The organism is Streptomyces sp. NPDC090994 (assembly GCF_044768905.1).
Classification (GTDB): domain Bacteria; phylum Actinomycetota; class Actinomycetes; order Streptomycetales; family Streptomycetaceae; genus Streptomyces.
Window position 1 is genome coordinate 1 of sequence record NZ_JBIVWS010000030.1, and the last position, 57,671, is coordinate 57,671.

The 57,671-nt window shown below is 72.1% G+C and carries 46 protein-coding genes (1 of these 46 running past the window's edge); 28 read left to right on the forward strand and 18 right to left on the reverse strand.

Annotated elements, in window-relative coordinates:
• Positions 1 to 180: 180 nt before the first annotated feature.
• From ACIQR3_RS34585 to ACIQR3_RS34615, 7 genes are all read left to right on the forward strand, one after another.
• Entirely contained in the window at positions 181 to 1,548 is a 1,368-nt protein-coding gene (locus ACIQR3_RS34585) for an L-serine ammonia-lyase (RefSeq protein WP_403545031.1), read from the forward strand.
• Between the two features lie 71 nt (positions 1,549 to 1,619).
• Entirely contained in the window at positions 1,620 to 2,060 is a 441-nt protein-coding gene (locus tag ACIQR3_RS34590) for a MarR family winged helix-turn-helix transcriptional regulator (RefSeq protein ID WP_403545033.1), read from the forward strand.
• Positions 2,061 to 2,141: 81 nt separating this feature from the next.
• Positions 2,142 to 3,227 carry an FAD-dependent oxidoreductase gene (locus ACIQR3_RS34595; protein WP_403545035.1) on the forward strand — a complete coding sequence of 362 codons (1,086 nt, stop codon included), beginning with the start codon at positions 2,142 to 2,144 and terminating at the stop codon, positions 3,225 to 3,227.
• A 291-nt stretch (positions 3,228 to 3,518) separates the two neighbouring features.
• On the forward strand, positions 3,519 to 3,683 hold the full coding sequence (locus ACIQR3_RS34600; protein WP_403545037.1) for a hypothetical protein: 165 nt from the start codon (positions 3,519 to 3,521) through the stop codon (positions 3,681 to 3,683).
• 160 nt (positions 3,684 to 3,843) lie between these two features.
• Positions 3,844 to 5,487, forward strand: a complete 1,644-nt coding sequence (locus ACIQR3_RS34605) for a substrate-binding domain-containing protein (RefSeq protein ID WP_403545038.1) — start codon at positions 3,844 to 3,846, stop codon at positions 5,485 to 5,487.
• A gap of 130 nt (positions 5,488 to 5,617) precedes the next feature.
• Positions 5,618 to 7,039: an MFS transporter gene (locus ACIQR3_RS34610; RefSeq protein WP_403545040.1), complete on the forward strand. Its 1,422-nt coding sequence runs from the start codon at positions 5,618 to 5,620 to the stop codon at positions 7,037 to 7,039.
• Between the two features lie 127 nt (positions 7,040 to 7,166).
• Complete coding sequence (locus ACIQR3_RS34615) at positions 7,167 to 7,724, forward strand: glycoside hydrolase family 25 protein (RefSeq protein ID WP_403545042.1); 558 nt, start codon at positions 7,167 to 7,169, stop codon at positions 7,722 to 7,724.
• Between the two features lie 16 nt (positions 7,725 to 7,740).
• Here ACIQR3_RS34615 and ACIQR3_RS34620 read toward each other — a convergent pair whose 3' ends face one another.
• The 8 genes from ACIQR3_RS34620 to ACIQR3_RS34655 all read right to left on the reverse strand — a co-directional run bounded on the left by ACIQR3_RS34620 (position 7,741) and on the right by ACIQR3_RS34655 (position 14,921).
• Complete coding sequence (locus ACIQR3_RS34620; RefSeq protein ID WP_403545121.1) at positions 7,741 to 8,436, reverse strand: NADPH-dependent F420 reductase; 696 nt, start codon at positions 8,434 to 8,436, stop codon at positions 7,741 to 7,743.
• Positions 8,437 to 8,479: 43 nt separating this feature from the next.
• Positions 8,480 to 9,202, reverse strand: a complete 723-nt coding sequence (locus ACIQR3_RS34625) for a FadR/GntR family transcriptional regulator (RefSeq protein ID WP_403545044.1) — start codon at positions 9,200 to 9,202, stop codon at positions 8,480 to 8,482.
• Between the two features lie 317 nt (positions 9,203 to 9,519).
• Positions 9,520 to 9,732, reverse strand: a complete 213-nt coding sequence (locus ACIQR3_RS34630; protein WP_403545046.1) for an EF-hand domain-containing protein — start codon at positions 9,730 to 9,732, stop codon at positions 9,520 to 9,522.
• 114 nt (positions 9,733 to 9,846) lie between these two features.
• A complete protein-coding gene (locus ACIQR3_RS34635; protein WP_403545048.1) occupies positions 9,847 to 10,470 on the reverse strand; it encodes an ADP-ribosyltransferase in 624 nt (207 codons plus the stop codon).
• A 96-nt stretch (positions 10,471 to 10,566) separates the two neighbouring features.
• Positions 10,567 to 11,070, reverse strand: coding sequence for an ATP-binding protein (locus ACIQR3_RS34640; RefSeq protein ID WP_403545049.1), 504 nt, complete (start codon positions 11,068 to 11,070; stop codon positions 10,567 to 10,569).
• 261 nt (positions 11,071 to 11,331) lie between these two features.
• Positions 11,332 to 12,099, reverse strand: a complete 768-nt coding sequence (locus ACIQR3_RS34645; RefSeq protein WP_403545051.1) for an enoyl-CoA hydratase/isomerase family protein — start codon at positions 12,097 to 12,099, stop codon at positions 11,332 to 11,334.
• Between the two features lie 40 nt (positions 12,100 to 12,139).
• Complete coding sequence (locus ACIQR3_RS34650; protein ID WP_403545053.1) at positions 12,140 to 13,372, reverse strand: Ig-like domain-containing protein; 1,233 nt, start codon at positions 13,370 to 13,372, stop codon at positions 12,140 to 12,142.
• A gap of 322 nt (positions 13,373 to 13,694) precedes the next feature.
• Complete coding sequence (locus tag ACIQR3_RS34655) at positions 13,695 to 14,921, reverse strand: Ig-like domain-containing protein (protein ID WP_403545055.1); 1,227 nt, start codon at positions 14,919 to 14,921, stop codon at positions 13,695 to 13,697.
• 164 nt (positions 14,922 to 15,085) lie between these two features.
• Between ACIQR3_RS34655 and glgX the strand changes: the two genes are divergently transcribed.
• The 5 genes from glgX (at position 15,086) to ACIQR3_RS34680 (ending at position 23,455) form a co-directional block, all read left to right on the forward strand.
• A complete protein-coding gene (gene glgX, locus ACIQR3_RS34660) occupies positions 15,086 to 17,338 on the forward strand; it encodes a glycogen debranching protein GlgX (RefSeq protein WP_403545057.1) in 2,253 nt (750 codons plus the stop codon).
• Between the two features lie 119 nt (positions 17,339 to 17,457).
• On the forward strand, positions 17,458 to 18,870 hold the full coding sequence (locus ACIQR3_RS34665; RefSeq protein ID WP_403545058.1) for a sulfatase: 1,413 nt from the start codon (positions 17,458 to 17,460) through the stop codon (positions 18,868 to 18,870).
• 106 nt (positions 18,871 to 18,976) lie between these two features.
• On the forward strand, positions 18,977 to 21,025 hold the full coding sequence (locus ACIQR3_RS34670) for an ABC transporter transmembrane domain-containing protein (RefSeq protein ID WP_403545060.1): 2,049 nt from the start codon (positions 18,977 to 18,979) through the stop codon (positions 21,023 to 21,025).
• A complete protein-coding gene (locus tag ACIQR3_RS34675) occupies positions 21,022 to 22,875 on the forward strand; it encodes an ABC transporter ATP-binding protein (RefSeq protein WP_403545062.1) in 1,854 nt (617 codons plus the stop codon). The genes ACIQR3_RS34670 and ACIQR3_RS34675 overlap by 4 nt, the downstream gene beginning before the upstream one ends.
• Positions 22,876 to 22,945: 70 nt before the next feature.
• On the forward strand, positions 22,946 to 23,455 hold the full coding sequence (locus ACIQR3_RS34680; protein WP_403545064.1) for a DUF1990 domain-containing protein: 510 nt from the start codon (positions 22,946 to 22,948) through the stop codon (positions 23,453 to 23,455).
• On the opposite strand, the gene ACIQR3_RS34685 is transcribed toward ACIQR3_RS34680, so the two are convergent.
• Complete coding sequence (locus tag ACIQR3_RS34685; protein WP_403545066.1) at positions 23,452 to 23,823, reverse strand: winged helix-turn-helix transcriptional regulator; 372 nt, start codon at positions 23,821 to 23,823, stop codon at positions 23,452 to 23,454. The two genes, ACIQR3_RS34680 and ACIQR3_RS34685, sit on opposite strands and share 4 nt — an antisense overlap.
• Before the next feature lie 86 nt (positions 23,824 to 23,909).
• Between ACIQR3_RS34685 and ACIQR3_RS34690 the strand changes: the two genes are divergently transcribed.
• Complete coding sequence (locus tag ACIQR3_RS34690; protein ID WP_215170940.1) at positions 23,910 to 24,320, forward strand: RidA family protein; 411 nt, start codon at positions 23,910 to 23,912, stop codon at positions 24,318 to 24,320.
• A 22-nt stretch (positions 24,321 to 24,342) separates the two neighbouring features.
• Here the strand turns inward: ACIQR3_RS34690 and ACIQR3_RS34695 are convergent, their stop codons facing one another.
• Entirely contained in the window at positions 24,343 to 26,985 is a 2,643-nt protein-coding gene (locus ACIQR3_RS34695) for a glycosyltransferase family 1 protein (RefSeq protein WP_403545068.1), read from the reverse strand.
• 308 nt (positions 26,986 to 27,293) lie between these two features.
• On the opposite strand from ACIQR3_RS34695, the gene ACIQR3_RS34700 reads away from it, so the two are divergent.
• From ACIQR3_RS34700 to ACIQR3_RS34725, 6 genes are all read left to right on the forward strand, one after another.
• A complete protein-coding gene (locus ACIQR3_RS34700; RefSeq protein WP_403545069.1) occupies positions 27,294 to 28,493 on the forward strand; it encodes a S8 family peptidase in 1,200 nt (399 codons plus the stop codon).
• Positions 28,494 to 28,699: 206 nt separating this feature from the next.
• Positions 28,700 to 30,760 (forward strand): alpha-1,4-glucan--maltose-1-phosphate maltosyltransferase, encoded by a 2,061-nt coding sequence (locus ACIQR3_RS34705; protein ID WP_403545071.1) that lies wholly within the window; start codon positions 28,700 to 28,702, stop codon positions 30,758 to 30,760.
• On the forward strand, positions 30,757 to 32,457 hold the full coding sequence (treS, locus tag ACIQR3_RS34710) for a maltose alpha-D-glucosyltransferase (RefSeq protein ID WP_403545073.1): 1,701 nt from the start codon (positions 30,757 to 30,759) through the stop codon (positions 32,455 to 32,457). Before ACIQR3_RS34705 ends, treS begins: the two co-directional genes overlap by 4 nt.
• A gap of 102 nt (positions 32,458 to 32,559) precedes the next feature.
• The gene (locus tag ACIQR3_RS34715; protein ID WP_403545075.1) at positions 32,560 to 33,954 is read left to right on the forward strand and encodes a maltokinase; all 1,395 of its coding nucleotides are present in this window, start codon (positions 32,560 to 32,562) and stop codon (positions 33,952 to 33,954) included.
• A 54-nt stretch (positions 33,955 to 34,008) separates the two neighbouring features.
• On the forward strand, positions 34,009 to 36,438 hold the full coding sequence (gene glgB / locus ACIQR3_RS34720; protein ID WP_403545076.1) for a 1,4-alpha-glucan branching enzyme: 2,430 nt from the start codon (positions 34,009 to 34,011) through the stop codon (positions 36,436 to 36,438).
• Positions 36,439 to 36,554: 116 nt separating this feature from the next.
• Entirely contained in the window at positions 36,555 to 37,586 is a 1,032-nt protein-coding gene (locus ACIQR3_RS34725) for an amidinotransferase (RefSeq protein ID WP_403545078.1), read from the forward strand.
• Here the strand turns inward: ACIQR3_RS34725 and ACIQR3_RS34730 are convergent.
• From ACIQR3_RS34730 to ACIQR3_RS34745, 4 genes are all read right to left on the reverse strand, one after another.
• Positions 37,583 to 39,853: a HelD family protein gene (locus tag ACIQR3_RS34730; protein WP_403545123.1), complete on the reverse strand. Its 2,271-nt coding sequence runs from the start codon at positions 39,851 to 39,853 to the stop codon at positions 37,583 to 37,585. The genes ACIQR3_RS34725 and ACIQR3_RS34730 overlap by 4 nt on opposite strands.
• 150 nt (positions 39,854 to 40,003) lie before the next feature.
• Positions 40,004 to 40,333: a thioredoxin gene (gene trxA, locus ACIQR3_RS34735; protein WP_403545079.1), complete on the reverse strand. Its 330-nt coding sequence runs from the start codon at positions 40,331 to 40,333 to the stop codon at positions 40,004 to 40,006.
• A complete protein-coding gene (locus tag ACIQR3_RS34740; protein ID WP_403545081.1) occupies positions 40,327 to 40,728 on the reverse strand; it encodes a MerR family transcriptional regulator in 402 nt (133 codons plus the stop codon). The genes trxA and ACIQR3_RS34740 overlap by 7 nt, the downstream gene beginning before the upstream one ends.
• A gap of 119 nt (positions 40,729 to 40,847) precedes the next feature.
• Positions 40,848 to 42,248 carry a cation:dicarboxylate symporter family transporter gene (locus tag ACIQR3_RS34745; protein ID WP_403545082.1) on the reverse strand — a complete coding sequence of 467 codons (1,401 nt, stop codon included), beginning with the start codon at positions 42,246 to 42,248 and terminating at the stop codon, positions 40,848 to 40,850.
• A 144-nt stretch (positions 42,249 to 42,392) separates the two neighbouring features.
• On the opposite strand from ACIQR3_RS34745, the gene ACIQR3_RS34750 reads away from it, so the two are divergent.
• Positions 42,393 to 43,994 carry an ATP-binding protein gene (locus tag ACIQR3_RS34750; protein WP_403545083.1) on the forward strand — a complete coding sequence of 534 codons (1,602 nt, stop codon included), beginning with the start codon at positions 42,393 to 42,395 and terminating at the stop codon, positions 43,992 to 43,994.
• Entirely contained in the window at positions 43,991 to 44,683 is a 693-nt protein-coding gene (locus tag ACIQR3_RS34755) for a response regulator (protein WP_403545085.1), read from the forward strand. Before ACIQR3_RS34750 ends, ACIQR3_RS34755 begins: the two co-directional genes overlap by 4 nt.
• A gap of 383 nt (positions 44,684 to 45,066) precedes the next feature.
• Here ACIQR3_RS34755 and ACIQR3_RS34760 read toward each other — a convergent pair whose 3' ends face one another.
• Both ACIQR3_RS34760 and ACIQR3_RS34765 read right to left on the reverse strand, forming a co-directional pair.
• Positions 45,067 to 46,503 carry a CoA transferase gene (locus ACIQR3_RS34760; RefSeq protein ID WP_403545087.1) on the reverse strand — a complete coding sequence of 479 codons (1,437 nt, stop codon included), beginning with the start codon at positions 46,501 to 46,503 and terminating at the stop codon, positions 45,067 to 45,069.
• A 22-nt stretch (positions 46,504 to 46,525) separates the two neighbouring features.
• Positions 46,526 to 47,185, reverse strand: coding sequence for a maleylpyruvate isomerase family mycothiol-dependent enzyme (locus ACIQR3_RS34765; RefSeq protein WP_403545088.1), 660 nt, complete (start codon positions 47,183 to 47,185; stop codon positions 46,526 to 46,528).
• A gap of 247 nt (positions 47,186 to 47,432) precedes the next feature.
• Here ACIQR3_RS34765 and ACIQR3_RS34770 point away from each other — a divergent pair, with 247 nt between their 5' ends.
• From ACIQR3_RS34770 to ACIQR3_RS34785, 4 genes are all read left to right on the forward strand, one after another.
• Complete coding sequence (locus ACIQR3_RS34770; RefSeq protein WP_403545090.1) at positions 47,433 to 48,794, forward strand: extracellular solute-binding protein; 1,362 nt, start codon at positions 47,433 to 47,435, stop codon at positions 48,792 to 48,794.
• Entirely contained in the window at positions 48,791 to 49,657 is an 867-nt protein-coding gene (locus ACIQR3_RS34775; RefSeq protein WP_403545091.1) for a carbohydrate ABC transporter permease, read from the forward strand. The genes ACIQR3_RS34770 and ACIQR3_RS34775 overlap by 4 nt, the downstream gene beginning before the upstream one ends.
• Before the next feature lie 5 nt (positions 49,658 to 49,662).
• The gene (locus ACIQR3_RS34780) at positions 49,663 to 50,502 is read left to right on the forward strand and encodes a carbohydrate ABC transporter permease (RefSeq protein WP_403545092.1); all 840 of its coding nucleotides are present in this window, start codon (positions 49,663 to 49,665) and stop codon (positions 50,500 to 50,502) included.
• 129 nt (positions 50,503 to 50,631) lie between these two features.
• Positions 50,632 to 51,333 (forward strand): helix-turn-helix domain-containing protein, encoded by a 702-nt coding sequence (locus ACIQR3_RS34785; RefSeq protein ID WP_403545094.1) that lies wholly within the window; start codon positions 50,632 to 50,634, stop codon positions 51,331 to 51,333.
• Positions 51,334 to 51,413: 80 nt separating this feature from the next.
• Here the strand turns inward: ACIQR3_RS34785 and ACIQR3_RS34790 are convergent, their stop codons facing one another.
• Entirely contained in the window at positions 51,414 to 52,439 is a 1,026-nt protein-coding gene (locus ACIQR3_RS34790; protein ID WP_215173351.1) for an ATP-dependent 6-phosphofructokinase, read from the reverse strand.
• Between the two features lie 246 nt (positions 52,440 to 52,685).
• Between ACIQR3_RS34790 and pta the strand changes: the two genes are divergently transcribed.
• The 3 genes from pta (at position 52,686) to pyk (ending at position 57,506) form a co-directional block, all read left to right on the forward strand.
• Entirely contained in the window at positions 52,686 to 54,776 is a 2,091-nt protein-coding gene (gene pta, locus ACIQR3_RS34795) for a phosphate acetyltransferase (protein ID WP_403545096.1), read from the forward strand.
• Positions 54,773 to 55,990, forward strand: a complete 1,218-nt coding sequence (locus ACIQR3_RS34800) for an acetate kinase (protein ID WP_403545098.1) — start codon at positions 54,773 to 54,775, stop codon at positions 55,988 to 55,990. The genes pta and ACIQR3_RS34800 overlap by 4 nt, the downstream gene beginning before the upstream one ends.
• An 85-nt stretch (positions 55,991 to 56,075) precedes the next feature.
• A complete protein-coding gene (gene pyk / locus ACIQR3_RS34805; protein ID WP_403545100.1) occupies positions 56,076 to 57,506 on the forward strand; it encodes a pyruvate kinase in 1,431 nt (476 codons plus the stop codon).
• A 65-nt stretch (positions 57,507 to 57,571) separates the two neighbouring features.
• Here pyk and ACIQR3_RS34810 read toward each other — a convergent pair whose 3' ends face one another.
• Positions 57,572 to 57,671: the 3' end of a hypothetical protein gene (locus ACIQR3_RS34810; RefSeq protein WP_403545102.1), read on the reverse strand. 1,286 nt of this gene lie beyond the right edge of the window; only the last 100 of its 1,386 coding nucleotides appear in the window; its start codon lies beyond the right edge, outside the window; it ends in the stop codon at positions 57,572 to 57,574.

The following is a 57,671-nucleotide window of genomic DNA, read 5'->3' on the forward strand; positions in this document are numbered from 1 at the left end:
CCACCACCGATATATACAGTGTTTTAAACCTTCTTTCCAAACTTCCCGCTATCCCTAACTACCCGGGGCGGCAATTGTCCCCCGCCCCGGGGGCCCGGGGGGGGCGGGCCCCCCCCCCCCGGGCCCCGCCACCCCACCCCGCCCCACCCCTCTGCACCACCCCCGTCGTGAGGAGTCCCCGTGGCCATCTCGGTCTTCGACCTGTTCTCGGTCGGCATCGGGCCGTCGAGTTCGCACACGGTCGGCCCGATGCGCGCGGCCCGCATCTTCGCCCGCCGCCTGGGCAACGAGCAGCTCCTCGGCTCCGTCGCCTCCGTCCGGGCCGAGCTGTACGGCTCCCTCGGCGCGACCGGCCACGGCCACGGCACCCCCAAGGCCGTGCTGCTCGGCCTGGAGGGCGCGTCGCCGCGCACGGTGGACGTGGAGACGGCGGACGAGCGGGTCGCCGCGATCAAGGCGGACGGCCGGCTCCGTCTCCTGGGCGAGCACGAGATCCCGTTCGACTTCGACGCGGACCTGGTCCTGCACCGCCGCAAGGCGCTCCCGTACCACGCCAACGGCATGACGCTGTGGGCGTACGACGCCACGGGCACGGAGCTGCTGAGCAAGACGTACTACTCGGTCGGCGGCGGGTTCGTCGTCGACGAGGACGCCGTCGGCGCGGACCGCATCAAGCTCGACGACACGGTACTGAAGTACCCCTTCCGCACCGGCGACGAGCTGCTGCGCCTGACCCGGGAGACCGGACTGTCCATCTCCGCGCTGATGCTGGAGAACGAGCGTGCCTGGCGCACCGAGGAGGAGATCCGCGCGGGTCTGCTGGAGATCTGGCGGGTGATGCGGGAGTGCGTGGCCCGCGGCATGTCCCGCGAGGGCATCCTGCCCGGCGGCCTCAAGGTCCGCCGCCGCGCCGCGAACACCGCGCGCAAGCTGCGCTCCGAGGGCGACCCGAAGGCCCTGGCCATGGAGTGGATCACCCTCTACGCGATGGCGGTGAACGAGGAGAACGCGGCCGGCGGCCGGGTCGTCACCGCCCCCACCAACGGCGCCGCCGGCATCATCCCGGCGGTCCTGCACTACTACCTCGACTTCGTCCCCGGCGCCGACGAGGAGGGCGTGGTCCGCTTCCTGCTCGCGGCCGGCGCGATCGGCATGCTGTTCAAGGAGAACGCCTCCATCTCCGGCGCCGAGGTCGGCTGCCAGGGCGAGGTCGGCTCGGCCTGCTCGATGGCGGCGGGCGCGCTGGCGGAGGTGCTGGGCGGCAGCCCGGAGCAGGTGGAGAACGCCGCCGAGATCGGCATGGAGCACAACCTCGGCCTCACCTGCGACCCGGTGGGCGGCCTGGTCCAGATCCCGTGCATCGAGCGCAACGGCATGGCCGCGGTGAAGGCGGTCACCGCCGCCCGGATGGCGATGCGCGGCGACGGCAGCCACAAGGTGTCCCTGGACAAGGTCATCAAGACCATGAAGGAGACCGGCGCCGACATGTCGGTCAAGTACAAGGAGACGGCGCGGGGCGGGCTCGCGGTGAACATCATCGAGTGCTAGGGAATAGGCCCTGACCAGCTGGTTCCAGCTGGTTCTTGATTGTTAACGCTACAACAGTTAGCGTGTTAACCATGGACGGCATGCGGCGGGAAAGCACCTTGGAGCTGATGCGGTGGGTTGTGTGGGCGCAGCGGCGCACCGCTGATGACTGGATCCGGGAACGCGGCCTCACGCACGAGCAGAGTGCCGTGCTGGCGTACCTGTCGAAGAACCCGGAGGCCATTCAGCGTGACGTCGCGCGGGCCATGCGCACCAGCGCGCCGAGCGTCTCGCGGCTCCTGGCCGGACTGGAGCGGCGCGGACTCGTGCGGCGCCAGACGCAGGAGGACGACACGCGCAGCCGTCGGGTGCTTGTCACTCCGGCGGGCTCCGAACTGATCCAGGGTTTCGAAGAGGCCATGGACCGTGTCGAGGAGTCGATCCTCGCGCCGCTGGGCGCCGCAGGGCGGGCGCGGCTCCATGAATTGCTGGAACAGCTCGCCTCCCGGATCGAGCCACCCAGCTCTCCCTGACCCCGCTCCACCGCTCCGCACGGCGGCCGGAGCCTCGCGGCCGGGCCGCCGGTTCATTCACCAGCAGCAAGGAACGCACGTATGACTCAGATCGCGATCATCGGCGCCGGTCTTGCGGGACTGACACTGGCACGGACCCTGGCGGTTCATGGAATCCCGTCCACGGTGTACGAGGCGGAGGCGTCCGCCCGGGCCCGGGGCCAAGGCGGCGAGCTCGACATCCACGACTACAACGGACAGCACGGGATCCGTGCCGCCGGTCTGATGGACGGCTTCCGATCCCTCGTCCTCGAAGGCCGCCAGGCGTCCCGCGACGTGGCACCTGACGGCACCATACTGGCGGACCGGCCCGACGACCCCGCCGGAGGCCGCCCCGAGGTGCAGCGTGGGGAGCTGCGGCAGTTGCTGCTGGATTCCCTGCCCGCCGGCACAGTCGTCTGGGACCACAGGGCACGCAGCGTTCGGACCCTCGCTGACGGCCGTCACGAAGTGACCTTCGCCAACGGATCGACGATGGTCACCGACATCCTCGTCGGTGCCGACGGTGCCTGGTCGAAGGTCCGGCCGCTGCTCTCCGACGCCACGCCCGCTTATGCCGGACGCTCGATGGTCGAGACGTACCTGTACGAGAGCGACACCCGGCACCCTGCCACCCTGGCGCTGGTCGGCGGCGGGTCGATGACCGCCTACGACGAAACCACCGGCGTCGGTCTTGGCGTGCAGCGCGAGCGCGCGGACACCTTGCACTCCTACGCCATGTTCGACCAGCCGCTCGACTGGTTCGACGGCATCGACTTCACAGACGGCCCTGCTGCCGCCCGCACCGTCGCGGCGATGTTCGAGGGGTGGGCGCCGGAACTCGTCGCCCTGGTCGCGGACAGCGACATCCCGCCGGTCTTCCGCCCCTTGTACGGGCTGCCCATCGGACACCGCTGGGAACACGTACCCGGGGTCACACTCATCGGAGACGCCGCCCACCTGGCACCGCCGGACGGCGAAGGAGCGAACTGGGCGCTCTTCGACGCAGGCCAGCTCGGTAACGCCATCGCCGAACAGCCCAAGGACATCGACGCGGCCATCCGCGCCTACGAAGCCGCGCTCTTCCCGCGGAACATCGACACCGCAACCGCCGCCGCAGCCTACTACCCCGGCTTCGAACCCCACTGACCACAGCAACCAGACAGGGCTGGACGCAACGGAGGCGTTGGACGTGGCGGCGGGTGATCAGACAGGCGGCGAGGCCGAGGGCGGCTGCGTGATCGCGGTGGGGTGGGGTGGCGGGCTAGGGCAGGCGGTACGAGTCCGCCGTGAGCGGGCTGCCACCCCGTCGGGGACTGCCGCCCTGCGGCATCGGTCCGGTTCGTCCGTCCGCTCGCGCCGCCGATCCCGCCGCGGCACCGTGCCGAACGCATCGGCAACGAGCCCCCCATGAGGTATCTCCGGAAGGCAAGGCGCACCATGAAGTTCAGGTCCACCATCGCCGGCGCGTTCGCCGCTCCGTCCGTCGCCGGTGGTGCCGCCGGGACCGCGCAGGCGGCCGACGAGAACCACGACCGCTCCGAGACCGGCACCGAGAAGGAGACCGTTCTGGTGCGCGTGGTCGGCGACGCGCTCTCCCGCTGACCACCGTCCCGGCACGGCCGGCGAACGGAACGTTTCGTAGATGACCCGCGGATGAACAACAATCGGAGGATCGCGGCACCGCTCGCGACGCGCCACCCCCACTCGTCACCCTGGGCACCCTGTCACTGCGTGCATGGCCGGGAGTCCGGGGGGTCCTGCGATGAACGAACAAGTGGAACAGTGGATCGCGATTCTGAGTGTCGCCTTCCCCGTCGGGGCGTTCCTGTGGGAATTCGCCGTCGTCGGCCGCAAACGGCTCGGCTACCGGGTGCAGATGGACACCCTGGCCGCCGACGTGACCGGCAAACCGTACGCCGACGTGCTGGGGGACATGCAGCACAACGGCACGGAGCTGAAGGATCCCTCGTTCGTCCTGCTGCGCGTCGAGAACGCCGGGTCGGCCAAGATCGTCCCTGAGGACTACCTGGCCGACCCCAACGACGCCTACGGCATCAAGGTCACCTTCCGCAACCGCCGGGTCGCGGCCGTGGTCCTCACCGATCCGAGCCAGGCGGAGATCCCCGACTTCTTCTTCCGGCAGGAGACGGCCGACAACAACGTCGTCACCACCGTCGCCAAGGACGGCTTCCGCCGTGACAACAACGAAGCCGAGCGCACGGGCGTGGTCCGGCTGCCGAAGGTGACGCTGCCCCGGGGGTCCGAGTACAAGGTGCTCGTCGTGCTGGAGCGCTGGGCCGGCGACGACAGCACCGACAAGTTCCCCAAGCCCGAGGTCACCGGCACCGACGGGGAGGGCCGCTGGTACGACACCCTGCAGAGGTTCTTCCGGCTGCAGGCGACCAGGACCGAGAGCCATGTCTTCGCCTCCCGGCCCGCCTGGTGGCTCATCTGGATACTGATCGCGGGCGTCGGCCTCCAGGCCTGCTTCACGCTCCTGTGGCGCGACGACCGGCGGCCCCCGCTGGACTGTGTCAAGGGCACCCTCGACCTGCACGGTTCCACCGCCTTCGAGCCGGCCGTGCGGGCCGCCGCCGAGGACTTCCTCAGGCGCTGCGACGGGGCCGGCCTGACCATCCCGCTCGGGGACGACATCTTCGAGGGCAGCACCGAGGGGGTCTCCGCCCTGGACCGGGCCGGCGAGAACGCCAAGGTCGAGGTCGGCAAGGGGCTCGGCACCCACATCACCTTCACCGACGGTCTGGCATCCACGGGCCACCCCCGGCTGGTCCCCCGGCCCATCGCCATCTCCGTGTTCACCATCGTCGTCAACAAGGCGGCGGGCGTGGAGAACCTGTCGCAGACCCAGATCCGCGACATCTTCGCCGGCCGGGTGACCAACTGGAACCAGGTCGGCGGCAAGGACGTGCCCGTCCACCTGATCAACCGCGGCTCCGGCTCGGGCACCCGCAGCACCCTCGTCGCCAAGGTCCTCAGGGGCAAGGAGCCGCCCCAGTTCACCGTGACCGACTGCGCGTCCCTCGATCCGGACCGGTACGGCCGCTGCGAGAGCAACGACCCGGACGTCCTGCTGGACGAGGCCGCCTCGATGCGGGGGGCCATCAGCTACAGCGAGGCCGCGAAGGTCGACGGACACGAGGACGCCGACCGGTTCGTCAAGCTGAAGATCGACGGCAAGGAGCCGACGGCGGAAGGCGTCGAGGACACCGACTACCCCTTCTGGCAGACCGAGTACGCCTACACCTACGGCGATGCTCCGGCCGGCTCGCCGGCGGCGGCCTTCCTGAACTTCCTCACCCAGCAGAGCGGCCGCGACATACTGCACGAACACGGCCACGGCCTGTGCTCCGAAGCGGAGAACACCGGCGAGTGCCGTCCGGTCTGACCCGGCCGCCCTTCCCCAGGCGCCTGGCGTCCGACGCTCAGGCGTCTTACATGCTGATATGCGCTTTCCAGAACATAAGACGCCTGAGATCGTTGAGGCACCAGTACTTTCGCACGTGAAAGACCGAGACATGCCCGCACCAGCAACCGGCCCGGCCCAGACACCCGTCAACCCGCGCTCCCGCGTCCTGATCGCCAGCCTCATGGGCACGACGATCGAGTTCTACGACTTCTACATCTACGCGACCGCGGCGGTCCTGGTCTTCCCCAAGCTCTTCTTCCCGAGCAGCGACCCGACCACGGCCCTGCTCTCCTCCTTCGCGGTCTTCGGCGCCGCGATGGTGGCCCGTCCGGTCGGCGCCGTCTTCTTCGGGCACCTCGGGGACCGGCTCGGCCGCAAGAAGACGCTGGTGGTCTCGCTGCTCACCATGGGCATCGCCACGTTCCTGATCGGCGTACTGCCCACGTACGCGCAGGCCGGCTGGGTCGCCACCGCGCTGCTCGTGCTGATGCGGCTCGCGCAGGGCTTCGCGCTCGGCGGCGAGTGGAGCGGCGCCGCGCTGGTCGCCACCGAGAACGCGCCGCGCGGCAAGCGCGCCCTGTACGGCACCTTCCCGCAGCTGGGCGCCCCGCTCGGCTTCATCATCGGCAACGGCCTGTTCCTGATCATCGGGGCGCTGCTGCCGTCCTCGGCGGGCGCCGACCCCACCCAGCCCTCCGAAGCCTTCGCGAGCTGGGGCTGGCGCATCCCGTTCCTGTTCTCCGCCGTGATGGTCGCGATCGGCCTGTGGGTGCGCTCCCGGCTGGTGGAGTCGGCGGTGTTCGCCAGGACGCGGGAGTCCGGCAAGGTCCGCAAGCTGCCGCTGGCCACGGTCGTCCAGGGCCACTGGAAGCAGCTGATCCTGGGCACCTTCATCATGCTGGCGACGTACGTGCTCTTCTACCTGATGACCACGTTCTCGCTCAGCTACGGCCGCACCGCGAAGGACGCCGCCGTCCCCGGCCTCGGTTACAGCTACACGACCTTCGTGCTGATGATGATCTTCGGGGTGCTGTTCTTCGCCGCGTTCACGCTGATCTCCGGCCCGCTCGCCGACAAGTACGGCCGCCGCTCCACCCTGATCTGGATCACCGCCGCGATCGTCGTCTTCGGCCTGGTCTGGGTCCCGCTGATCGGCCTGGGCACGCTCGGCGTCGTCCTGTGGCTGGTCCTCGGCTTCACGCTGATGGGCATGACCTTCGGCCCGATGGGCGCGCTGCTGCCGGAACTCTTCCCGACCAGCGTGCGCTACACCGGCTCCGGCATCTCGTACAACGTCAGCTCGATCCTCGGCGCGGCCGTCGCCCCGTTCATCGCGGTGGCGCTGTGGGAGGCCGGGGACGGCTCGCCGTGGCTGGTCGGCGTCTACCTCTCCTCGATGGCCGTCCTGACCCTGATCGCGCTGCTGCTCGGCAAGGAGACGAAGAACGTCTCCCTGGACGAGGGGAACGGCGCCGAGACCCCCGCGCCCGCCGGCGACGCGCACGCCCCGGCGACCTCCCCCGCCGCCTGACTCGGACCGGCGTTCACCATCGCGGAAGCCGCGCCTCCACGCGCCCGGCGTACCGCGGTGGATCGCGGGCATAAACAACTCCCGACCCCACGCACTTGGACCACACAAGGCACCTGAGGGAGTCCTCATGCTGCGCGGCATCGACGTGAGCGCCTACCAGTCCGACACCTACGACACGGACGGCCTCTCCTTCGTCTTCGTCAAGGCGACGGAGGGCCGTTCGTACACCAATCCCAAGCTGTCGGCCCAGACCAAACGGGCCCGCGACGCCGGTCTCGTCGTCGGCTTCTACCACTTCCTGTGGCCGGGCAACCTCACCGCCCAGGCCGAGTACTTCGTCTCCAAGGCCCCCGACAGAGCCGGTGACATCCTCGCCGTCGACTGGGAGACCACGGGCGACGGCACCCACGCGAGCAACTCCGAGAAGGACCGCTTCATCAAGAAGCTGAAGGAGTTGCGGCCGGACAATCGGATCATCCTGTATTGCAACCGGAACTTCTGGCTGACCGTCGACACCACGTCCTACGCGGGCGACGGCCTGTGGATCGCCGACTACGTCTCCGCGGGCAAGCCGCGCATCCAGGCCACGTGGCGCTTCCACCAGTACACGTCCGACCCGCTGGACAAGAACGTGGCCGACTTCGAGAGCAAGGCGGCGCTGAAGAAGTGGGCGGACGGGGCCTGACCCGGCCGGGCCGGTGTCAGCCCCGGTACTCCGCCGGACGTTCCGCGGACGCCTCCGCCAGCGCCTTCCTGACCGCCTCGGCGTCCCCGCGCAGCCCGTACACCGGCGTTCCCGGCTGCTGGCGCCAGGAGTCGTCGATGCCGCCCGCGTCGACCGTGTCGAACCCCAGTTCCTCGACCAGGGCACGGACCTTCGCCTTGGCCGCCGCGTCGTCGCCTGCCACCGGGAGGGCCATGCGGTCGGGGGCACCGGCCGGGCGGGCGCGGTCCAGGATGTCCTGGGCGTAGGTGCCGTTGAAGACCTTGACGACCGGGTGGCCGAGCTGCTGTTCCGTCCAGCGGCTCTCGGTGCGGCCCTCGTCCTCGATACCGGCGATACGGCCGTCGCGCTGCCGCGGGTAGTAGTTGCCGGTGTCGATGACCGCCAGGCCGTCCGCCGCCTCGTCGAACAGTCCGTCGGGGAGGTCGGGGACCGCCTTCAGCGGGACCGCGACCACCGCGATCTCGGCGCCGCGGGCCGCCTCCTCGACCGGGACGGGCGTCGCGCCGGTCTCCTCGGCGAGGGCGGTGAGGGTGTGCGGGCCGCGGGAGTTGGCGACGGACACCTCGTGACCGAGGGCGGTGAGCCGCCGGGTGAGGTTGCCGCCGATGTTGCCCGCGCCGATGATGCCGATCTTCATCGTTCGACTCGCCTGACCTTCCGGGTCGTGGATACGAGAACGCCGTCGGGCATCCGTAACCGGTCCGGTGGGCGGGCTATTCCTCCGTACGGCCGTCCGGGTGCCCCGGGCCGGACGGCTGCCCCGGCCCGAACGGATCCTCCAGCTCCGCCCGCAGGATGTCCGCCGCCGCCTCCGCCCGGCCCTCCTCGACCGCGCGGACCAGGGCCGCGTGGGCGGCGTCGCCGTGGGCGGGTTCGGTGGTGCGCAGGCCGGTGAGGGCGAGCAGGTCGACCAGGCCGTCCCGCAGTACGGGGGTGAACTCGGTGAACAGGTCGGCCAGCACGGGGTTGTGCGCCGCGGCGACCACCGCCGCGTGGAAGGCGATGTCGGCGTCGACGAAGGCCGCGTCGTCCGCGGTGGACGCGGCCCGGCGGCCGGCCAGCGCGGTGTGCAGGGCGGTGACGTCGTCGTCGGTGCGGCGGTGGGCCGCGAGCCGGGCGGCGTGCACCTCGACGGCCATGCGGACCTCGTAGACGTCCGTCACCGCGGCCCGCCGCAGCCGGGCCGGCCAGTCCTCGGCGGGCTCGGTGGCGATGACGAACACACCGGCGCCCTGCCGGGGCTGGACCAGCCCCGCGCCGGCCAGGGCGCGCAGTGCCTCCCGGACGGTGGAGCGGCCCACGCCGAGTTCCTTGGCGAGGGTGGTCTCGCCGGGCAGCCGGGTGCCCACCGGCCAGTGACCGCCGGTGATCTGCTCGCGCAGCCGGGCGGTGGCCTGTTCGACCAGGGGGCTGGGGCGGACGGCGCCTAGCGGCATGGGCTCACCAATCGACGGGCGGGAACGGGGGCGGGCAGGGTGTTCCCTGCCCGTCCCCCATTCTCACTCGCCTGCGAACCTGAGGTGTGGACAGCGCGTGCCGGTGTGACGTCGATGACCGCCGTCCCCACGGGGCACACGACCGGCCCGTCGGCGGCCCCGCCGTGGAAACCGCAGCCTCCCAGCCCTGCGCCCGGAGTTCGCGTCCGGCATGCAGGAGGTCACGGACGGCGGCGGGCACGAGGCCGACCCGAAGGCCAGGCCCACTGACGCACGGGGGCGTCCGCCCGGTCGCCGGACGGACGCCCCCCCGCACGTCACTTGTCGAGGAACGCCCAGAACTCGTCGAACGACAGCAGCTTGTCGCCGTCCAGGTCGCGGCTGTTGATGATCGCCTCCGCGACGGACTCGGTGACGTTCCAGTCGCCGCCCTGCGCCAGGGCGGTCTTGAACTCGGCCGGGGTGATGCGACCGTCGCCGTCCGCGTCGATCCGGTCGAACTGCTTGCGTGCTTCCTCGATGTCCGCCACCGATCCGCCCCTCATCTCGTGCTCTGGTCATACCGTGGTCGTCGTACTGACGCTGGTCAGATTAACGTTCCGGTCGTACGGCCGGTGCGGCGACCACCCATGCCGGGGCGGGCGTCAGTGCCAGGGCTCGTAGTGCGGGTTGCTCCGGCACTCGTCCATGATCTCGGTCTTGGTCTTCTTGTCGACGGGACAGACGCCGATGACGTACTGCCGGTCGACGCCGCCGGGGAAGGCGACCTCGACCTGCTCGGCCCACCGGTGGGTGTCACCGATGGTCTGGTTGACGTCGATGCCGCCGGGGGCGTCGATGTAGTAGTTCCAGCCGGACTTGTACCAGGTCTTGTAGAGGTCGTGGTCGTAGGTGGTCGACACGTACGGGGACGGCTGGTTGACCAGGACGTACTGCTCGATGTCGTACTGGCCGTCCACCACGTCCTTGGGGTGGAAGCCCTGCTCGAAGACGACGTCGGGGCCGCGGCCGTCGCTGCGGTAGAGGGTGCCGCAGGTGGTGCGCCAGGCGGGGGCGGGGGTGATGCGGTCGAGGTCGACGCGGCGGTCGGCGGCGGCCTTGAGCTTGTCGTCGAAGACGGGGCAGGAGGGAGCGGCAGCCTTGACGGCGGCCGGGGCCACGGCGGCGGTCCCCGCGGCGGTCTCGGGGACGGCGGCCGACGTGGCGAGGACGGCGGCGAGGGAGAGGGCGGCGGCGGTGGCGCGGCGGCGCAGTCGAGTGAGCATCATGGGCAGCAGGATCACGGCCCGGGGCGACCGGGCCGCGCACCATCACCCGTGGGTGGTGTGTCTCCCCAACTCGCCGCGCGCAGCGCGGAGATGGTGCTAGCGGTCCGCCACCCGCATCTCGAACCACGTCGTCTTGCCGCGCGGCAGCAGGTCGACGCCCCAGCGGTCGGCCAGCCTGTCGACGAGGAAGAGGCCCCGTCCGTTGATGTCCAGCGGCTGGACCGGTATCAGACAGGGAAGCCCCCGGGAGGGGTCGCGGACCTCGACGCGGAGCCAGCCGGGACGGCGGCGCATGCGCAGGCCGAAGACGCGGGCACCGGTGTGCCGTACGGCGTTGCCGACCAGTTCGGAGACGAGCAGGACGGCGTCCTCGGCGTGCTTGGGGCCCAGTTGCCACTGGCGCAGGACGACGACCTGGACGAGCCGGCGGGCGGTGGCCGCGGACTCCGGGCGGGAGGGCAGCGGAACCTCACCCTCCGTGGGATCCCCGAACAGCTCGATCGCCCTGAGCGCGTGTTCGTCCTCGACCGCCGGCGACCAGCGCGCAACGGTCGCACGTCCGGCTCCCCGTGGCTGCCCCGTGTCCTCCAGCCCCGCCATGCCCCCATCATGGCCGCCGACGGCACCCTCCGGGGCCGTTCCGGGGATTACGGGCCGGTGCGGGGCCGTGGACGCGGAGGGCTTTTGGCATATGCCAGCGGCACATCGAAAATCGAAAGTCACCCGGTGAGCTGGGCAGATGAATCGAGCGGCGCGGGCCGGCGGCCGCCGGTCCCCCGGCAGGCTCAAGGGTGCGTCGGGCCCGCCGTAAACCGCCCCAACGAGGGACTCCGGCCCTACGCCGCGTCAACAGCGCGCCGTTCAGGTGAACTTCGCCCTGCCCGGCCCTTCCTCGACGAAGCTGCGCATCCCGCGCTCCCGGTCCTCGGTGGCGAACAGGCCCGCGAACCAGTTCCGTTCGACGGCGAGGCCGGTGTCGAGGTCCGTCTCCAGTCCGGTGTCGACCGCCTCCTTCGCCGCGCGCAGGGCGATGGCGGGGCCCCGGGCCAGCCGGGCCGCCCAGGCGTGCGCCTGCTCGTGGACCTCGGCGGCCGGGACCACCCGGTCCACCAGGCCCAGCGCCAGCGCCTCGTCGGCCTTCACCTGGCGGCCGGTGAAGATCAGGTCCTTGGCCTTGGACGGGCCGATCAGCCGGGACAGCCGCTGGGTGCCGCCGGCGCCCGGGATCAGGCCGAGCAGGATCTCGGGCTGGCCCAGCCTGGCGTCGTCGGCGGCGATGCGGTAGTCGGCGCAGAGGGCGAGTTCGCAGCCGCCGCCGAGCGCGTAGCCGGTGACGGCCGCGACCACCGGCTTGGGGATGCGGGCGACGGCCGTGAAGGAGTCCTGGAGGGCCCGGGCCCGCAGCACCATCGCCGCGTGGTCCATCGCCCGCATCTCCTTGATGTCCGCGCCCGCCGCGAACACCTTCTCGCCGCCGTAGAGCACGACGGCCCGCACGTCGGTGCGGGCCGTGGCCTGTTCGGCGAGTTCCTTCAGCCGGTCCTGGGTGGCGGTGTCCAGCGCGTTCATCGGCGGACGGTCCAGACGCAGCGTGCCGACGCCGTCGGCGACTTCGAGATGTACGGTCATGCCCCGCAGGTTAACGGGGACTAACGGCGTCGGATAAGGCTCACGCCGTCCACTTCTCCCAGTCCATGTTCCAGCCGTTGTAGCCGTTGTCCGCGGCGACGGTGGCGTCATCGGAGTTCTTGACGACGACCACGTCACCGATCATCGAGTTGGCGAAGAACCAGGCGCCCGGCGCGTTCTCGTCCCAGCCGCCCTGGGTGTCGCGCAGGCCGACGCAGCCGTGGCTGGCGTTGCGGTTGCCGAAGGCGTCGCCGCCCCAGTAGTTGCCGTGGATGAAGGTGCCGGAGGTGGTCAGCCGCATGGCGTGCGGGACGTCCTTGATGTCGTACTCGCCGCCGTAGCCGACCGTCTCGCCGTTCATCCGGGTCACCGAGAGCTTCTCGCTGATGACCATCTGGCCGTTCCAGGTCTCGTAGCCCGGGGCGCCGGTGGTGACGGGGATGGTCTTGACGGTCTTGCCGTCGCGCTGCACCTTCATGGTGAGCTTCTTGGCGTCGACCACGGAGACCTGGTTGCGGCCGATGGTGAAGGAGACCTTCTTGGCCTGCTCGCCGTAGACGCCGTCGCGGCCCTCGACGCCGTCCAGGTTCAGGTCGACGGTGACCTTGGTGCCGGCCTTCCAGTACTTCTCGGGGCGGAAGTCGATGCGGTCGTTGCCGAACCAGTGGCCCTCGACGTCGACGGCGGGCTCGGTCTTGATGCGGATGGCCTTCTCGACGTCCTCGGGGTTGGTGATGCCCCGGGTGAAGCGGATCGAGAACGGCATCCCGACGCCGACCTTCGAGCCGTCCTCCGGCGTGAAGGTGCCGATGAACGTGTTCTTCGGCGTCAGGGTGGTGAAGCGGGAGTCCTCGGCGGCGGTGCGGCCCTCGGAGTCCTTGGCGACCGCGTGCACCGAGTACGCGGTGGAGGCGGCCAGGTGGGAGGACGGCGTCCAGGTGGCGCCGTCCCCGGATATCTCGCCGTCGACCTTCTTCCCGTCACCGTCCTTCACCACGACCTCGGTGAGCTTGCCCTTGGCCACCCCGACCTTCAGCGCTCCGCTGGTGTCGACGGCCTTGGCGCCGTTGGCGGGCGCGATGCTGACGACGGCCTCGGACTGCGCGCTCTGCGCGGCCTTCGACTCCTCCGCCTTCGCGTCGCCGGACCCCGAGTCCGATCCTCCCCCGCCGCACGCGGTCACCGCCAGCAGCAGCGACCCGACGGCCAGCGCCGACAGCCTCCGGCCGATCCGCCCCCGTGCCGAAGCCCCCGATATCGGACGCACGTTCAAGTTGTTCTCCCCTCGCCGGGCCTGGTCCGGCCCGCACCCCAGGTGCGCCTGCGCGCACCGGCGCATCGTAACCGCAGGCCAGCGGGGGTTTGGAGGGGTCGATTGTCACTGTTGTGTACCGAGTCGGCCCCGCCCGGTTTCCGCACCGGGACGGCCGGGCGCTGGAGCACCGCGTCCGGTCCGGTGGATCGCCGCGATCCGGCCCGGGGGATCACCGCGTCCGGTCCGGCGGATCACCGCGTTCCGGCCCGGGGGATCACCGCGTCCGGCCCGGCGGATCACCGCGTCCGGTCCGGTGAATCACCGCGTCCGGCCCGGTGGATCACCGCACCGCGCTCCCCTCCCGCCACGCCTTCCAGCTCATGTTCCAGCCGCCGAGCCCGTTGTCCGGGGCGACCGTGCGGTCCTTGCTGCGCACCACCTCGATGACGTCGCCGACGAGGGTGCGGTCGAAGAACCAGCCCGCCGGGGTGTCCGCCCCGCCGCCCTTGACGTCCTTGAGGCCGACGCAGCCGTGACTGACGTTGGTCCTGCCGAAGACGTCGTCCGGCGCCCAGTAGTTGCCGTGCAGGAAGGTGCCGGACTCGGTCAGCCGCATGGCGTGCGGGACGTCCGGGATGTCGTACTCGCCGCCGAAACCGACCGTGCGGCCGTCCATCCGGGTGACGTCGAGCATCTCGGTGACCACCATCTTGCCGTTGTACGTGGTGGTCTTCGCGGCGCCCGCCGTGATGGGCACGGTGGTGAGCAGTTCGCCGTCGCGCCGCACCTGCATGGTCTTGCCGGCCGCGTCCACCACCGAGACCTGGCTGCGGCCGACGGTGAAGGTGACCGTCTTGTGCTGGAGCCCGTACACCCCGGGCGCGCCCTCGACGTCGCGCAGCCTGAGGTCGACGGTGACCTCGGTGCCGGGCTTCCAGTAGTGCCGGGGGCGGAAGTCGAGGCGGTCCCGGCCGAACCAGTGCGGGCGGATCTCGACGGCCGGCTCGGCGCTCACCCGTACGGCCCGCTCGACGGCGGCGCGGTCGGTGATCTCCCGGTTGAACTCCAGCGAGACGATCATGCCGGTGCCGACCGTGGAGCGGTTCTCGGGGGCGACGTACCCGATGAACCGCTCCTCGGGGACGTACGTCGTGAAGCTCGCGTGCCGGGCCGAGCGGCGGCCGGCGTCGTCCACGGCGACGGCGTCGACCGTGTACTTCGCGGCGAGCGCGAGGCGCCCCTCGTCGGGTTCCCAGCGCCGTCCGTCGGCGGAGATCCGGCCCGGCACCGGGGTGTCCCGCGCGTCCTGCGACTTGACCACCCGGACCGACTCCAGCCTCCCCTCCGGCACCCGGACCGACAGCTTCCGTCCGGGCCGTACGCCCTTGTCGCCGTGGTCCGGGGAGACGCGGATGCCCTCGCCGGGGGCCCCCGGCTTGCCGAACATCCCGCCCAGCCCGGTCCCGCCCGAGGTGCAGCCGGCGGCTCCGGCCAGCAGTCCTGCCCATGTCAGTACGGCGGCCAGCGCGGCCCCCGCGCGCCGTGCGCGCCCGTGTACGTGCCTCACATCCACCCGTAACGACCGGCCGGCCCTGGGGAAACGTGAGTGCGAGCCATGCTCTGGGCAGAACTAGGGAGGAGGACGACGCGACGGAGAGCGGCGGCCGGGACGCCGTACGCCCGTTTACACCGTCACGGCCCGTCGTCCCACGAGCCGTGGGAGGCCGCCAGGTGTCCAGCGCAGCCGAGCGGGAGGCGGTGGCCGGGAAGCGGGCCGCCGAGGACGGGCGGGCCGCCGCCGTGGTGAACGGGGTGCGGCGGACCGCGCCGCCGCCCTCCGTGCCCGCGTGGCCGGGGACACCGGTCCCGCTCGGCGCCCGGTTCCGCACCGGCCCGGACGGGGTGGCGGGCACCAACTTCGCGCTGTGGACGGGCGGCGCGGAGGCGGTCGAGCTGTGCCTCTTCGACGAGGGCGGGGCCGAGCGGCGGGTGCGGCTGACCGAGCTGACGCACGAGATCTGGCACGGCTTCGTGCCCGGCGTCCGCCCCGGCCAGCGCTACGGCTACCGGGTGCACGGCCGCTGGGACCCGTGGACCGGCGCCCGCTGGAACCCGGCGAAGCTGCTCCTGGACCCCTACGCCCGCGCGGTCGACGGCGACTTCCGGCTGCCGCCGCAGGTGTACGGGCACGTCCGGGACTGGCCGGAGCAGCACGTCGCCGACACCGTGCGCGACGACCGCGACTCCGCGCCGTACGTCCCCAAGGGCGTCGTCGTCCACGACGACGACGACTGGTCGGACGACCACCGCCCCAAGACCCCGTGGGCCGACTCCGTCATCTACGAACTCCACGTGCGCGGCTTCACCACACGCCACCCCGGCGTCCCGCCCGAGCTGCGCGGCACCTACGCGGGACTCGCCCACCCGGCGGCGATCGAGCACCTGGTGCGGCTGGGCGTGACGGCGGTGGAGCTGCTGCCGGTCCACCAGTTCGCGCACGAGAGCCACCTCCTGGAGCGCGGCCTGTCGAACTACTGGGGTTACAACTCCATCGGCTACTTCGCCCCGCACGCCGCCTACGCCGCCTCCGGCACCCGGGGCGAGCAGGTCGGCGAGTTCAAGCGGATGGTGCGCGCGCTGCACGCGGCCGGCATCGAGGTGATCCTGGACGTGGTCTACAACCACACCGCGGAGGCCGGCGAGCTGGGCCCGACGCTGTCCCTGAAGGGCATCGACAACCGCGGCTACTACCGCCTCCAGCACGATGCCAGGAGGTACGCCGACTACACCGGCTGCGGCAACACCCTGCACGTCGTCCAGCCGCACGTCCTGCGCCTGATCACGGACTCGCTGCGCTACTGGGTGACCGAGATGGGCGTCGACGGCTTCCGCTTCGACCTGGCGGCGGCGCTGGCCCGCTCGATGCACGACGTCGACATGCTCTCCCCGTTCCTGGCGGTGATCGCCCAGGACCCGGTGCTGCGCCGGGTGAAGCTGATCGCCGAGCCCTGGGACATCGGGTCCGGCGGCTACCAGGTGGGCGCCTTCCCGCCCCTGTGGACGGAGTGGAACGACCGCTACCGGGGCGCCGTGCGCGACTTCTGGCGGCACGCCCTGCCCGACGTACGGGAGATGGGCTACCGCCTGTCGGGCTCCAGCGACCTGTACGCCTGGGGCGGCCGGCGGCCCTACGCCTCGGTCAACTTCATCACCGCGCACGACGGCTTCACGCTCCGCGACCTGGTGTCCTACGAGCGCAAGCACAACGAGGCCAACGGCGAGGGCAACCGGGACGGCACCGACGACAACCGGGCGTGGAACTGCGGCGTGGAGGGCGAGACCGACGACGCGGGCGTACGGGCGCTGCGCCGCCGCCAGCTGCGCAACCTGCTGACCACGCTGCTGCTGTCGACCGGCGTGCCGATGCTGGTCGCCGGGGACGAGATGGGCCGTACCCAGGGCGGCAACAACAACGCGTACTGCCAGGACAACGAGACCGGCTGGGTGGACTGGAGCCTGCTGGACGACCCCGGCTGGCGGGCCCTGACCGACCTGACGGCACGGCTGATCGAGCTGCGCCACGCCCACCCCGTGCTGCGCCGCCGCGCCTTCTTCTCCGGCCGCCCGCAGACCGCCGACGGCCTGCGCGACCTGGCCTGGTTCACGCCCCGGGGCACCGAGATGACGGAGCGGGACTGGTACGCGCCCGCCGCGACCCTCGGCATGTACCTCTCCGGGCGGGACATCCCGGGCCGGGACGAGCGCGGGGCGCCGGTCACCGACGACAGCTTCCTGGCAGTGCTGCACGCCGGGGAGCGGCCGGTGGGGTTCGTGCTGCCGGCGGCGCCCTGGGCCGAGCGGTACGAGGTGGTGGTGGACACCGGCCGGGAGGAGCAGGACGCGGCGCCGGGCACGGGGCATCCGGCCGGGGCGGAGATCACGGTGGAGGGGCGGACGGTGCTGCTGCTGCGGGTCGCCCGCTGAGCGCTGTGTGACGAGTTTTGCGACCTCGTGAACTCGTCGGTGATCTTCTTGACCGGCGGTCGGCGCGGCTGGAAACGTCCCAGGTCACACCCTCTCCTTCTCTCGCCTGGGGTACCCGCATGCCCGAAATCTCCCGCCGTGCCTTCGGTGGTCTCGTCGGCGGCGGCGCGGTGACGGCCGTCGCCTCGGCCGCCGTCCCCGCCCCGGCCGCCACCGGGGCCGCCACGCCCGCCGAGCACCCGTTCAGGGCCCGTACCGCCGCCCGGTCCCGCAGACGCCCCAACATCCTGTTCATCCTGGGCGACGACCTCGGCTGGGCCGATCTGTCGTCCTACGGCTCCCCGCACATCAGGACCCCGCACCTGGACCGGCTCGCCGCGCAGGGCGTGCGGTTCACCGACGCCTACTCCGGCTCCGCGACCTGCTCCCCCACCCGCTTCAGCCTCTACACGGGCCGCTTCCCGGGCCGTACCGAGGGCGGACTGGCCGAACCCATAGGCAACCGCACCCAGGGCCTGACCCCCGGCCACCCGACCCTGGCCTCGCTGCTGAAGGAGGCGGGCTACTCCACCGCCCTGATCGGCAAGTGGCACTGCGGCTTCCTGCCGGACTACAGCCCGACCCGCTCCGGCTGGGACGAGTTCTTCGGCAACTTCGGCGGCGCGCTGGAGTACTTCTCCAAGCTGGGCCAGCTCGGCGAGTACGACCTCTACGAGGGCGACGCCGAGTACCAGGACCTGCGCTACTACACGACCGTGCTGACCGAGCGGGCCGTGGAGTACGTCTCCCGCGACCACGACGCGCCGTGGCTGCTCAACCTCAACTTCACCACCCCGCACTGGCCGTGGCTCACCGAGGACGACGCGGAGACCGGCGCCGAGATCGCCGCGAAGATCCGCGCCGGGGGCGGGGTGAGCGCGCTGCTGCACGACGACGGCGGCTCGGTGGAGAAGTACAAGGAGATGGTCGAGAGCCTGGACAGCGCCGTCGGCGAGGTGCTCACGGCACTGCGCCGCTCGGGCCAGGAGGACGACACCCTCGTCGTCTTCGCCAGCGACAACGGCGGCGAACGCTTCTCGTACCAGTGGCCGCTGAGCGGCGCCAAGTCGGAGCTGCTGGAGGGCGGCATCCGGGTGCCGACGATCCTGCGCTGGCCGGCCGCCGTCGGTGCCCGCCAGGTCAGCCACGAGCCGGTGTACTCCCCCGACTGGACGGCGACCCTGCTGGAGCTGGCCGGGGCCCGCCCCGACCCGGCGTACCCGCTGGACGGGCACAGCCTCGCCGGGTACCTGCTGCGCGGCGAGGACCTCCCCGAGCGCGACCTGTTCTGGCGGGTGCGGGGCAACCGGGCGCTGCGGCGCGGGAAGTGGAAGTACTACCAGGACGCCGACGGCACGGACCACCTGTACGACCTCGCCGCCGACGCCCGTGAGCAGGCCGACCTCGCGACCGTCCGGCCGAAGCTGCTGGCCGAGCTGAAGGCGGCGTGGGAGAAGGTGGACGGCACGCTGCTGCCGTACCCGGCGTCCTGACCCCGCCCACCGGCGCACCGGGCGGCGGGGCCGTGCCCCGGTACAACCCCCGTGGCGGGGAAAACTCGATGGGCAGTGCCGGCGGCGGTCCGTAGGCTCGCTGTCGATGACCACGACACCCGTACCCCCCACGGACCGGTCCGCCGTCCGCACCCTGCTGCGGCTGTGGCCGTTCGTACGGCCCGTGCGGGCGCGGCTGTTCGCCGCCGCGTTCGTCGCGGTCCTCGCCTCCTGTGTGGCGCTGGTGATCCCGCTGGTCCTGAAGTGGATGGTGGACGGCCCGGTCGCCGGCCGCGACCCGGCCGGGGTGTGGCTCGGCGCGCTGTACCTGCTGCTCCTCGGGCTGGCGGAGGCGCTGCTGTTCGGGCTGCGGCGGTGGCTGGTGGCCCGGCCGCTGTCGCGGGTCGAGGCGGAGATGCGGGCCGCGCTGTACCGGCGGTTGCAGCGGCTGCCGGTGGCCTTCCACGACCGCTGGCCCTCGGGGCAGTTGCTGTCCCGGGGGACGACGGACCTGATGCTGCTGCGCATGTTCCTCGCCTTCCCGCTGACGTTCCTGCTGGTCAACGGGGTGACGATTCTCGTCGGCGTGATCATCATGCTGGTGCAGGACTGGTCGCTGGGGTTGGTGATCCTGGGGCCGGCCGTGCCGGTGGTCATCACATGCTCGGTGTTCGAGAAGAAGTACGCCGACATCGCCCGGCGGGCCCAGGACCAGGTCGGGGACCTGACGACGGTCGTCGAGGAGAGCGTGCTCGGCATCCGGATCATCAAGGGGTTCGGGCGGCACCGCAGCCAGGCGCGGGCGTTCCGGGAGCTGTCGGGGACCCTGCGGGGTACGGAGCTGCGCAAGGCGCGGCTGCTGGCGTCCATCTGGGCGGTGATCGTCACCCTGCCCGAACTGGCCGTCGGGGCCGCGCTGGTGGTCGGGGCGGTGCAGGTGGCGGACGGGCGGCTGTCGGCGGGGACGCTGGTGGCGTTCTTGTCGACGGCGCTGGCGCTGCGCTGGCCGATCGAGTCGATCGGCTTCCTGCTGGCGATGAGCCAGGAGGCGGCGACGGCGACGGAGCGGTACTTCGAGGTGATGGACGAGGAGCCGGAGACAGACGGCGCGCGACCGCCGGTACCGGAGACCGACGGCGCGCGACCGCCGACGCCGAAAGCCGACGGCGCGCGTCCGCCAGTACCGAAAGCCGACAGCGCGCGACCGCCGACGCCGAAAGCCGACAGCGCGCGTCCACCGGTACCGGAGGCCGACGGCGCGCGACCGCCGACACCGAAACCCGACAGCACACAACCGCCGACACCGAAAGCCGACAGCACGCAACCGCCAGTACCGAAAGCCGACAGCACGCAACCGCCGACGCCGAAAGCCGGCCACGCACGCGCGCCGGTGCCGGGAGGCGGGGAGCGCGGCCTGCGGTTCCACGGCGTCCGCTTCCGCTACCCCGACGCCGACCCGGACTCCCCGCCCGTCCTCGACGGCGTCGACCTGCACATCCGCCCCGGCGAGTCGCTCGCCCTGGTCGGCGCCACCGGCAGCGGCAAGACGACGCTCACCGCGCTCGTCCCCCGGCTGCACGAGGTGACCTCCGGCCGGATCACCCTGGACGGCACCGACATCACCGCCCTGCCCCGCGAGGAGCTGCGCGCCCTGGTCGCCGTCGCCTTCGAGGAGCCGACGCTCTTCTCCGCGACCGTCGGGGAGAACGTCCTGATGGGCGCGGGCCCCGACGCCTCAGAGGCCGACCTCTCCCGCGCCCTCGCCATCGCCCAGGCCGACTTCGCGCACGCCCTGCCGCAGGGCACCGCCACCCAGGTCGGCGAGCAGGGCCTGAGCCTGTCCGGCGGCCAGCGTCAGCGCCTCGCGCTGGCTCGCGCGGTGGTCGGCAGGCCCCGCTTCCTGGTCCTGGACGACCCGCTGTCCGCCCTGGACGTGCACACGGAGGCCGCCGTCGAGGCCGCGCTGCGCCGGGTCCTCGCGGACACCACCGCGCTGATCGTGGCCCACCGGCCCTCCACGGTGCTGCTCGCCGACCGCGTCGCCCTGCTCTCCGGCGGCCGGATCACCGCCGTGGGCACCCACCACGAACTGCTGCGCACCAACGCCGAGTACGCCCATCTGATGTCAGGGGCAGGGGAGGACGACGACCGATGACGGCGCCCGCCGCCACCGCACCGGCCACGGACGGCCCCGACGACCGCACACCGCCCGCCGGTGACGCCTTCGACCGCGACGTCCTGCCCACCCCGCCCGGCGCCACCGCCGCGCTGCTGCGCTCCCTGCTGGCGCCGATGCGCGCCCGCGTCGCCGTCACCTCCCTGCTGCTCCTGCTCCAGCAGGCGGCCGTGCAGGGGAGCCCGCTGCTGGTGGCGTACGCCATCGACCACGCCGTCCCCGCGCTGCGCGCCGACGACCACGGGCCGCTGATCGCGGTCGCCGCCGGCTACCTGCTGTGCGCGCTGGCCGGCGGGGCGCTCCAGTACGCCTTCATCAACGCCGCCGCCCGGGTCAACCAGGACGTGCTGCTCGACCTGCGCGGCCGGATCTTCCGCCACGCGCAGGCCCTCAGCGTCGACTTCCACGAGCGCTACACCTCGGGCCGGCTGATCTCCCGCTCCACCACGGACGTCGAGTCGCTGCGCGAACTGCTCAGCGAGGGCCTCCAGGAACTGATCACGGTCGTCCTCTCCTTCGTCTACATCACGGCGATGCTGCTCTGGCTGGACCTGGGCCTCGGCGCGGTGGCGGTCGCCTCGTTCGGACCGCTGTACGCGCTGGTGCGGACGTACCGCCGCCGGGCCGGCCAGGTCTACGGGCGGCGGTCGACGGCGATCGCGGCGGTGATCGTCAAGTTCGTGGAGACGATGAACGGCATCCGCCCGGTGCGCGCGTTCCGCCGCGAGGCCGCCAACGACGCCGACTTCGCCGTACTGAACCGGCGGCACGAACGCTCCAACGGCGACGCGCTGCTGGAGATGGCCCGCTACGTCACCGGTTCCCGGCTGATCGCCAACACGGCCGTCGCGGGCATCGTGCTGTGGGGCGCCTACCGGGTCGCGGACGGCACCCTCGCCCTCGGCGTGCTGGCGGCGGCGGTGCTGTACCTGCGCCGTCTGTACGACCCGATCGACCGGTTCGGCATGTTCCTGAACTCCTACCAGTCGGCGGCGGCCTCCCTGGAGAAGATCGCGGGTCTGCTCGCCCAGGTCCCCTCCGTGCCGGAGCCGTCGGCTCCGAAGGAACTCCCGCCCCTGACCACCGGCTCCCCCGGCCGCGAGGTCGTCTTCGACGCCGTCCGCTTCGGCTACCGCACCGGCGGCGAGGTCCTGCCCCGCTTCGACCTGACCGTCCCCGCCGGGCAGACCGTCGCCGTCGTCGGCTCGACGGGCGCCGGCAAGTCCACCCTGGCCAAGCTGCTGGCCCGCTTCTACGACCCGACCGGCGGCCGGGTCCTGCTCGACGGCACCGACCTGCGCGACCTGGCCGTGCCCGAGCTGCGGCGCGGAGTGGTGATGGTGACGCAGGAGGCGTTCCTGTTCTCCGGCACGGTCGCCGAGAACATCGCCATCGGCCGCCCGGAGGCCACGGACGAGGAGATCGAGCGGGCCGCGAAGGCGATCGGCGCCCACGACTTCATCACCGCGCTGCCCGACGGCTACGCCACCGACGTCCGCAAGCGCGGCGGCCGCATCTCCGCCGGCCAGCGTCAACTGGTGGCTTTCGCCCGCGCGTTGCTGGCCGACCCGGCGGTGCTGATCCTCGACGAGGCGACCAGCTCGCTGGACGTCCCCGGGGAGCGGGCGGTGCAGCGGGCGATGCGGACGGTACTACTGGGCCGTACGGCGGTGGTGATCGCCCACCGCCTGTCGACCGTGGAGATCGCCGACCGGGTGCTGGTGATGGAACACGGCCGCATCGTGGAGGACGGCCCCCCGGCCGACCTGATCGCGGGCACCGGCCGCTTCGCGGACCTGCACCGGGCGTGGCGGGACAGTCTGGCGTGAGAACGCGACGGCGCCTCGCCGCCCCCTCGGAATCTCCGTACCCCGGCGTCGCCCCCTAGTCTTGGGACCCATGTCCTTCACCTACGACGCCGTCGGCGCGACCCGCGGGCAGGGCCACTGCCCGCCGGGGTTCCACTCCCTGCATGTGCGCACCCGGCTGGGAGAGGGGGAGCCGGTCTTCCGCCGGGCGGCCGAGGCGCTGCTGACCTGGGAGATGCACCGGGCGGTGGGCGTCGGCCTGGACGCGGGTGCCGAGCGTGCCGCGCCCGGCGTCGACGTCACCGTCACCCTCGCCGGGATGATCAAGGCGCCCTGCCGGGTGGTGTGGACGGTGGAGGAGTCCCGTCGTGCCGGGTGGGCGTACGGCACGCTGGCCGGTCACCCCGAGTGCGGCGAGGAGGCCTTCGTCGTGGACCGCACGGGTGACGGCACCGTCTGGCTGACGGTGACCGCCTTCAGCCGCCCGGCCAAGTGGTACGCCAGGGCCGGCGGCGCGGCGACCCGGGGGCTGCAGCACGCGTACGCGCGGCGCTGCGGCACGGTACTGCGGCGGCTGGCCGCCGGGGAGGCCGAGGGCTAGGCCTCGTCGAAGGCGTCGCGGGCGCGCTCGATCTCCGGCAGGTGGGCCGCGGCCCACTCCAGGAGGACCTCGACCGGGTGCCGGAGGGTCTTGCCCAGCGGGGTGATCCGGTACTCGACGGCGACGGGGCGGGTGCTGAGCAGCACCCGCTCGACGATGCCGTTGCGTTCGAGCCGCCGCAGCGTCGCGGTGAGCGACTTCTGCGTCACCGCGGGCACGGCGCGGCGCAGGTCGTTGAACCGGCGGGGCCGCTCGCACAGTTCGTTGAGGACGTCCAGCGACCACTTGTCCAGCACCTGGTCGAGCAGTTCCCGGTGCGGGGCGGTGATGCGCAGCTCACCGGTGGGGAAGTCGGGTGCGGTATCCATGCCGGTACTTGGTCTCCTTGAAGTGCCCTTCGTACACCAGGTAGCAAAGGTATACCTAGTCCGGCTCACCGACCGAGGAGACCTCGATGCCTGTTCGCCGTTTCACCCCCGACGGCATGCTGCGCCCCACCCCCTACGCCCATGTCGCCGTCGGCACCGGGACCCGGCACGTGCACGTCAGCGGCCAGATCGCGCGGACCGCGGACGGGGCTCCGGTCGCGCCGGGCGACCTCGCCGGGCAGGTCGCGCAGGCGTTGCGGAACACCGCGACGGGCCTCGCGGGCGCCGGCGCGACGTTCGACGACGTCCTGCGCCTGACGTTCTACGTCACGGACTGGGCGCCCGAGAAGATCGAGGCGTTCATGGCGGGCGTCGAGCGGGTCGCCGGGGAGATCGGGCTGCCCCGCCCGATGCCCCCGGCGTCGCTGATCGGTGTCGACTACCTCTTCGAGCCCGACGTACTGGTCGAAGTGGAGGCCACCGCCCTCACCGGCTGACGCTCCGGCGCGGGCCGGGTCGTCACCGCATCAGCAGCCCCGCCGCCTCCACCAGTTCGTCCGAGGGGACCGCGACCAGGCCCAGTTCCGCGCCGGAGGCCAGCAGCGGGTGGGCGGGCAGGATGCGGACCGTGTAGCCGAAGGTGCCGGTGCGGTCGAGGGCGAGCGGGCCCTCGTAGGCCCAGCGGCCCTCCAGGTCGGGGCCGCCCACCGGCTTCAGCGGGACCGCCGTCGCGTCGGTGATGCGGTCCTCGGAGTCCACCCGGCCGGAGACCGCCTGCACCTCCACGTCGTCCGGGGCGAGTTCCCCGAGGTCGACGCGGACCCGCAGGCTCAGCGTGGAGCCGAGTTCGGCGGTGGCGGTGGCGGTGCCGGTCTCGACGTGGTCGACGCTCACCCCGTGCCAGGCGGCCCGTACCCGGCTCTTCCACTCGGCGAGGCCGCGCGCGGCGTCCGGGTCCATCGCGCGGTGGGCCGCGGCGGCGGGCGCGTACAGCCGCTCCACGTACTCGCGGACCATCCGCCCGGCCAGCACCTTCGGCCCGAGCAGGCTCAGGGTCCGGCGGACCATCTCGATCCAGCGGTCGGGCAGGCCGGAGGGGCCGCGCTCGTAGAAGCGCGGGGTGATCCGCTGTTCCAGCAGGTCGTAGAGGGCGGCGGCCTCTATGTCGTCGCGCCGGTCGGGGTCGGTGCCGGCGCCGTCCGCGGTGGGGATCGCCCAGCCGAAGTCCGGCCGGAACCACTCGTCCCACCAGCCGTCCAGCACCGAGACGTTGAGGCAGCCGTTGAGCGCCGCCTTCATGCCGGAGGTGCCGCACGCCTCCAGGGGACGCAGGGGGTTGTTGAGCCAGACGTCGCAGCCGGGGTAGAGCTTCTGCGCCATCGCCATGCCGTAGTCGGGGAGGAAGACGACGCGGTGGCGCACGCGCGGGTCGTCGGCGAACCTGACCAGTTCCTGGATCAGCCGCTTGCCGCCGTCGTCCGCCGGGTGCGCCTTGCCCGCGACGACGATCTGGACCGGCCGCTCGGGGTGGAGGAGGAGGTCCGTCAGCCGGTCGCGGTCGCGGAGCATCAGGGTGAGGCGTTTGTACGAGGGGACGCGCCGCGCGAAGCCGATGGTGAGGACGTCCGGGTCCAGGACGCCGTCGATCCAGCCCAGCTCGGCCGTGCCGGCGCCGCGCTGGCGCCAGGAGGCCCGCAGCCGCTCCCGTACCTCGGTGACGAGCTGTTCGCGCAGGGTGCGGCGCAGCTCCCAGATGTCGGCGTCGGGGATGTCGGCGACCGAGTCCCAGCGGTCGGAGCCGCCGACGGTCAGCGCGTCCTCGGTGCGCTGCACGCCGATCTGCCGGGCCCCGAGCCGGAACACCTCGGGGGCGACCCAGGTGGGCGCGTGCACCCCGTTGGTGACGGAGGTGATCGGCACCTCGTCGGCGTCGAAGCCGGGCCACAGGCCGGAGAACATCTCCCGGCTGACCCCGCCGTGCAGCAGGGAGACGCCGTTGGCGCGCTGGGCCAGGCGCAGGCCCATCACCGCCATGTTGAAGAGGTTCGGTTCGCCGCCGGGGTAGGTCTCCATGCCGAGCCGCAGGACGCGTTCGACGTCGATGCGGGGCAGCTCGGCGCCGGGGCCGAAGTGGCGGGCGACCAGTTCGCGGTCGAAGCGGTCGATGCCGGCCGGGACGGGGGTGTGGGTGGTGAAGACGGTCCCGGCGCGGACCGCTTCCAGCGCCGGTTCGAACTCGGAGCCGCGGTCGCACAGTTCCGCGATGCGTTCCAGGCCGAGGAAACCGGCGTGTCCCTCGTTGGTGTGAAACACCTCGGGTTCGGCGTGTCCGGTGAGCCGGCAGTACGTCCGTACCGCCCTGACCCCTCCTATGCCCAGCAGCATCTCCTGGAGGAGCCGGTGCTCGCTGCCGCCGCCGTAGAGCCGGTCGGTGACGCCGCGTTCGCCGAGGTCGTTCTCCTCGACGTCGGAGTCGAGCAGCAGCAGCGGGACCCGGCCGACCTGGGCCAGCCAGAGCCGGGCGCGCAGTTCCTTGCCGCCGGGCAGGGCGAGGTGGACCTGGGCGGGGGTGCCGTCGGGCTCCTTCAGGAGGGTCAGCGGCAGCTCGTCGGGGTCGAGGACGGGATAGTGCTCCTGCTGCCAGCCGTCCCGGCTCAGGGACTGGCGGAAGTAGCCGTGCCGGTAGAGCAGACCGACGCCGATCAGCGGCACGCCCAGGTCGCTGGCGGCCTTCAGGTGGTCGCCGGCCAGGATGCCGAGGCCGCCGGAGTACTGCGGCAGGGCTGCGGTGATGCCGAACTCGGGGGAGAAGTAGGCGACGGCGGCGGGCAGCCCGGCGGACTGCGCCTGGGCCTGGGCCCGGGACTGCGCCTGGTACCAGCGGTCGCCGGTCATGTAGTGGTCGAGGTCGTCGGCGGCCGCGGCGAGGCGGCGCACGAAGCGGCGGTCCCCGGCCAGCTCGCCGAGCCGCTCGGCGCGGACGGCGCCGAGCAGCCGCACCGGGTCGCGGCCCGAGGCCGCCCAGCACGCGGGGTCGACGGAGCGGAACAGGTCGCGGGTCTCCGCGTGCCAGGACCAGCGCAGGTTGCGGGCCAGGTCGCTCAGGGGCCGCAACGGTTCGGGGAGGACGGGACGGACGGTCAGTCGGCGGATGGCCTTCACATTCCACCTCACGCGATCGCGGGAACGACGCGGTGTGTACCGCGCCGCCTCTCCGACGGTACCGGCGTCATGGCGGCCCCCGTGGGGGCTTCGCCCGCAGACCGCCCGATCGGCGGGAACGGCGGCGCCCGGGCCCGCCGTACGGACCAGCGGTTCTCCGCCGCCCCCTCGCGCACCGCACGTCCCGATTTGGCTGATTCCACCCCGCTGGGCCACCTTGTGACCCTTCGTGGCGCACGAGAGGCTGCGTGCAGGCGTGGCGGTCCCGGGGAGGGCGGCCCGCCGGACCGAGGAGGGGAACTCACACCATGGCACGGACGCGCACGCGTCTGCGCTCGGCGGGGGGCCTGGTCGCGGTGAGCTGTGCCGCGGCGCTTTCGGCCATGACCCTGCCCGCGCAGGCCGCACCGGAGGGCCGCGTACTCGGCGCCGGTGCACCCGGCTCGGTGAGCGGGAGTTACCTGGTGACACTGAAGGCGGAGGTGCGGGCGGCCGCCGCCGACGGGCAGGAGATCGCCGGTGCGTACGGGGCGAGAATCAGCCACACCTACGGCACGGTGCTGAACGGATACGCCGTCACCGCCGACGCGAGACAGGCGCGGCGGCTCGCGGCCGACGCCCGGGTCGCCTCGGTCGTCCAGGACACCCGCGTGGTCGTGGACGGCACGCAGAGGAACCCGCCGTCCTGGGGTCTCGACCGCGTCGACCAGCGGAGCCTGCCACTGGACCGCCGCTACACCGCGCCCGGCAGCGGCGGCAAGGGCGTGACGGTCTACGTCATCGACACCGGCGTCCGCACCTCGCACCGGGACTTCGGCGGCCGGGCGAGCAGCGGCTGGGACTTCGTGGACCGGGACCGCACCGCCCAGGACGGCAACGGACACGGCACCCATGTCGCGGCCACCGCCGCCGGATCGGCGTACGGCGTGGCCAAGAAGGCCCGGGTGGTCGCCGTACGCGTCCTGGACGACCAGGGCGCCGGCACCACCGCCCGGGTCATCGCCGGCATCGACTGGGTCACCCGGCACGCCCGCAGGCCGGCGGTGGCCAACCTCAGCCTCGGCGGTCCGCGCAACAGCCGGCTCGACGCCGCCGTCCGTGCCTCGATCGCCTCCGGCGTCACGTACACGGTCGCCGCGGGCAACTCCGGGCGCCCCGCGTCCGGGTACTCCCCCGCCGGGCTGCCACAGGCCGTCACGGTCGGCGCCACCGACCGGAACGACACCAGGGCCGCCTTCTCGAACTACGGCGCCGCCGTCGACCTGTTCGCCCCGGGCGTGTCGGTCACCTCGGCGTCCCGCGCGGGCGACACCGCGCGGGCCACGGCCTCCGGTACGTCGATGGCGGCGCCGCACGCGGCGGGCGCGGCGGCGCTGTACCTGGCGGCGCATCCGCGCGCCGAGCCCGCCCGGGTGGCCAAGGCGCTGGTGTCGGGGGCCGTTTCGGGCAAGGTGTCCGGGCGGGGCGCGGGATCGCCGGACCGGCTGCTGCGGGTGCCGCGCACCTGAGCGTCCGCGGGGACGCGCGGGGAGACGCGGGGACACGCGGGACACGCAAGGGATCGGGAGAGGTACGCGTGAGTAGTTAACAAAGCGCCGGATTGCCCACCCGAAGAGTGGGGGAAGGCTCCTGCGGTACACGCTTGGTAAGACCCCGCGCGACCCACCTCCCCACCGTCATCCGCCCACCCTCGTCGACGCGGACAGGAGCGGTCATGCCCGCCACGCACCACTCGTCAGCACCCCCCACAGCGCACGGCGCCCCACCCCCCGGCGCCGCCGCACCCGCGACCCCGGCCGTCGGCCGCATCCCCGTGCTCGACGTCCGTCCGGTGGTCCAGCACGGGCGCAGGCCCGCCAAGGCGGTGACCGGCGAGACGTTCCGGATATCGGCCACCGTGTTCCGGGAGGGACACGACGCGGTCGCCGCCAACGTCGTCCTGCGGGACCCCGAGGGCCGCCCCGGCCCCTGGACGCCCATGCGGGAACTGGCCCCCGGCACCGACCGCTGGGGCGCCGAGGTGACCCCCGGGGCACCGGGCCGGTGGACGTACGCCGTCGAGGCGTGGAGCGACCCCGTCACCACCTGGCGGCACCACGCGCGCGTCAAGATCCCGGCCGGCATCGACACCGGGCTCGTCCTGGAGGAGGGCGCCCGGCTGTACGAGCGGGCCGCCGCGCAGGTGCCCGAGGAGGCGGGCCGGCGCGACGTGCTGGCCGCCGCCGAGGCGCTGCGGGACGAGACCCGCCCGGCCGCGTCCCGGCTGGCGGCCGCACTGACGCCCGAGGTGGACGCGGTCCTCGCCCGGTACCCGCTGCGCGAACTGGTCACCTCCTCCGACCCGTTGCCGCTGCTGGTGGAGCGGGAGCGGGCGCTGTACGGCGCCTGGTACGAGTTCTTCCCCCGCTCCGAGGGGACCCCCGAGCGCCCGCACGGCACCTTCCGCACCGCCGCCCGCCGGCTCCCGGCGATCGCCGCGATGGGCTTCGACGTCGTCTACCTCCCGCCGGTCCACCCCATCGGCACCACCCACCGCAAGGGCCCCAACAACACCCTCTCCGCCGGTCCCGACGACCCCGGTGTGCCCTGGGCCATCGGCTCCCCGGAGGGCGGTCACGACGCCGTCCACCCGGACCTCGGCACCCTGGACGACTTCGACGACTTCGTCCGCCGGGCCGGTGAACTCGGCCTCGAAGTGGCCCTGGACTTCGCGCTCCAGTGCTCCCCCGACCACCCGTGGGTGCACAAACACCCCGAGTGGTTCCACCGCCGCGGCGACGGCAGCATCGCCTACGCCGAGAACCCGCCGAAGAAGTACCAGGACATCTACCCCATCGCCTTCGACGCCGACATGGACGGCCTGGTCGCGGAGACCACGCGCGTACTGCGGCACTGGATGGACCACGGGGTGCGGATCTTCCGCGTCGACAACCCGCACACCAAGCCGGTCGTGTTCTGGGAGCGGGTCATCGCCGACGTCAACGGCACCGACCCCGACGTGATCTTCCTGGCCGAGGCGTTCACCCGCCCCGCGATGATGCACACCCTCGCCCAGATCGGCTTCCAGCAGTCGTACACCTACTTCACCTGGCGCAACAGCAAGCAGGAACTGACCGAGTACCTCACCGAACTCTCCGGCGAGGCCGCCTCCTACATGCGGCCCAACTTCTTCGCCAACACCCCCGACATCCTGCACGCCTACCTCCAGCACGGCGGCCGCCCCGCCTTCGAGGCCCGTGCCGTCCTCGCCGCCACCCTCTCCCCCGCCTGGGGCATCTACAGCGGCTACGAACTCTGCGAGAACACCCCCCTGCGCGAGGGCAGCGAGGAGTACCTCGACAGCGAGAAGTACCAGCTCAAACCCCGCGACTGGGAAGCCGCCGCCCGCGAGGGCCGCACCATCGCCCCCCTCATCACCCGCCTCAACACCATCCGGCGCACCCACCCCGCCCTGCGCCAACTGCGCGATCTCCACTTCCACCACACCGACAAGGAGGCGGTGATCGCGTACTCGAAGCGGCAGGGTTCGAACACGGTACTGGTGGTCGTCAACCTCGACCCCCACCACACCCAGGAGGCCACGGTCTCGTTGGACATGCCACACCTCGGCCTGGACCGGCACGAGTCGGTGCCGGTGCGCGATGAGCTGACCGGTGAGACCTATCACTGGGGCAGGGCCAACTACGTGCGCCTGGAACCGGGCCGTCGGCCCGCGCACGTCTTCGCGGTTCTGCGACCGTCCACCCCGCAGATCGGAGGGTCACCCACAACATGATCGTCAATGAGCCCGTACCGGACACCTTCGAGGACACCCCGGCCAAGGACCGCGACCCGGACTGGTTCAAACGAGCCGTCTTCTACGAGGTGCTCGTCCGCTCCTTCCAGGACAGCAACGGCGACGGCGTCGGCGACCTCAAGGGCCTGACCGCCAAGCTCGACTACCTCCAGTGGCTCGGCGTGGACTGCCTCTGGCTCCCGCCGTTCTTCAAGTCCCCGCTCAGAGACGGTGGTTACGACGTCTCCGACTACACCGCCGTGCTGCCCGAGTTCGGCGACCTGGCGGACTTCGTGGAGTTCGTGGACGCCGCCCACCAGCGCGGCATGCGGGTCATCATCGACTTCGTCATGAACCACACCAGCGACCAGCACCCGTGGTTCCAGGAGTCCCGCAAGGACCCCGACGGCCCCTACGGCGACTACTACGTCTGGGCCGACGACGACAAGCAGTTCCAGGACGCGCGGATCATCTTCGTCGACACCGAGGCGTCCAACTGGACGTACGACCCGGTCCGCAAGCAGTACTACTGGCACCGCTTCTTCTCCCACCAGCCGGACCTCAACTACGAGAACCCGTCCGTGCAGGAGGAGATGATCTCCGCCCTGAAGTTCTGGCTGGACCTGGGGATCGACGGGTTCCGGCTCGACGCGGTGCCGTACCTCTACCAGGAGGAGGGCACCAACTGCGAGAACCTTCCGGCGACGCACGCCTTCCTCAAGCGGGTCCGCAAGGAGATCGACGCCCAGTACCCGGACACGGTGCTGCTGGCCGAGGCCAACCAGTGGCCGGAGGACGTCGTCGACTACTTCGGGGACTACCCGAGCGGCGGCGACGAGTGCCACATGGCGTTCCACTTCCCGGTCATGCCGCGCATCTTCATGGCCGTACGGCGGGAGTCCCGGTACCCCGTCTCCGAGATCCTCGCCAAGACCCCGGCCATCCCGTCCCGTTGCCAGTGGGGCATCTTCCTGCGCAACCACGACGAGCTGACGCTGGAGATGGTCACCGACGAGGAACGCGACTACATGTGGGCGGAGTACGCCAAGGACCCCCGCATGCGCGCCAACATCGGCATCCGGCGTCGCCTGGCCCCCCTGCTGGACAACGACCGCAACCAGATCGAGCTGTTCACCGCCCTGCTGCTCTCCCTGCCCGGCTCGCCGATCCTCTACTACGGCGACGAGATCGGCATGGGTGACAACATCTGGCTCGGCGACCGGGACGCCGTCCGCACCCCGATGCAGTGGACCCCGGACCGCAACGCCGGGTTCTCGTCGTCCGACCCGGGGCGGCTCTTCCTCCCCACGATCATGGACCCGGTCTACGGCTACCAGGTGACCAACGTCGAGGCGTCCATGTCCTCCCCGTCGTCCCTGCTGCACTGGACCCGGCGGATGATCGAGATCCGCAAGCAGAACCCGGCCTTCGGCCTCGGCTCCTTCACCGAACTGCCGTCCACCAACCCGGCGGTGCTGGCGTTCCTGCGCGAGTACGAGGACGACCTCGTGCTGTGCGTGCACAACTTCTCCCGGTTCGCGCAGCCCACCGAGCTGGACCTCAGCGCCTTCCACGGACGCCACCCGGTGGAGCTGTTCGGCGGGGTGCGCTTCCCGGCCATCGGTGAGCTGCCGTACCTGCTGACCCTCGGAAGCCACGGCTTCTACTGGTTCCGCCTGCGCGCGGACGCCGCCTAGAACGGCCGGGCGGGGCGGTTTCCACCGCCCCGCCCGGGGCACGCAGAAGTAATCGCCCGACGACCCCGCCGACCCCCGAGCCCGGGGAAGGGACGCGCCGCCATGCCGGATGCCGAGACCCGTACCGTCGCCAGCACCCCCGCCCTCCTCGCCTCCCTGGACCCCCTCCTGCGGGAGTGGCTGCCCCGGCAGCGCTGGTTCGCGGGCAAGGGGCGTCCGGTCACCGGGTTCTCGCTCGTCGCCGCCACCGAACTGCTGCCCCCCACCGCCCGGCTGGGCCTGATCCACGTCCTGCTGCGGGCCCACCAGCCGGATGCCCCCGCCCCGGCCGCGCCCGAGCACCCGGGCGACTGCTACCAGCTCCTCATAGGGGTGCGCGAGGCACTGCCGCCCCGGCTGGCGCCCGCGCTGATCGGGCATGTGCGCCAAGGCCCGCTGACGGGACGGACGGTCTACGACGCCCTGTACGACACCCGGCCCGCCGAGGTGGTCCTGGAGGCACTGCGCAGCCGGGCCCGCGTCGGCGGGCTGCGCTTCGAACGGGACCCGGAGCAGGAGATCCGCGCCGGCCTCGCGCCCCGCCTGATGACCGCCGAACAGTCCAACTCCTCGGTCGTCTACGGAGATACGTTCATCCTCAAGCTGCTGCGCCGGATCGTGCCCGGCGTCCACCCCGACCTGGAGCTGCCGCTGGCGCTGGCCCGCGCCGGCTGCCCCCGGGTGCCGGCCCCGACGGCGTGGATGGTGGCCGACCTGGCCGGCGAGACCTGGGTACTGGGCGTGCTCCAGCCCTACCTCCAGGGCGCGGCCGACGGCTGGGAGCTGGCCCTGCGGGAGCTGGCCAAGGGCGAGGACTTCGCCGCCGAGGCGCGGGAGCTGGGCCGGGCCACCGCCGAGGTGCACACGGCACTGGCCGCGGCCCTGCCGACCGTCACCCTGGGCCGCGGGCACCTGGAGCGGATGGCCGCCCAGATGACCGAGCGGCTGGACCACGCCGTGCGCGCGGTGCCGGCGCTGCTGCCGTACGCGCCGGGGCTGCGCTCGGCGTACACCGCGCTGGGCTCGCTGGCCGCGGAGGGCCGTACCTGGACCGCCCAGCGGGTCCACGGCGACCTGCACCTCGGGCAGTGCCTGCGCTCCCCGTCCGGGCGGTGGTCGCTGATCGACTTCGAGGGCGAGCCGGCCAAACCGCTCGCCGAACGCCGGCTGCCGCAGCCGCCGGCCCGGGACATCGCGGGGATGCTCCGCTCCTTCGACTACGCCGCGCACGCGGCCGACGCCCCGCCACCGGGCTGGGCCGCGACCTGCCGGGCCGCGTACTGCACCGGGTACGCGCAGGTCAGCGGCGTCGATCCGCGTACCGATCCGGTGCTGCTGCGCGCCTGCGAGACGGACAAGGCGGTCTATGAGGTGGTGTACGAGGCCCGGCACCGCCCCGACTGGCTGCCGGTCCCGCTGTCCGCGGCCCGACGCCTGGCCGCGTCCGAACCGGCCTGACCGGCTGACCGGCTCAACCGGCTTGACCGGCTTGACCTCTAGGAGGCTCTCCCCGTGACCCCCCGCCCGGACCCCGAGAAAACAGCCGAGGAACAGAGCGCGGCGAAGAAGTCGAAGAAGGCGGCGGCCAAGAAGGCGACGGCCGCCAAGAAGGCGACGGCCGCCAAGAAGACGCCGACAGTCAAGAAGGCGACGGCCGCGAAGAAGACGCCGACGGCTCCGGCCCGCAAGAAGCAGGTGCCCGCGCAGCGCAAGACGGAGGCCCCCGCGCCCCCCGCCGCCCCTGTCCCGGCCGTCTCCCCCGCCCTGTCCGCCGCCGACCGCGAGCGGCTGCTCGCCGGTACGCATCACGACCCGCACGCCGTACTGGGCGCCCACCCGCTGCCCGGCGGCGGGATCGCGGTCCGCGTCTTCCGGCCGTACGCGCTGGCGGTGACCGTGGTCGCCGGGGAGGCGCGGGCCGAGCTGCACGACGACGGCGACGGCTTCTTCTCCGGGCTGCTGTCCCTGTCCGACGTACCGGAGTACCGCCTCCTGGTGACCTACGAGGGCACCGCGCACGAGACCGAGGACGCGTACCGCTTCCTGCCCACGCTGGGCGATCTGGACCTGTACCTGATCGGTGAGGGCCGGCACGAGCAGCTGTGGCAGGCGCTCGGCGCGCACCCGATGACCTGGCAGGGCGTCACCGGCACCCGGTTCGCGGTGTGGGCGCCGAACGCGCGGGGCGTCCGGGTGGCCGGCGGCTTCAACTTCTGGGACGGCACCGGCCACCCCATGCGGTCGCTGGGCTCGTCGGGGGTGTGGGAGCTGTTCCTGCCGGGGGTCGGGGAGGGCGAGCTGTACAAGTTCGAGATCACCCGGCCCGACGGCTCCCGCACCCTGCGCGCCGACCCGCTGGCCCGCCGCACCCAGGTGCCGCCCGAGACGTCGTCGGTGGTGACCGCCTCGCACCACGAGTGGGGCGACGCCGAGTGGCTGGCCCGCCGTACGGCCACGGCCGCGCACGAGGCGCCGTTCTCGGTGTACGAGGTGCACCTGCCGTCCTGGCGGCCCGGCCGGACCTACCGCGAACTGGCCGAGGAACTCCCCGCGTACGTCAAGGACCTCGGCTTCACCCACGTCGAGCTGATGCCGGTCGCCGAGCACCCCTTCGGCGGCTCCTGGGGCTACCAGGTCACCGGCTTCTACGCGCCCACGGCCCGGCTCGGCGGCCCCGACGACTTCAAGTACCTGGTCGACCGGCTGCACCAGGCCGGGATCGGCGTCCTGATGGACTGGGTGCCGGCCCACTTCCCGCGCGACGACTGGGCACTGGCCGAGTTCGACGGCCGCCCGCTGTACGAGCACGCGGACCCGCTGCGGGCCGCGCACCCCGACTGGGGGACGCTGGAGTTCGACTACGGGCGGCGCGAGGTGCGCAACTTCCTCGTCGCCAACGCCGTGTACTGGTGCGAGGAGTTCCACATCGACGGCCTGCGGGTGGACGCCGTCGCCTCGATGCTCTACCTGGACTACTCGCGCGAGCCGGGCCGGTGGACGCCGAACGAGCACGGTGGCCGGGAGAACCTGGACGCGGTGGCCTTCCTCCAGGAGATGAACGCGACCGTCTACCGGCGCTGCCCCGGCGTGGTGACCGTCGCGGAGGAGTCGACGGCCTGGGACGGCGTCACCCGCGCCACCCACCACAAGGGACCCAGCGGTTTCGGCGGCCTCGGCTTCGGGCTGAAGTGGAACATGGGCTGGATGCACGACTCGCTCCAGTACATGAGCCACGACCCGGTCCACCGCAAGTACCACCACCATGAGATGACGTTCTCGATGGTGTACGCGTACAGCGAGAACTACGTGCTGCCCATCTCCCACGACGAGGTGGTGCACGGCAAGCGGTCCCTGGTGTCGAAGATGCCCGGCGACTGGTGGCAGCAGCGCGCCAACCACCGGGCGTACCTCGGCTTCATGTGGGCCCACCCCGGCAAGCAGCTCCTCTTCATGGGGCAGGAGTTCGCGCAGGGCGCCGAGTGGTCCGAGGCGTCCGGCCCCGACTGGTGGCTGCTCGACCCGGGGTACGGGGCGGAAGCCGACCACCGGGGCGTCCTCGACCTGGTCCGCGACCTGAACGCCGTCTACCAGGACACCCCGGCCCTGTGGCGGCGCGACACCGACCCGGGCGGTTTCGAGTGGGTGGTCGGCGACGCCGCCGAGGACAACGTCCTCGCCTTCCTGCGCCGGGACACCGACGGCACCCCGCTGCTGTCGGTCTCCAACTTCTCCCCCGTCGTCCGCCCCGACTACCGCCTGGGCGTCCCCGACGACGTCCCCGCCTGGACGGAGGTCCTCAACACGGACGCCGCGCGGTACGGCGGCTCCGGCGTGGGCCGGCAGGACCCGGTCAAGCCGGAGCCGCGGGGCCGGCACGGCCGTCCGGCGAGCGTCGGGCTGACCCTGCCGCCGCTGGCGACGGTGTGGCTGCGGCCGGCCTGACCGTACGTCCGCCGACAGGCGCTCGCGCGGTCCCTGCGGGACCATGGTGGCGGGGAGGGAGCAGCAGGACGGCACGAGGACCACTGTCTCCGGGACGGGCGAGGTGCACTGTGGCCATGACGACACCGCCGGCACTGGACCGCGTCAACGTCACCCACGAGTGGGGCGTCCTCAAGGAGGCGGTGGTCGGCCGCGTCATCGACTTCCAGGTCCCGGAGCGGATCGGCGCGGGCCTGCCCGGCGTACTGGACTTCGTGCCCGAGAGCACCCGGCGCGACCTGCCGCGCTGGGCGGGCCGGCTGTGGTCGGAGGCGGACCCGGACGGCTACGGACGGGCCGTCGAGCAGGCCGACGGCCTGGCCCGGTTCCTGACCGGGCGCGGGGTGGCCGTGCACCGGCCGCGGGAGCTGACCGAACTGGAGCTGGGCGCGTACGGCAGCGAGGGCGACCGGTTCAGCATGCAGACGTTCGTCCGCGACCCGATGATCGTGGTCGGGGACCATGTCATCGAGTCCGCGCTGCGGCTGCCGGCCCGCTTCAAGGAACGCTTCGGGCTGCGCCCCGTCTTCGCCGAGGCGGTGGCCCGCGGGGCGCGGTACTCGGTGATGCCGCCGCCCCCGCCGTACCGCACGACCGAGGTGCCGGGGGCGACCGGGCCGTTCCTGGAGGGCGGCGACGTCCTCGTGCTGGGCCGGGACATCCTCGTCGGCTGCGGCCGGGGCGGCACGGCGTCCGACCGGGCGGGCGCGCGGTGGCTGGCGGAGCTGCTCGGGGACGGCTACCGGGTCCGGGCGGTACCGCTGAGCGAGGCGGTGATCCACCTCGACGACGGTCTCACCGCCGTCCGCGAGGGCCTGGCGGTGGTCTGCCGGGAGCAGTACCCCGAGGGCGTGCCGGACCCGGTCGCGGACTGGGAGCTGATCGACGTCTCCCTGTCCGACGCCGTGAACCTGCTGGCGGGCAACAGCCTCGTCCTCGGCCCCGGCGAGGTGGTCGTCGACACGCGGCTGACCGACCTCGCCGAGGCGCTGACCGCACGCGACGTCACCGTGCACACCCTGCCCTTCGACGCCGTGACCCCGTTCGCCGGCGGCTTCCGCTGCGCCCACCACCCGCTGGTACGGGAACCGGAGCCCGGCGCGACCTAGGGAGCCATGTCCGCCAGCCCCTTCGGCAAGGCCCCCGTGTGCAGCACCCCCAGCCGCTGCGTGGCCCGGGTCAGCGCCACGTACAGGTCGCTCGTCCCGTACCGGCCCGGTTCGACGACCAGGACGGAGTCGAACTCCAGGCCCTTGGACTGGCGGGGGTCGAGCAGGACGACCGTGCGGGTCAGGTCGGGGCCGGTGCCCGCCGTGACGCCGTCCAGCCGGGCGGCGAGGGCCTCGTGCAGGTCGCGCGGGGCGATGACGGCGAGGCGGCCCTCGTCGGGGGTGAGTTCGGCGACCGCCCCGGCCACCGCCGCCGGCAGGTCGTCGACGGCCCGCACGAACGGCCGTACGCCGGTGGACCGTACCGAGCCGGGCGGCTCGAAGGCGGGGTCCTCGGCGCGGACCACGGCCGCCGCGACGTCCATGATCTCGGCGGGGGTGCGGTAGTTGACGCCGAGGCGGGTGTGGACCCAGCGGTCCTCGACGTAGGGGGCGAGGATCTCCGACCAGGAGCCGACACCGGCCGCCTCCGCGGTCTGCGCCGGGTCGCCGACCAGCGTCATCGAGCGGGTCGGGCTGCGGCGCATCAGCAGCCGCCAGGCCATGGGCGACAGCTCCTGCGCCTCGTCGACGATGATGTGGCCGAAGGCCCAGGTGCGGTCGGCGGCGGCGCGCTCGGCGGCGCTGCGGTGGTCGTCCTCCTCCTGGCGTTCGGCGAACCGCTCGGCGTCGATGATGTCGTGCGCGGACAGGACCTCGGAGTCCTCCTCGTCCTTGTCCTCGAACTCGTACGTCCGGGAGGCGTAGGAGACGTCCAGCACCCCCTGCGCGTACGCCACCTGCTCCGCCCGCTCGCGGGCCGCCCGGTCGCGGGCCAGCCGGTCGTCCTCGCCGAGCAGCTCGGCGGCCTCGTCGAGCAGCGGTACGTCGGCCTCCGTCCAGCGCCGGGTCACCGGGCGGCGTACGGCGGCGGCGTCCTCTGCGGGCAGGAACTCCTCCGGCGCGGCGAGGAAGTCGGCCACCAGCCGCTGCGGGGTGATCCTCGGCCAGAGCTGGTCGATGGCGGCCCAGACGTCCGGGTTCTCGGCGAGTTCGTCGCGGATCTGGGTGATGTCGGAGGCGTCGAGGAGGCTGCTGCCGTCGTAGGGGTCGGTGCCGATGCGCTCGGCGTACAGGTCGGTGAGCGTGTTGAGGACGTGGCCCTCGAAGTGCTCGCGGGCCGCGTTGTGCGGCAGCTTGGCGGCACGGGTGCGCTCCCGGGCCACCCTGACCAGGTCGTCGTCGAGCATCAGGATCTCGCGCTCGTGCTCGATGGCGATCACCGGGTCGGGCAGCGCCTGCCGGGCGCGGACCACCTCGGCGAGTACGTCGGCCATCTCGGCCCGGCCCTTCACGGCCGCCGCCTCGGGGGTGTCCGTGGCCGTCGCCCGCACGCCGGGGAACAGCTCGCCGACCGTGGCCAGCAGCACGCCGGTCTCGCCGAGGGAGGGCAGCACCTCGCCGATGTAGCCGAGGAAGGCCGGGTTGGGGCCGACGATGAGGACGGCGCGCTTGGCGAGCAGTTCCCGGTGCTCGTAGAGCAGGTACGCCGCCCGGTGCAGGGCGACGGCGGTCTTGCCGGTGCCGGGGCCGCCCTCGACGACCAGGACGCCGCGGTGCGGGGCGCGGATGATGCGGTCCTGGTCGGCCTGGATGGTCTGCACGATGTCGCCCATGCGGCCGGTGCGCGCCGAGTTCAGCGCGGCCAGCAGCACGGCGTCGCCGGACGGGTCCTCGTACCCGGTGCGGGTCCGGTCCCCGAGGTCGAGGATCTCGTCGTGCAGGGCGGTGACCCGGCGGCCGTCGCCGGCGATGTGCCGGCGGCGGCGCAGGCCCATCGGGGTGTGGCCGGTGGCCAGGTAGAAGGGGCGGGCGACGTCGGCCCGCCAGTCGATCAGGACCGGGGTGCGTTCGGCGTCGTCGGCGCGCAGCCCGATCCGGCCGATGTGGTGGTCCTCCCCGGAGGCGAGGTCGATCCGGCCGAAGCAGAGCGAGCCGTCCACCGCGTTCAGCGCGGCGAGCAGCCCGGAGCGCTCCGCGACCAGGATGTCCCGCTCCAGCCGGGCCTGCATGGGGGTGTCGCCCTGCGCGAGCGCGTCGGTGACCGAGGACTCGGTGTCGCCGCGCAGCGCGTCCACACGCGCGTACAGTCCGTCGATGAATTCCTGCTCGTGCCGCAATTCATCGTCCGGATATTCGGTGTTTGACAATTCTACTCCCGCCCGGATATACTGTGCCCATGAACTTCTTTGCGGCTCATATCTGTATAAAGTCGCGAACCACCTAATGTACGCAAGAAAATCCCCCGAGCGCAATTGCTCGGGGGATTTGTTGTGTTCCGGCTGACCCTGACTACCTGGTCGGACTGGTCGGACTGGTCAGAGTACGTCCTCCAGCTCTTCCAGGAGCTTGCGCTTGGGCCGGGCGCCCACCATGGACCGCACCGGCTCGCCGTTCCGGAAGACCATGAAGGTCGGCATGGACAGCACCTTGTAGGCGTTGGTCGTGTCGGGGTTCTTGTCCACGTTCAGCTGGACCACCCGGAGCCGTCCGGCCTCCTCCTCGGCCACGGCGGCGAGCACCGGACCCATCTGCCGGCACGGCGGGCACCAGTCGGCGGTGAACTCCACCAGCACCGGCAGCTCCGCCTCGATCACCTCCGCCACGAAGTCGGCGTCCGACACCTCGGCCACACCGTTGATCACCATGCGTGTCCTCCCAGTTCGCAGCGCGGCTGAGGTCCCTCCGCAGCCGCCGCCTCGGCCCGCGCCAGCTGCGCCGCCACCGTGGACCGCACCCCGCGCAGCTCGCCGATCAGCGCGTCCAGCTCCGCCAGCTTGCGCCGGTACACCGCGAGCGACGCCGGGCAGGAGTCGCCCTCGGGGTGACCGGCCCGCAGACACTCCACGAAGGGCCGGGTCTCCTCCAGGTCGAACCCGAAGTCCCGCAGCGTCCTGATCTGCTCCAGGAGCTTCACATCGCGCTCGTCATAGGTCCGGTGCCCGTGCTCGTCCCGCCGCGCGGGCAGCAGCCCGCGTGCCTCGTAGTACCGCAGGGTGCGCGTCGTGGTCCCGGCGCGTGCGGCCAGCTCGCCGATTCGCATACGGACGAACGTAAGCCTTGACGCGGACGTCAAGGCAAGAAGGAGTGGAACGAGAGGTCCGGGCGGCTGAGCAACGGGGGGAGATCTCAGCCGCCCGGGGTTCTCCGGGGAAGGACGGATCAGGCCTTGGCCAGTTCCTTCTCGTCGTCCTGCTCGGACTGGCCGGCGGAGTCGTCGTCGTGGCCGCCGTGGCCGCCGTGGCCGTCGTCGAGGAGGGTCCGCTCGTCGAACGGGACCCGTCCGGCCAGCACCTCCGCGACCCGCGCCTTGTCGATCTCCTTGGTCCAGGTGCCGATCAGGACGGTGGCGACGGCGTTGCCCGCGAAGTTGGTCAGGGCGCGGGCCTCGCTCATGAAGCGGTCGATGCCGACGATCAGGCCGATGCCGTCCACCAGGGCGGGCTTGTGCGACTGGAGACCGCCGGCCAGCGTCGCCAGGCCCGCGCCGGTGACACCGGCGGCGCCCTTGGAGGCGACGAACAGGAACAGCAGCAGCGGGATCTGCTCACCGATGGACATCGGCGTACCCATGGCGTCGGCGATGAACAGCGAGGCCATGGTCATGTAGATCATGGTGCCGTCGAGGTTGAAGGAGTAGCCGGTCGGGACGGTGATGCCGACCACCGGCTTGCTGACGCCCAGGTGCTCCATCTTGGCGATGAGGCGGGGCAGCGCCGACTCCGAGGAGGACGTCGACAGGATCAGCAGGAACTCGCGGCCCAGGTACTTGAAGAGCGACAGCGCGTTGACGCCCGTGCAGATCTTCAGCAGGGCGCCGAGGACGACGATGACGAACAGGATGCAGGTGACGTAGAAGCCGAGCATCAGCACGGCCAGGCTCTTCAGGGCGTCCACACCGGCCGAACCGGTCACGGCGGCCATCGCGCCGAACGCGCCGACCGGCGCCGCCCACATGATCATGGCGAGGACGCGGAAGACCAGGCGCTGGATGTGCTCGATGCCGCGCAGCACGGGCTGGCCGGTCCTGCCCATCGCCTGCAGCGCGAAGCCGCAGAGCAGGGCGACCAGCAGGGTCTGGAGGACCTCGCCCTCGGTGAACGCCGAGACGATCGTGGTCGGGATGATGCCGAGCAGGAACTCGGTGGTGCCCTTGGCCTCCGCGTCGACCTGCGCGTGGCCGGTCTCCTTGACGGCGTCGGTGACCGCGAGGCCGGTGCCCGGGTCCAGGATGTTGCCGACGATCAGGCCGATGGCCAGGGCGACCAGTGACATCACCATGAAGTAGGCGAGGGCGATACCGCCCACCGCGCCGACCTTCGCCGCCTTGCGCACCGAACCGATGCCGAGCACGATCGTGCAGAAGATGATCGGCGAGATCATCATCTTGATCAGGTTGACGAAGCCGGTCCCGATCGGCTTCAGCTCGACCGCGAAGTCCGGCGCGATCAGGCCGACGGCGATACCGAGGGCCACCGCGACGATCACCGCGATGTAGAGATAGTGCGTGCGGTCCCGCTTGGCGGGGGGTGCGGCTGGTGCCGAATCGGCTGCGCTGGTCACGGCGGCCCTCCTTGGCGACGTCGGTGTCACCGGCGTGCGGCTCACGTCCGGGGTGGGGGAACCCGGTGACTATCTCGTGCCCTGTGAGCGCGGTCACCCTTGTGTTCATTTAGTTCACAATCAGCCAAGAGGGAGACTGTCGGCATGCACCTCCGTGTCCCCCGCCCCCGCAGCCTGGCCGCACAGCTCTTCGCCGTGCAGGCCGTGCTGATCGCGGTGCTGGTGGCCGGATACGCGGTGTTCACGTACGTCAACGACCGGGGGCAGGCCGAGTCCGCCGCCGGACGCGAGGCGCGGGCCGTGGCCCTGTCGATAGCCGGCTCCCCGTCCGTACGGGAGGCGATCCGGACCTCCGGCCCGTCGGCGCGGTTGCAGCCGTACGCGGTCAAGGTCATGGCGGACACCGAGGTCGACTTCGTCACGATCATGAGTCCCGAGGGCACCCGCTGGACCCACCCCGACCCCGAGCAGATCGGCCGCGCCTTCCGGGGCCACATCGAGCCCGCCCTGGCCGGCCGTACGTTCACCGAGACCTACACGGGCACGCTCGGCCCCTCGGTCCGCGCGGTGACGCCGGTACGGGACGGCGGGCGCGTCGTCGGCCTGGTCAGCGCCGGCATCAAGGTCGACGAGATCAGCAAGCTGGCCCGGGAACAGCTGACGGCCCTGCTCACGGCGGCGGCCGGGGCGCTGGCCCTGGGCGCGGTCGGCACGTACGTCATCAACGCGCGGCTGCGCCGGCACACCCACGGCATGAACGCGGCCGAGCTGAGCCGGATGCACGACTACCACCAGGCGGCCCTGCACGCGGTGCGCGAGGGCCTGCTGATGCTGGACGGACAGCACCGGGTGGCGCTGATCAACGACGGCGGCCGGGAGCTGCTGGGCGTCGACGGCGAGGTGGTCGGCACCCAGGTGGCGGACCTGGGCCTGCCGGCCCCGCTGACGGGCGCGCTGCTGGCCTCGGAACGCCGCGTCGACGAGGTCCACCTCACCGCCGACCGCGTCCTGGTGGTGAACACCTCCCCGGTCTCCGGCGGCGAACGCCGCGGCACGGTCGTCACCCTGCGGGACGTCACCCAGCTCCAGTCCCTGATGGGCGAGCTGAACTCCGAGCGCGGCTTCTCCCAGGCCCTGCGCTCCCAGGCCCACGAGGCCGCGAACCGCCTCCACACGGTCGTGTCGCTGATCGAGCTGGGCCGCGCGGAGGAGGCCGTGGAGTTCGCCACGGCGGAACTGGAGCTGGCCCAGGCGCTCACCGACCAGGTGGTGGCGGCGGTCGGCGAACCGGTCCTGGCCGCGCTGCTGCTGGGCAAGACGGCCCAGGCCAACGAGCGGGGCGTGGAACTGGTCGTCTCCCCCGACTCCCGCCTGGACGACGGCCTCCTCCCCCCGTCCCTCCCCGCCCGCGACCTGGTCACCATCCTGGGCAACCTGATCGACAACGCGGTGGACGCGGCGCAGGGCGGGGTGCGGGCACGGGTGACGGTCACCGCGTACACGGACCGCGAACGCCTGCTGCTCCGGGTCTCCGACACCGGCCCCGGGGTCGACCCCGACCACGCCGACCTGGTCTTCCAGCGCGGCTTCTCCACCAAGCCGGCCGGCCCCGGCGGACGGGGCCTGGGCCTCGCCCTGGTCCGGCAGGCGGTCCACCGGCACGGCGGCACCCTGTCGGTGACGGCGGCGGCGGGCGGCGGGGCGTCCTTCGAGGCGGAGCTGCCGCTGACGGCGGTACGGGCATGACGGCCATCCGCGTCCTGGTGGTCGAGGACGACCCGGTCGCCGCCGACGCGCACGTGATGTACGTCGGCCGGGTGCCGGGGTTCACCGCGGTGGGCAAGGCGCACTCCGGCGCCGAGGCCCGCCGGGTGCTGGACCGCACGCCGGTCGACCTGATCCTCCTCGACCTGCACCTGCCGGACGTGCACGGACTGCAGCTGGCCCGCACCCTGCGCGCCGCCGGCCACCGCGCCGACGTGATCGCGGTGACGTCGGCACGGGACCTGACGGTGGTCCGCGAGGGCGTGTCCCTGGGCGTCGTCCAGTACGTCCTGAAGCCGTTCACCTTCGCGACCCTGCGCGACCGCCTCGTCCGGTACGCCGAGTTCCGGGGCACCGCCGGGGAGGCGAGCGGCCAGGACGAGGTCGACCGCGCGCTGGCCACGCTGCGCCCACCGGGGCCCGCGGCGCTGCCGAAGGGCTTGAGCGCACCGACCCTGGAGCGCGTGACGGACACCCTGCGCGCCGCCGGGGAGGGCCTCACCGCGGCGGCCCTCGGCGAGGCCGTCGGCATCTCCCGCATCACCGCCCGCCGCTACCTGGAACACCTCGTCGACACCGGCCGCGCGGCCCGGCGCCCGCAGTACGGTGCGGTGGGGCGGCCGGAGTTGCAGTACCGGTGGGTGCGGGGCGGGGAGGACCGAGGGCGGTGATCACAGCTCTCCGGCCATGGCTCCTGCCCGGAAGGCGGACCGCTCGGAGGCCGTGGGGCAGGCTGTACGCGCCGGGCTGCGCGGCGGCGGCTTCACCAGGAAGTCCGTGTCCGCGGCCAGATCGTGCCCCAGGACCACCGAGCGGTGGGGCAGTCCGGCCAGACGCCGGCGACCGCTCGTCGCGCGTCGGCGGTGCCACCGCCATCGACCCGGGCCGGCCCGAACACGTCCTGGCCGGCGCCTCCCCCGGCGCCGGACATCGCCGTGGCCGGACAGGAGGACCAACCCCCTGACCGACACCCGCGAAGCCCTCGCTCGCGCCCTCGTTCTCGGCGTCAGGGCCGGGGCCGCCGACCACCACCTGCGGTGACCGCCGGGTGGGGTCAGGCGCCGCCCCAGACCGGCGCATCCGCTCCCCACAGCCCCGGCGGGCGCCCCCAGTTCACCGGACCCCCGTCGTACGCCACCGGCGGCAGCGCGTGCCGCAGGCGGCCCATGGGGCTGTCGGTCTCGGTCAGCCGGCGCCCGGCGTCGAAGCCGTCCTCCTCGCCCGGAGCGGGGGCCAGGTCGTGGAGCAGCCAGTGCGCGGTCCGCGCCAGGGCCAGGCGGACCAGGCGGGTGCCTCCCGTGCGGTGCTGCTCGGTGAGGGCGCGCAGCACCCCGGCCGCCAGCAGGTAGCCGGTGCCGTGGTCGAGCGCCTGGGCGGGCAGCGCGCCGGGCGCGTCCGGTGAACCCTCCAGTCGAGCGATGCCCGTGGCCGCCTGGACCAGGCTGTCGAAGCCGCGGCGCTCGTGCCACGGGCCGTACTGCCCCCATGCGCAGAGTTGGGCGATCACGAGACCCGGCCGGCGCTCCGCGAGCGCCTCGGGCGACAGTCCGAACCGGTCCAGCGCGCCCGGCCGGTACCCGGTGACCACCACGTCGGCCTCGTCGAGCAGTGCCTCGAAGACCCGGCGGCCGGTGGGGTCCGCCAGGTCCAGGGTGGCCGACCGTTTCCCCATGCCCGTGTCGTTGTGGGCCTCCTGACTTTCCGGCAGATGCGGGGCGTCGATCCGCAGCACGTCCGCGCCGAGCAGCGCCAGCGTCCGCGTGGCGACGGGCCCGGCGAGCACACGGGTCAGGTCCAGGACGCGCAGCCCCGCGCACGGCAGCGCGGCGCCGGCGAGCACCCGGCGCGGGGCGTCGTCCAGGCGCGCGGTCGTCAGCAGCGGGCGCTCCGCGACCAGGGCGCCCTGCTCGGTGCCGGCCCACTCCCCCGGGCCGCGTACCGCGACGGCCAGGCCGCCCGCCGCGTACACGGCCTCCTCCACCTCCAGCGCGGTACGCCCCGCGACCGCCCGTGCCACCGCGTCCACCGCCTCCTCGCCGGCGTCCCCCGGCACCCCGAGGGCGGCGAGCAGACGGGCCCGGTGGTGCGGGTAGTTGGCGTGCGTACGGACCCACCCGTCGGCCGTCCGCCAGAACCGGGACAGCGGCGCGAACGCCGACCACGCCCGCCCGTCGACCCGCACCAGGCGGTCGCTGAGGAACGCCGCCGCGACCGCCTCGTCGTTCACCCGTACCCGGGGCACGGGCCGTCGCGTGCGCAGGGACGTCAGCTCGGCGGCGGCGAGCGAGCACACCGCGACGGTGGCCCGCGCCAGCTCCATGACCGGCAACCGCGCCGGCAGTCCCCCGGACGGACCGCCGTAGGACACCCGGTCGAGCAAGGAGGAATCGGCACCCAGTGCCACCCAGGCCTGTGACGCGCCCGAAGCGACGGGAGCGCCGACGGAAGAGCCGACTGAAGAGCCGATGGAAGAGCCGACGGAAGAACTCATCCCTCCACTATGGCACTGAGTGTCACCCGCAGCGACCCCGGAGCAGGTCCACCCCGTCGCCTTCGAGGTCGTCGCAGTACGCCCCGCGTCCGGTCATCGCCATCACCAGGGCCAGGGTGGGACCGGTCACGAGGGCTCCGGAACCGGTGGTGAACGGACCGTCGTCCGCCACCAGCCTCAGGCCGCCGATCCGCCCCTTGGCGACGACCACCATGTCCGTCCCCGCGTAGTACTCGGCCACCTCCGTGACGACCCCGACCGGACCGGCACGGCGGATGCCCAGCGGGCGCCGGATGTCCGCGCCGTGGACGATCGTCTCGCCCAGCATGGCGATGGCGGGCAGGGGCGGCCTGGTGGTGCTCGGGACGACGCGCCGGAAGCGTTCGAGGGTCTCGTCCGGGCCCGCGCCGAGCTGCTCCGCCAGTCGCAGGGCCACCTGCTTGTCGAAGTCGAACCGGCAGCGGATCACCCCCGCCAGCCAGCGCGCGGTGGTGAGGCTCGCGCCCGCCGTCAGATGCGCCAGCACCTCGCGCACCGTCAGCCCCGCGCAGAGCGACGGCGTCTCCCACCGCTCGTCCGTCACCTCCGCGAGATCCGCCGCCAGCGCGGCGCGCTCGGCGTGGATCGAAGGCCATATGCCGGTCGCGCGGTCGCGGTCCGCTGTCCGTGCCGGATCAGTCATGGGGCGGTGCACTCCTGTCAGAGATCGTCAGAGATCGTCAGGGTTCGTCATCTGCGGTGCCCCCGGCGGGGGCGCTCCCGGAGAAGACTCTCGCGCCGGAGCGAAATCGTCGCCGGTGAGCGATCCGATCACACGGCCGTACCTCCCCGCCCCCCGCACACGCATTGACCCGGCCTGACGATTCCTCCTACGTTCACCGAGCAGCTATCCCGGCCACAACGACGTAGGCCACCAGGAGGTCGTACCCGTGCGATCCACCCCTGCCCTGCTCCTCGCCGCCGCCCTCGCCGCCACCGCCCTCACCGCCTGCTCCAGCGGTTCCGGTGACGATCCCGACACGCTCAAGGTCTCCTTCAAGCAGTCCACGGACAACTCCGTCAAGGTGATGGACGACTACCTCGCCGGCGTCAAGAAGCAGTTCGAGAAGGCGCACCCCGGCAAGAAGGTCGACCTCGTCCCCGTGAAGGCCCCGGACTCGGAGTACTACACCAAGGTCCAGCAGATGCTGCGGTCCCCGAAGACCGCGCCGGACCTGGTCTACGAGGACACCTTCCTCATCAACTCGGACATCACCAGCGGGTATCTGAAGCCACTCGATCCGTATCTGGCGAAGTGGAAGGACTGGGACCGGTTCATCGACACCGCGAAGGCCGCGGCGCGGGGCGAGGACGGGAAGACGTACGGCGTCCCGGACGGGACGGACACCCGGGGGCTGTGGTTCAGCAAGGACGTCTTCGCCGAGGCCGGGCTGCCCGCCGACTGGCAGCCGAGGACCTGGGACGACCTGCTGGCCGCCGCCCGCACCATCAAGGAGAAGGTGCCCGGCATCATCCCCCTCAACGTCTACACCGGCAAGCCCGTCGGCGAGGGCGCCACCATGCAGGGCTTCCAGATGCTGCTGTACGGGACCGGTGACGGAAGCGGAGACCCGCTGTACGACAAGGCGTCGAAGAAGTGGATCGCCCCGGGGAAGGGGTTCGCGGACGCCCTCTCCTTCGTGGAGACGGTGTACGAGGAGAAGCTCGGCCCCGAGGTGTCCGACGCCCTCGATCCCAACATCATGACCAGGGTGCGGGGCGAACTGCTGCCCGAGGGCAGGCTCGGCATCGCGCTGGACGGGTCCTGGCTGCCGCAGGACTGGCTGCCGGGGAGCGGGCACGAGTGGCCCGAGTGGTCCGAGGAACTGGGGCTCGCCGCCATGCCGACCCAGCACGGGCAGGCACCCGGCAAGGTCAGCATGTCGGGCGGCTGGGCCTGGTCGATCCCGGCCAAGGCCAGCAACCCCGACCTCGCCTTCGAGTTCATCGAGACGATGCAGACCAAGGCCAACGCCCGGAAGTGGTACGTCGCCAACTCCGGCATCGCGGTCCGCGAGGACGTCGCCGCCGACCCGGCCTACGTCGACGCCCAGCCCGGCACCGCGTTCTTCACCGGCCTGGTCGCCCACACCCACTACCGGCCCGCCTACCCGGCGTACCCGAAGGTCTCCACCGCGATCCAGGAGGCCATGGAGGGCGTGACGACCGGTGACCGGTCGGTGACGGAGGCGGTGCGCGACTACGACAGCGCCCTGCGCGAGGCCACCGACGACCAGGTGGTCGACAAGTGAGCCGAGCGCGCCGGGCCCTGGTCCGGGCGCTCCCCGTCACCCCCGCCACCGTCCTGCTGCTGCTCTTCCTCGCCGGCCCGATCGCCTACTGCGTCGTCATCGCCTTCACCGACCTGCAACTGACCGGTCAGGCCGAGGAGTCGTTCGTCGGGTTCGACAACTTCCGGCGGGCCTTCCAGGACGACGCGTTCCTCGATGCCGTATGGCTGACGCTGGTGTTCACGGTGGCGTCGTCGCTGGTCGGGCAGAACACCCTGGGGCTGGCGCTGGCCTCCCTGATGCGGCGGGCGTCGAAGCCGGTGCGGACGCTGGCCGGCGGGGTCGTCGTCACCGCGTGGGTGCTGCCGGAGGTCGTCGCGGGGTTCCTGCTGTACGCCTTCTTCCGCCGCGAGGGGACCCTGAACGCCGTACTGGACTGGCTCCACCTGCCGACCCAGAACTGGCTGTTCACCCTGCCCATCCTGGCGGTGTCCTTCGCCAACGTGTGGCGGGGCACGGCGTTCTCGATGCTCGTCTACTCGGCCGCCCTCGACGAGATCCCCCGGGAGGTCACGGAGGCGGCGGAGGTCGACGGGGCGGGCGGGTGGCGCCGGCTGTGGCACGTCACCCTGCCGATGATCCGCCGTTCCATCGCCACCAACCTGATGCTCAACACCCTCCAGACCCTCTCCGTCTTCGGGCTGATCTGGGTGATGACGCGGGGCGGGCCCAGCGGCAGGAGCCAGACGCTGCCGCTGTACATGTACGAGCAGGCGTTCCAGAACAGCCTGATCGGCTACGGCACAGCGGTCGCGCTGCTCCTGCTGCTGATCGGCTCGCTGTTCTCGGTCGTGTACCTGCGGCTGCTGCGGACGGAGGTGTGAGGGTCATGGCCCGTACGCTCGCCTCCCGGCGGACGAGCCGCCGGCTGGCCGCCGACGCGGGGCTGCTGGTGGCCGTCGCCGCGTTCGCGCTGCCGCTGCTGTGGGTGGTGCTGTCCGCCCTGGACCCGCACGCGGGGCTGAGGGTGAAAGCCCCTGACGGTCTCACGCTCGACCACTTCGACGCGATCCTCACCGCCGACATCACCTTCACCCCGCTGCTCAACAGCCTGATCCTGTGCGGCGGCGCGACGGCGCTGACGGTGGCGTGCGCGGCGCTCGCCGCGTACCCGCTCTCCCGGTTCCGCTCCCGCCTCAACCGCCCCTTCCTCCTCACCGTCCTCTTCGCCACCTCCCTCCCCATCACGGCGATCATGGTGCCGGTGTACGCCCTGTTCGTCCGGGTGAACCTCATCGACACCCTGCAGGGCACGGTCTTCTTCTTCGCCGCCTCCCAGCTCCCCTTCGCCATCTGGCTGATGAAGAACTTCATGGACGGGGTCCCGAGGGAGCTGGAGGAGGCGGCCTGGACCGACGGGGCGTCGGCGGCGCAGTCCCTGCTGCGGATCGTGCTGCCGCTGATGGGGCCGGGGGTGGCGGTGGTGACGGTGTTCTCGTTCGTCATGATGTGGGGGAACTTCTTCGTCCCCTTCATGCTGCTGCTCACCCCGGACCAGATGCCGGCCTCCGTCAGCATCAACGAGTTCTTCGGCAACCGCGGCATGGTGGCGTACGGGCAGCTCGCCGCGTTCTCGATCGTCTACTCGACGCCGGTGATCCTGCTCTACGTGCTGATCTCCCGGCGCCTGGGCGGCGGCTTCGCGCTGGGAGGTGCCGTCAAGGGGTGACGGGGGCGGCGGGCGGACCGCGGGCGGGGGCCTCGCAGGCCTTCGCGGGAATTCACAGGTTCAGTAGGTTCCTACGATCCGTGTTCCTGGCCGAACGGACCGTAGTCAAAGGCCGTACGGCCCCTTACCTTGTGGCCCGTGCCCCGACCCGAAGCCCTCCCTGACCAGCCCGACCAGCCCGCGTCCCCCTTCGACCCCCTGGCCGCCCACCGGTTACGCATCGCCCTCGGCATGGGCCCCGAACACGTCGCCCGCGACCTGCGGGTGTCCTACGGACTGCCGTACGTCGGCCCGGACCTGGTCCTCGCCTGGGAGCGGGGCGAGGCCGGCCCCTCCGACTCCGAACTCACCGCCCTCGCGGGCACGTTGTGGTGCTCGCCCACCGATCTGCTCGCCCGCCCCCGCACCCTGCGCGAACACCGCCTCGCGCACGGCCTCGCCCCCGAGGACGTCGCCCGCGCGGTCGGCGTCGACGCGCGCGCCTATCTGCGGCTGGAGGAGAAGGACGCCTGGCGCGGCACCGACCGCCAGTCGGCGGCGCTCATCGACCTCTTCGGCCTGACGCCGCCCGAGTACGTCACCGTCACCGGGCAGGACGACCGCCTCACCGAACTGCTGCGCAAAGCCGTGACCACCCGCTGGCAGGGACACGCCCGGGGCATCGCCAAGCTCGTACCCCTGGACCGGGCCCTGGTGGAGCACGTCCTGCGCGACCTGCACGCCGAGTACCAGGCCCGCCTGGCCACCCCGGGCGGCCTCGACCTGCGCGACCGGGTCCTGGAGTACTTCTGGACGGCGGTCGAGAAGGAGACCGGGGCCGGCGGGCCCTAGAAAGCCCCAAGAAGTCTCAGGCAGGAAGCCCCAGGAAGCCCTGGTAAACCTGAGAAAGCCCCGGAAAGCCCCGGAACGCCCTAGAAGACCGACTCCGCCTCGACGATCCGGTCCTTCGGCACCGTCTTCAGCTCGGTCACCGCCTCGGCCAGCGGCACCATCACCACGTCGGTGCCGCGCAGCGCCGTCATCCGGCCGAAGTCGCCCCGGTGCGCCGCCTCCACGGCGTGCCAGCCGAAGCGAGTGGCGAGGACGCGGTCGTACGCGGTGGGCGTGCCGCCGCGCTGGACGTGGCCGAGGATGACCGGCTTGGCCTCCTTGCCGAGCCGGCGCTCCAGCTCGTACGCCAGTGCCGTGCCGATGCCCTGGAAGCGCTCGTGGCCGAACTGGTCGATCTCGCCGTGCCCGTAGTCCATGGAGCCCTCGACGGGGTGGGCGCCCTCGGCGACGCAGATCACCGCGAACTTCTTGCCGCGGGCAAACCGCTCCTCGACCATCTTGACCAGGTGAGAGGGGTCGAAGGGCCGCTCGGGCAGGCAGATGCCGTGCGCGCCGGCCGCCATGCCGGACTCCAGCGCGATCCAGCCGGCGTGCCGGCCCATGACCTCGACGACCATCACCCGCTGGTGGGACTCGGCCGTGGTCTTCAGGCGGTCCATCGCCTCCGTCGCCACCCCGACGGCCGTGTCGAAGCCGAAGGTGCGGTCGGTGGAGGAGATGTCGTTGTCGATCGTCTTCGGCACGCCGACCACGGGCAGCCCGGCGTCCGACAGCATCCGGGCCGCGGTCAGCGTGCCCTCGCCGCCGATCGGGATCAGCGCGTCGATGCCGAAGTCGCGGGCGATGTCGGCGGCGTTCTCGCAGGCCTCGCGGAGCCGGTCGCGCTCCAGCCGGGAGGAGCCGAGGATGGTGCCGCCGCGGGCGAGGATGCCGCTGACGGCGTTCAGGTCGAGGGCGCGGTAGCGGCCGTCCAGGAGGCCGGCGTAGCCGTCCTCGAAGCCGATCACCTCGTCGCCGTACTGCGCGACCGCTCGGTGCACGACCGACCGGATCACGGCGTTCAGTCCGGGGCAGTCGCCGCCTGCGGTGAGAACTCCGATTCGCATCGTGCTGTGTCTCCTGCTCCCTGTCGGCACCGGTGAGGCACTGTCGATTGTTTCACGTCCCGCGGAACACCGCCGACGCCGCATTGACGGGCGCCTTATCTACCACGAGAGGTATTGTCAAGAGGGTTCCGCTCACCTTGGTGGGCGATTTTTAACGCCGCCCTTTTGACGAGGGAACGGCAGGGAACAGCGACGGAAACCGATGGAACGACAGACACGACGGACCCGACGGAACGGAGAGCACGCGTGACGCGCAGCGTGTACGTGACCGGTATCGACCGCGGCGACGGCCGCCAGGTCGTCGAGCTGGGGGTCATGGAACTCCTGACCCGCCAGGTCGACCGGGTCGGCGTCTTCCGTCCCCTCGTCCACGACGGCCCCGACCGCCTCTTCGAGCTGCTGCGCGCCCGCTACCGGCTCTCCCAGGACCCGGCGACCGTCTACGGCATGGACTACCAGGAGGCGTCCGCCCTCCAGGCCGAGCAGGGCGCCGACGAACTGGTCTCCGCCCTGGTCGACCGCTTCCACCTGGTCGCCCGCGACTACGACGTGGTCCTCGTCCTCGGCACCGACTTCGCCGACACCCAGTTCCCCGACGAGCTGTCGCTCAACGCACGGCTCGCCAACGAGTTCGGCGCCTCCGTGATCCCGGTGGTGGGCGGGCGCAAGCAGGCCGCGGAGTCGGTCCTCGCCGAGACCCGCAACGCCTTCCGCGCCTACGACTCGCTCGGCTGCGACGTGCTGGCCATGGTCACCAACCGGGTCGCCCGCGAGGACCGGGACCTGATCGCCGAGCGGCTGACCGGGCTGCTCCCGGTGCCCTGCTTCGTCGTCCCCGACGAGCCCGCGCTCTCCGCGCCCACCGTCTCCCAGATCTCCCACGCCCTCGGCGCCAAGGTGGTCCTCGGCGACGACTCGGGGCTGGCCCGGGACGCGCTGGACTTCGTCTTCGGCGGCGCCTCGCTGGCCAAGTTCCTCGGCGCCCTGACCCCCGGCTGCCTGGTCGTCACCCCCGGCGACCGCGCCGACCTGGTCATCGGCTCGCTGGCCGCGCACAGCGCCGGCACCCCGCCGATAGCCGGCGTGCTGCTCACCCTGGACGAGGTGCCCGGCGACGACGTCCTCACCCTCGCCGCCCGCCTCGCCCCCGGCACCCCCGTCCTGTCCGTGCCGGGCAACAGCTTCCCCACCGCCGAGCGGCTCTTCTCCCTGGAGGGCAAGCTGAACGCGGCCACCCCGCGCAAGGCGGAGACCGCCCTCGGCCTGTTCGAGCGGTACGTCGACACCGCCGCCCTGGACAAGCGCGTCCAGGCCCCGAGCAGCGACCGCGTCACGCCGATGATGTTCGAGCACAAGCTGCTGGAGCAGGCCCGCTCGAACCTGCGCCGGGTCGTCCTGCCCGAGGGCACCGAGCCGCGCGTCCTGCACGCGGCCGAGGTGCTGCTGCGCCGGGGCGTGTGCGACCTGACCCTGCTGGGCCCCGTCGAGCAGATCCGCAAGAAGGCCGCCGACCTCGGCATCGACCTCGGCGACTCCCAGCTGATCGACCCGGCCACCAGCGACCTGCGCGACCGCTTCGCCGAGCGCTACGCCGAACTGCGCGCCCACAAGGGCGTCACCGTGGAGCTGGCCTACGACGTCGTCTCCGACGTCAACTACTTCGGCACCCTGATGGTGCAGGAGGGCCTGGCCGACGGCATGGTGTCGGGGTCGGTGCACTCCACCGCCGCCACCATCCGCCCCGGCTTCGAGATCATCAAGACCAAGCCGGACGCGTCGATCGTCTCGTCCGTCTTCTTCATGTGCCTGGCCGACAAGGTGCTGGTCTACGGCGACTGCGCGGTCAACCCCGACCCGAACGCCGAGCAGCTCGCCGACATCGCCGTCCAGTCGGCGGCGACGGCGGCCCGGTTCGGCGTCGAGCCGCGCATCGCGATGCTGTCGTACTCCACCGGCACCTCCGGCTCCGGCGCCGACGTCGACAAGGTGCGCGAGGCCACGGAGATCGTCCGCTCCCGCCGGCCCGACCTGATGATCGAGGGCCCCATCCAGTACGACGCCGCCGTCGAACCGTCCGTCGCCGCGACCAAGCTGCCCGGCTCCGAGGTCGCCGGGCAGGCCACCGTGCTGATCTTCCCCGACCTCAACACCGGCAACAACACCTACAAGGCCGTGCAGCGCTCGGCCGGCGCCATCGCCGTCGGCCCGGTCCTCCAGGGCCTGCGCAAGCCGGTCAACGACCTGTCCCGCGGCGCGTTGGTGCAAGACATAGTGAACACCGTCGCCATCACGGCCATCCAGGCCCAGTCCCCCATCGAGAAGGCTTCCGAACAGTGAGCAGCACCCCCACCCGCGTCCTCGTCCTCAACTCCGGTTCCTCCTCGCTGAAGTACCAGCTGCTGGACATGCGGGACAGCAGCCGCCTCGCGGTGGGCCTGGTCGAGCGGATCGGCGAGCAGACCTCCCGGCTCAAGCACACCCACGTGCCCGACGGCGACACCCGGGAGCAGAACGGCCCGATCGCCGACCACGAGGCCGCCCTCAAGGCGGTCGCCGAGGAGCTGTCCCGGGACGGCCTGGGCCTGGACTCCCCCGAGCTGGCCGCGATCGGGCACCGGGTGGTGCACGGCGGCATGTTCTTCACCGAGCCCACCCTCATCGACGACCAGGTGCTCACCGAGGTCGAACGCCTGATCCCGGTGGCGCCGCTGCACAACCCGGCCAACCTGACCGGCATCCGCACGGCTCGGTCCCTGCGCCCCGACCTGCCCCAGGTGGCGGTCTTCGACACGGCGTTCCACACGACCATGCCGGAGTCGGCGGCACGCTACGCGATCGACCCGAAGATCGCCGACCGGCACCGCATCCGCCGCTACGGCTTCCACGGCACCTCGCACGCGTACGTCTCCCGCGAGACCGCCCGGCTGCTGGGCAAGGACCCGGCGGACGTGAACGTCATCGTCCTCCACCTCGGCAACGGCGCCTCCGCCTCCGCGGTCGAGGGCGGCCGGTGCGTGGACACCTCCATGGGGCTGACGCCGTTGGAGGGACTGGTGATGGGTACCCGGTCGGGAGACCTGGACCCGGCGGTCATCTTCCATTTGGAGCGCGTTGGCGGAATGTCCACGGACGAGATCGACACTCTCCTCAACAAGAGGAGCGGCCTGTTCGGTCTGTGCGGCGACAACGACATGCGGGAGATCCGGCGCCGCGTGGACGCCGGGGACGAAGAGGCGAAGCTCGCCTTCGACATCTACATTCACCGTCTGAAGAAGTACATCGGCGCCTATTACGCCGTTCTCGGGCGGGTGGACGCGGTCGCGTTCACGGCCGGGGTCGGCGAGAATGCCGCACCGGTGCGGGAAGCCGCCGTGGCGGGCCTGGAGGGACTGGGCCTGGCGGTCGACGCCGAGCTGAACGCCGTACGCGGCGACGGTCCGCGGCTGATCTCCCCCGAGGGCGCGCGGGTGAAGGTCGCGGTGGTGCCGACGGATGAAGAATTGGAGATCGCGACACAGACGTACGCACTGGTCGAAAAGAACAGCCGATAAATTCACGGGTGAGCATGCCCGCGCCCATATGTACGTTCCGCCAGGCGGAATATTCCGGAGCGAAACAAACCGATAGGATCGCCCCATGCGCCGTTCGAAAATCGTCTGTACTCTCGGCCCCGCGGTCGACTCCCACGAGCAGCTCGTCGCGCTGATCGAGGCCGGCATGAACGTGGCCCGCTTCAACTTCAGCCACGGCACCCACGCCGAGCACCAGGGCCGGTACGACCGGGTCCGGGCCGCCGCGAAGGAGACCGGCCGGGCCATCGGTGTGCTCGCCGACCTCCAGGGCCCGAAGATCCGCCTGGAGACCTTCGCCGAGGGTCCCGTCGAGCTGGTGCGCGGTGACGAGTTCACCATCACCACCGAGGACGTCCCGGGCGACAAGACGATCTGCGGTACGACGTACAAGGGCCTGCCCGGCGACGTCGCCAAGGGCGACCCGATCCTCATCAACGACGGCAACGTCGAGCTGAAGGTCACCGAGGTCGAGGGCCCCCGGGTGAAGACGATCGTCATCGAGGGCGGCGTCATCTCCGACCACAAGGGCATCAACCTGCCCGGCGCGGCCGTCAACGTCCCCGCGCTGTCCGAGAAGGACATCGAGGACCTCCGCTTCGCGCTGCGCATGGGCTGCGACCTGGTCGCGCTCTCCTTCGTCCGGGACGCCAAGGACGTCCAGGACGTGCACCGCGTGATGGACGAGGAGGGCCGCCGCGTCCCCGTCGTCGCCAAGGTGGAGAAGCCGCAGGCGGTCGAGAACATGGAGGACGTCGTCGCGGCGTTCGACGCCGTCATGGTCGCCCGCGGCGACCTGGCCGTCGAGTACCCGCTCGAAAAGGTCCCCATGGTGCAGAAGCGCCTGATCGAGCTGTGCCGCCGCAACGCCAAGCCGGTGATCGTCGCGACCCAGATGATGGAGTCGATGATCACCAACTCCCGCCCGACCCGCGCCGAGGCGTCCGACGTCGCCAACGCGATCCTGGACGGCGCGGACGCGGTCATGCTGTCGGCGGAGTCGAGCGTCGGCGCGTACCCGATCGAGACCGTCAAGACGATGTCGAAGATCGTCCAGGCGGCCGAGCAGGAACTCCTCTCCAAGGGCCTCCAGCCCCTGGTCCCGGGCAAGAAGCCGCGCACGCAGGGCGGTTCGGTGGCCCGTGCCGCCGCCGAGATCGCCGACTTCCTCGGCGGCAAGGGCCTGGTCGCCTTCACCCAGTCCGGTGACACCGCCCGCCGGCTGTCCCGCTACCGCGCGGTCCAGCCGATCATCGCGTACACGACCGACGAGTCGACCCGCAATCAGCTGGCGCTGAGCTGGGGCGTGGAGTCGCACGTCGTGCCGTTCGTCAACTCCACCGACGAGATGGTCGACCTGGTGGACCAGGAGATGGTCAAGCTCAACCGCTTCAACCCCGGTGACATCGTGGTGATCACCGCCGGTTCGCCCCCCGGCGTCCCCGGCACCACCAACATGGTCCGCGTCCACCACCTGGGCGAGGCCGTCCGCGGCTGATCTCCAGCGGTACGTGGCTGAGGGCGCCCCCTGTCGCAGGGGGCGCCCTCAGCTTTCGTACGGGGTCAGTCGGTCCCGTCGGTCATGTACTGGTGCAGCCCCGGGACGGTCAGCGTTCCGCCGAACTGCCCCGCCTGCACCACCTTCACGTTCGTGAAGTAGATC

Coding starts and splice junctions, on each gene's coding strand:
- ACIQR3_RS34590 (WP_403545033.1), top strand. CDS start 1,620: ATGGACGGCATGCGGCGGGAAAGCACCTTGGAGCTGATGCGGTGGGTT.
- ACIQR3_RS34595 (WP_403545035.1), top strand. CDS start 2,142: ATGACTCAGATCGCGATCATCGGCGCCGGTCTTGCGGGACTGACACTG.
- ACIQR3_RS34600 (WP_403545037.1), top strand. CDS start 3,519: ATGAAGTTCAGGTCCACCATCGCCGGCGCGTTCGCCGCTCCGTCCGTC.
- ACIQR3_RS34605 (WP_403545038.1), top strand. CDS start 3,844: ATGAACGAACAAGTGGAACAGTGGATCGCGATTCTGAGTGTCGCCTTC.
- ACIQR3_RS34610 (WP_403545040.1), top strand. CDS start 5,618: ATGCCCGCACCAGCAACCGGCCCGGCCCAGACACCCGTCAACCCGCGC.
- ACIQR3_RS34615 (WP_403545042.1), top strand. CDS start 7,167: ATGCTGCGCGGCATCGACGTGAGCGCCTACCAGTCCGACACCTACGAC.
- ACIQR3_RS34625 (WP_403545044.1), bottom strand. CDS start 9,202: ATGCCGCTAGGCGCCGTCCGCCCCAGCCCCCTGGTCGAACAGGCCACC.
- ACIQR3_RS34635 (WP_403545048.1), bottom strand. CDS start 10,470: ATGATGCTCACTCGACTGCGCCGCCGCGCCACCGCCGCCGCCCTCTCC.
- ACIQR3_RS34640 (WP_403545049.1), bottom strand. CDS start 11,070: ATGGCGGGGCTGGAGGACACGGGGCAGCCACGGGGAGCCGGACGTGCG.
- ACIQR3_RS34645 (WP_403545051.1), bottom strand. CDS start 12,099: ATGACCGTACATCTCGAAGTCGCCGACGGCGTCGGCACGCTGCGTCTG.
- ACIQR3_RS34665 (WP_403545058.1), top strand. CDS start 17,458: ATGCCCGAAATCTCCCGCCGTGCCTTCGGTGGTCTCGTCGGCGGCGGC.
- ACIQR3_RS34670 (WP_403545060.1), top strand. CDS start 18,977: ATGACCACGACACCCGTACCCCCCACGGACCGGTCCGCCGTCCGCACC.
- ACIQR3_RS34675 (WP_403545062.1), top strand. CDS start 21,022: ATGACGGCGCCCGCCGCCACCGCACCGGCCACGGACGGCCCCGACGAC.
- ACIQR3_RS34680 (WP_403545064.1), top strand. CDS start 22,946: ATGTCCTTCACCTACGACGCCGTCGGCGCGACCCGCGGGCAGGGCCAC.
- ACIQR3_RS34685 (WP_403545066.1), bottom strand. CDS start 23,823: ATGGATACCGCACCCGACTTCCCCACCGGTGAGCTGCGCATCACCGCC.
- ACIQR3_RS34690 (WP_215170940.1), top strand. CDS start 23,910: ATGCCTGTTCGCCGTTTCACCCCCGACGGCATGCTGCGCCCCACCCCC.
- ACIQR3_RS34700 (WP_403545069.1), top strand. CDS start 27,294: ATGGCACGGACGCGCACGCGTCTGCGCTCGGCGGGGGGCCTGGTCGCG.
- ACIQR3_RS34705 (WP_403545071.1), top strand. CDS start 28,700: ATGCCCGCCACGCACCACTCGTCAGCACCCCCCACAGCGCACGGCGCC.
- treS (WP_403545073.1), top strand. CDS start 30,757: ATGATCGTCAATGAGCCCGTACCGGACACCTTCGAGGACACCCCGGCC.
- ACIQR3_RS34715 (WP_403545075.1), top strand. CDS start 32,560: ATGCCGGATGCCGAGACCCGTACCGTCGCCAGCACCCCCGCCCTCCTC.
- ACIQR3_RS34725 (WP_403545078.1), top strand. CDS start 36,555: ATGACGACACCGCCGGCACTGGACCGCGTCAACGTCACCCACGAGTGG.
- trxA (WP_403545079.1), bottom strand. CDS start 40,333: ATGGTGATCAACGGTGTGGCCGAGGTGTCGGACGCCGACTTCGTGGCG.
- ACIQR3_RS34740 (WP_403545081.1), bottom strand. CDS start 40,728: ATGCGAATCGGCGAGCTGGCCGCACGCGCCGGGACCACGACGCGCACC.
- ACIQR3_RS34750 (WP_403545083.1), top strand. CDS start 42,393: ATGCACCTCCGTGTCCCCCGCCCCCGCAGCCTGGCCGCACAGCTCTTC.
- ACIQR3_RS34755 (WP_403545085.1), top strand. CDS start 43,991: ATGACGGCCATCCGCGTCCTGGTGGTCGAGGACGACCCGGTCGCCGCC.
- ACIQR3_RS34760 (WP_403545087.1), bottom strand. CDS start 46,503: ATGAGTTCTTCCGTCGGCTCTTCCATCGGCTCTTCAGTCGGCTCTTCC.
- ACIQR3_RS34765 (WP_403545088.1), bottom strand. CDS start 47,185: ATGACTGATCCGGCACGGACAGCGGACCGCGACCGCGCGACCGGCATA.
- ACIQR3_RS34780 (WP_403545092.1), top strand. CDS start 49,663: ATGGCCCGTACGCTCGCCTCCCGGCGGACGAGCCGCCGGCTGGCCGCC.
- ACIQR3_RS34790 (WP_215173351.1), bottom strand. CDS start 52,439: ATGCGAATCGGAGTTCTCACCGCAGGCGGCGACTGCCCCGGACTGAAC.
- pyk (WP_403545100.1), top strand. CDS start 56,076: ATGCGCCGTTCGAAAATCGTCTGTACTCTCGGCCCCGCGGTCGACTCC.